At 71.3% G+C, this 53,369-nt stretch carries 59 protein-coding genes, 2 tRNA genes and 1 pseudogene (1 of these 62 only partly in view); 24 read left to right on the top strand and 38 right to left on the bottom strand.

Annotated elements, in window-relative coordinates:
* Together AB0A90_RS10370 and serS are read left to right on the top strand one after the other, a co-directional pair.
* Positions 1-373 carry the final stretch of a MerR family transcriptional regulator gene (locus AB0A90_RS10370; RefSeq protein ID WP_357244805.1) on the top strand. 710 nt of this gene lie to the left of the window's left edge, so the window shows 373 of its 1,083 coding nt (coding positions 711-1,083); the start codon falls outside the window, past its left edge; the stop codon is at positions 371-373.
* Between the two features lie 97 nt (positions 374-470).
* Positions 471-1,751 carry a serine--tRNA ligase gene (gene serS / locus AB0A90_RS10365; protein ID WP_357244803.1) on the top strand — a complete coding sequence of 427 codons (1,281 nt, stop codon included), beginning with the start codon at positions 471-473 and terminating at the stop codon, positions 1,749-1,751.
* A gap of 43 nt (positions 1,752-1,794) precedes the next feature.
* Here serS and AB0A90_RS10360 read toward each other — a convergent pair whose 3' ends face one another.
* Genes AB0A90_RS10360 through AB0A90_RS10345 form a run of 4 tightly spaced genes read right to left on the bottom strand, consistent with a single transcriptional unit; the run spans position 1,795 to position 6,489 of the window.
* Positions 1,795-2,718, bottom strand: a complete 924-nt coding sequence (locus tag AB0A90_RS10360; protein WP_357244801.1) for a cytochrome c biogenesis protein CcdA — start codon at positions 2,716-2,718, stop codon at positions 1,795-1,797.
* Positions 2,715-3,335 (bottom strand): redoxin domain-containing protein, encoded by a 621-nt coding sequence (locus tag AB0A90_RS10355; protein ID WP_357244799.1) that lies wholly within the window; start codon positions 3,333-3,335, stop codon positions 2,715-2,717. The genes AB0A90_RS10360 and AB0A90_RS10355 overlap by 4 nt, the downstream gene beginning before the upstream one ends.
* A gap of 41 nt (positions 3,336-3,376) precedes the next feature.
* Positions 3,377-4,840: an NADH-ubiquinone oxidoreductase-F iron-sulfur binding region domain-containing protein gene (locus tag AB0A90_RS10350; RefSeq protein ID WP_357244797.1), complete on the bottom strand. Its 1,464-nt coding sequence runs from the start codon at positions 4,838-4,840 to the stop codon at positions 3,377-3,379.
* A complete protein-coding gene (locus AB0A90_RS10345; RefSeq protein WP_357244795.1) occupies positions 4,840-6,489 on the bottom strand; it encodes a hypothetical protein in 1,650 nt (549 codons plus the stop codon). The genes AB0A90_RS10350 and AB0A90_RS10345 overlap by 1 nt, the downstream gene beginning before the upstream one ends.
* Before the next feature lie 198 nt (positions 6,490-6,687).
* Here AB0A90_RS10345 and AB0A90_RS10340 point away from each other — a divergent pair, with 198 nt between their 5' ends.
* Entirely contained in the window at positions 6,688-7,593 is a 906-nt protein-coding gene (locus AB0A90_RS10340) for a L,D-transpeptidase (protein WP_357244793.1), read from the top strand.
* Between the two features lie 10 nt (positions 7,594-7,603).
* Here the strand turns inward: AB0A90_RS10340 and AB0A90_RS10335 are convergent, their stop codons facing one another.
* The 4 genes from AB0A90_RS10335 to AB0A90_RS10320 all read right to left on the bottom strand — a co-directional run bounded on the left by AB0A90_RS10335 (position 7,604) and on the right by AB0A90_RS10320 (position 11,268).
* Positions 7,604-8,248 (bottom strand): response regulator transcription factor, encoded by a 645-nt coding sequence (locus AB0A90_RS10335; RefSeq protein ID WP_357244791.1) that lies wholly within the window; start codon positions 8,246-8,248, stop codon positions 7,604-7,606.
* Positions 8,245-9,375: a histidine kinase gene (locus tag AB0A90_RS10330; protein WP_357244789.1), complete on the bottom strand. Its 1,131-nt coding sequence runs from the start codon at positions 9,373-9,375 to the stop codon at positions 8,245-8,247. The genes AB0A90_RS10335 and AB0A90_RS10330 overlap by 4 nt, the downstream gene beginning before the upstream one ends.
* 191 nt (positions 9,376-9,566) lie before the next feature.
* Positions 9,567-10,367: an ABC transporter permease gene (locus AB0A90_RS10325; protein ID WP_357244787.1), complete on the bottom strand. Its 801-nt coding sequence runs from the start codon at positions 10,365-10,367 to the stop codon at positions 9,567-9,569.
* A gap of 1 nt (position 10,368) precedes the next feature.
* Positions 10,369-11,268, bottom strand: coding sequence for an ABC transporter ATP-binding protein (locus tag AB0A90_RS10320; protein ID WP_357244785.1), 900 nt, complete (start codon positions 11,266-11,268; stop codon positions 10,369-10,371).
* A 301-nt stretch (positions 11,269-11,569) separates the two neighbouring features.
* Between AB0A90_RS10320 and AB0A90_RS10315 the strand changes: the two genes are divergently transcribed.
* Entirely contained in the window at positions 11,570-12,424 is an 855-nt protein-coding gene (locus AB0A90_RS10315) for an alpha/beta hydrolase (RefSeq protein ID WP_357244784.1), read from the top strand.
* Between the two features lie 108 nt (positions 12,425-12,532).
* Complete coding sequence (locus tag AB0A90_RS10310; protein WP_357244781.1) at positions 12,533-13,672, top strand: site-2 protease family protein; 1,140 nt, start codon at positions 12,533-12,535, stop codon at positions 13,670-13,672.
* Between the two features lie 7 nt (positions 13,673-13,679).
* Here the strand turns inward: AB0A90_RS10310 and AB0A90_RS10305 are convergent, their stop codons facing one another.
* Complete coding sequence (locus AB0A90_RS10305; RefSeq protein WP_357244779.1) at positions 13,680-14,963, bottom strand: FAD-binding protein; 1,284 nt, start codon at positions 14,961-14,963, stop codon at positions 13,680-13,682.
* A complete protein-coding gene (locus AB0A90_RS10300) occupies positions 14,960-15,670 on the bottom strand; it encodes a hypothetical protein (RefSeq protein ID WP_357244777.1) in 711 nt (236 codons plus the stop codon). Before AB0A90_RS10300 ends, AB0A90_RS10305 begins: the two co-directional genes overlap by 4 nt.
* Positions 15,671-15,831: 161 nt before the next feature.
* On the opposite strand from AB0A90_RS10300, the gene AB0A90_RS10295 reads away from it, so the two are divergent.
* Positions 15,832-16,269, top strand: coding sequence for a hypothetical protein (locus AB0A90_RS10295; RefSeq protein WP_357244775.1), 438 nt, complete (start codon positions 15,832-15,834; stop codon positions 16,267-16,269).
* A gap of 34 nt (positions 16,270-16,303) precedes the next feature.
* On the opposite strand, the gene AB0A90_RS10290 is transcribed toward AB0A90_RS10295, so the two are convergent.
* The 4 genes from AB0A90_RS10290 to AB0A90_RS10275 all read right to left on the bottom strand — a co-directional run bounded on the left by AB0A90_RS10290 (position 16,304) and on the right by AB0A90_RS10275 (position 19,552).
* Entirely contained in the window at positions 16,304-17,233 is a 930-nt protein-coding gene (locus AB0A90_RS10290; protein WP_357244773.1) for an LLM class F420-dependent oxidoreductase, read from the bottom strand.
* A 68-nt stretch (positions 17,234-17,301) separates the two neighbouring features.
* On the bottom strand, positions 17,302-18,339 hold the full coding sequence (locus AB0A90_RS10285; protein ID WP_357244771.1) for a hypothetical protein: 1,038 nt from the start codon (positions 18,337-18,339) through the stop codon (positions 17,302-17,304).
* Positions 18,339-18,608, bottom strand: coding sequence for a hypothetical protein (locus AB0A90_RS10280; protein ID WP_357244769.1), 270 nt, complete (start codon positions 18,606-18,608; stop codon positions 18,339-18,341). Before AB0A90_RS10280 ends, AB0A90_RS10285 begins: the two co-directional genes overlap by 1 nt.
* A 389-nt stretch (positions 18,609-18,997) precedes the next feature.
* Positions 18,998-19,552, bottom strand: coding sequence for a Uma2 family endonuclease (locus tag AB0A90_RS10275; RefSeq protein WP_357244767.1), 555 nt, complete (start codon positions 19,550-19,552; stop codon positions 18,998-19,000).
* Between the two features lie 126 nt (positions 19,553-19,678).
* On the opposite strand from AB0A90_RS10275, the gene AB0A90_RS10270 reads away from it, so the two are divergent.
* From AB0A90_RS10270 to AB0A90_RS10260, 3 genes are all read left to right on the top strand, one after another.
* Positions 19,679-20,134 (top strand): GNAT family N-acetyltransferase, encoded by a 456-nt coding sequence (locus AB0A90_RS10270; RefSeq protein ID WP_357244766.1) that lies wholly within the window; start codon positions 19,679-19,681, stop codon positions 20,132-20,134.
* A gap of 9 nt (positions 20,135-20,143) precedes the next feature.
* The gene (locus tag AB0A90_RS10265; protein ID WP_357244764.1) at positions 20,144-20,623 is read left to right on the top strand and encodes a hypothetical protein; all 480 of its coding nucleotides are present in this window, start codon (positions 20,144-20,146) and stop codon (positions 20,621-20,623) included.
* 74 nt (positions 20,624-20,697) lie between these two features.
* Entirely contained in the window at positions 20,698-21,969 is a 1,272-nt protein-coding gene (locus AB0A90_RS10260; protein ID WP_357244762.1) for an MFS transporter, read from the top strand.
* Here the strand turns inward: AB0A90_RS10260 and AB0A90_RS10255 are convergent.
* Complete coding sequence (locus tag AB0A90_RS10255) at positions 21,929-23,125, bottom strand: epoxide hydrolase family protein (RefSeq protein ID WP_357244760.1); 1,197 nt, start codon at positions 23,123-23,125, stop codon at positions 21,929-21,931. The two genes, AB0A90_RS10260 and AB0A90_RS10255, sit on opposite strands and share 41 nt — an antisense overlap.
* A gap of 82 nt (positions 23,126-23,207) precedes the next feature.
* On the opposite strand from AB0A90_RS10255, the gene AB0A90_RS10250 reads away from it, so the two are divergent.
* The gene (locus AB0A90_RS10250) at positions 23,208-24,152 is read left to right on the top strand and encodes an RNA polymerase sigma-70 factor (protein WP_357244758.1); all 945 of its coding nucleotides are present in this window, start codon (positions 23,208-23,210) and stop codon (positions 24,150-24,152) included.
* A gap of 82 nt (positions 24,153-24,234) precedes the next feature.
* The gene (locus AB0A90_RS10245) at positions 24,235-25,437 is read left to right on the top strand and encodes an FAD-dependent oxidoreductase (RefSeq protein ID WP_357244756.1); all 1,203 of its coding nucleotides are present in this window, start codon (positions 24,235-24,237) and stop codon (positions 25,435-25,437) included.
* A 171-nt stretch (positions 25,438-25,608) separates the two neighbouring features.
* Here the strand turns inward: AB0A90_RS10245 and AB0A90_RS10240 are convergent, their stop codons facing one another.
* The gene (locus AB0A90_RS10240) at positions 25,609-25,749 is read right to left on the bottom strand and encodes a hypothetical protein (RefSeq protein ID WP_357244754.1); all 141 of its coding nucleotides are present in this window, start codon (positions 25,747-25,749) and stop codon (positions 25,609-25,611) included.
* A gap of 684 nt (positions 25,750-26,433) precedes the next feature.
* Here AB0A90_RS10240 and AB0A90_RS10235 point away from each other — a divergent pair.
* A pseudogene (locus tag AB0A90_RS10235) lies at positions 26,434-26,607 on the top strand (DivIVA domain-containing protein); the annotation flags it as partial.
* Between the two features lie 170 nt (positions 26,608-26,777).
* Here the strand turns inward: AB0A90_RS10235 and AB0A90_RS10230 are convergent.
* The 7 genes from AB0A90_RS10230 to AB0A90_RS10200 form a co-directional block, all read right to left on the bottom strand.
* Complete coding sequence (locus tag AB0A90_RS10230; protein ID WP_357244752.1) at positions 26,778-27,323, bottom strand: Imm21 family immunity protein; 546 nt, start codon at positions 27,321-27,323, stop codon at positions 26,778-26,780.
* Positions 27,324-27,327: 4 nt separating this feature from the next.
* Positions 27,328-27,681: a DJ-1/PfpI family protein gene (locus tag AB0A90_RS10225; RefSeq protein ID WP_357244750.1), complete on the bottom strand. Its 354-nt coding sequence runs from the start codon at positions 27,679-27,681 to the stop codon at positions 27,328-27,330.
* Positions 27,682-27,683: 2 nt separating this feature from the next.
* Positions 27,684-28,082, bottom strand: a complete 399-nt coding sequence (locus AB0A90_RS10220) for a hypothetical protein (RefSeq protein WP_357244748.1) — start codon at positions 28,080-28,082, stop codon at positions 27,684-27,686.
* An 85-nt stretch (positions 28,083-28,167) separates the two neighbouring features.
* Positions 28,168-28,659, bottom strand: a complete 492-nt coding sequence (locus tag AB0A90_RS10215) for a YcxB family protein (RefSeq protein ID WP_357244746.1) — start codon at positions 28,657-28,659, stop codon at positions 28,168-28,170.
* 173 nt (positions 28,660-28,832) lie between these two features.
* Positions 28,833-29,759 (bottom strand): AraC family transcriptional regulator, encoded by a 927-nt coding sequence (locus AB0A90_RS10210; RefSeq protein ID WP_357244744.1) that lies wholly within the window; start codon positions 29,757-29,759, stop codon positions 28,833-28,835.
* A gap of 563 nt (positions 29,760-30,322) precedes the next feature.
* Complete coding sequence (locus tag AB0A90_RS10205) at positions 30,323-30,733, bottom strand: lasso peptide biosynthesis protein (protein ID WP_357244742.1); 411 nt, start codon at positions 30,731-30,733, stop codon at positions 30,323-30,325.
* Positions 30,730-31,548 carry a hypothetical protein gene (locus AB0A90_RS10200; RefSeq protein WP_357244741.1) on the bottom strand — a complete coding sequence of 273 codons (819 nt, stop codon included), beginning with the start codon at positions 31,546-31,548 and terminating at the stop codon, positions 30,730-30,732. The genes AB0A90_RS10205 and AB0A90_RS10200 overlap by 4 nt, the downstream gene beginning before the upstream one ends.
* A gap of 430 nt (positions 31,549-31,978) precedes the next feature.
* Here AB0A90_RS10200 and AB0A90_RS10195 point away from each other — a divergent pair, with 430 nt between their 5' ends.
* On the top strand, positions 31,979-32,965 hold the full coding sequence (locus AB0A90_RS10195) for an AraC family transcriptional regulator (RefSeq protein WP_357244739.1): 987 nt from the start codon (positions 31,979-31,981) through the stop codon (positions 32,963-32,965).
* Positions 32,966-32,975: 10 nt separating this feature from the next.
* Here AB0A90_RS10195 and AB0A90_RS10190 read toward each other — a convergent pair whose 3' ends face one another.
* Positions 32,976-33,539 (bottom strand): hypothetical protein, encoded by a 564-nt coding sequence (locus tag AB0A90_RS10190; protein WP_357244738.1) that lies wholly within the window; start codon positions 33,537-33,539, stop codon positions 32,976-32,978.
* A gap of 219 nt (positions 33,540-33,758) precedes the next feature.
* On the opposite strand from AB0A90_RS10190, the gene AB0A90_RS10185 reads away from it, so the two are divergent.
* The gene (locus tag AB0A90_RS10185; RefSeq protein ID WP_357244736.1) at positions 33,759-34,463 is read left to right on the top strand and encodes a TMEM175 family protein; all 705 of its coding nucleotides are present in this window, start codon (positions 33,759-33,761) and stop codon (positions 34,461-34,463) included.
* Here the strand turns inward: AB0A90_RS10185 and AB0A90_RS10180 are convergent.
* The gene (locus AB0A90_RS10180; RefSeq protein ID WP_357245189.1) at positions 34,460-35,176 is read right to left on the bottom strand and encodes a uridylate kinase; all 717 of its coding nucleotides are present in this window, start codon (positions 35,174-35,176) and stop codon (positions 34,460-34,462) included. The two genes, AB0A90_RS10185 and AB0A90_RS10180, sit on opposite strands and share 4 nt — an antisense overlap.
* A 131-nt stretch (positions 35,177-35,307) precedes the next feature.
* On the bottom strand, positions 35,308-36,501 hold the full coding sequence (locus AB0A90_RS10175; RefSeq protein WP_357245187.1) for a DUF418 domain-containing protein: 1,194 nt from the start codon (positions 36,499-36,501) through the stop codon (positions 35,308-35,310).
* Positions 36,502-36,617: 116 nt separating this feature from the next.
* Here AB0A90_RS10175 and AB0A90_RS10170 point away from each other — a divergent pair, with 116 nt between their 5' ends.
* Positions 36,618-37,376, top strand: a complete 759-nt coding sequence (locus tag AB0A90_RS10170) for a TetR/AcrR family transcriptional regulator (protein WP_357244734.1) — start codon at positions 36,618-36,620, stop codon at positions 37,374-37,376.
* A gap of 83 nt (positions 37,377-37,459) precedes the next feature.
* Positions 37,460-37,915 carry a hypothetical protein gene (locus AB0A90_RS10165; RefSeq protein WP_357244732.1) on the top strand — a complete coding sequence of 152 codons (456 nt, stop codon included), beginning with the start codon at positions 37,460-37,462 and terminating at the stop codon, positions 37,913-37,915.
* A 22-nt stretch (positions 37,916-37,937) separates the two neighbouring features.
* Here AB0A90_RS10165 and AB0A90_RS10160 read toward each other — a convergent pair whose 3' ends face one another.
* Positions 37,938-38,741 carry a helix-turn-helix transcriptional regulator gene (locus tag AB0A90_RS10160; protein ID WP_357244730.1) on the bottom strand — a complete coding sequence of 268 codons (804 nt, stop codon included), beginning with the start codon at positions 38,739-38,741 and terminating at the stop codon, positions 37,938-37,940.
* A 115-nt stretch (positions 38,742-38,856) separates the two neighbouring features.
* Here AB0A90_RS10160 and AB0A90_RS10155 point away from each other — a divergent pair, with 115 nt between their 5' ends.
* Positions 38,857-39,915 (top strand): NAD(P)-dependent alcohol dehydrogenase, encoded by a 1,059-nt coding sequence (locus AB0A90_RS10155; protein ID WP_357244728.1) that lies wholly within the window; start codon positions 38,857-38,859, stop codon positions 39,913-39,915.
* Positions 39,916-39,951: 36 nt separating this feature from the next.
* On the opposite strand, the gene AB0A90_RS10150 is transcribed toward AB0A90_RS10155, so the two are convergent.
* The 3 genes from AB0A90_RS10150 to AB0A90_RS10140 form a co-directional block, all read right to left on the bottom strand.
* Positions 39,952-40,626 carry a hypothetical protein gene (locus AB0A90_RS10150; protein ID WP_357244726.1) on the bottom strand — a complete coding sequence of 225 codons (675 nt, stop codon included), beginning with the start codon at positions 40,624-40,626 and terminating at the stop codon, positions 39,952-39,954.
* A gap of 124 nt (positions 40,627-40,750) precedes the next feature.
* Positions 40,751-40,939 carry a DUF397 domain-containing protein gene (locus AB0A90_RS10145; RefSeq protein ID WP_357244724.1) on the bottom strand — a complete coding sequence of 63 codons (189 nt, stop codon included), beginning with the start codon at positions 40,937-40,939 and terminating at the stop codon, positions 40,751-40,753.
* Complete coding sequence (locus AB0A90_RS10140; protein WP_357244723.1) at positions 40,929-41,777, bottom strand: helix-turn-helix transcriptional regulator; 849 nt, start codon at positions 41,775-41,777, stop codon at positions 40,929-40,931. The genes AB0A90_RS10145 and AB0A90_RS10140 overlap by 11 nt, the downstream gene beginning before the upstream one ends.
* Before the next feature lie 197 nt (positions 41,778-41,974).
* Here AB0A90_RS10140 and AB0A90_RS10135 point away from each other — a divergent pair, with 197 nt between their 5' ends.
* The gene (locus AB0A90_RS10135) at positions 41,975-42,124 is read left to right on the top strand and encodes a hypothetical protein (protein WP_357244721.1); all 150 of its coding nucleotides are present in this window, start codon (positions 41,975-41,977) and stop codon (positions 42,122-42,124) included.
* Positions 42,121-43,305, top strand: coding sequence for a helix-turn-helix domain-containing protein (locus AB0A90_RS10130; protein ID WP_357244719.1), 1,185 nt, complete (start codon positions 42,121-42,123; stop codon positions 43,303-43,305). Before AB0A90_RS10135 ends, AB0A90_RS10130 begins: the two co-directional genes overlap by 4 nt.
* A gap of 27 nt (positions 43,306-43,332) precedes the next feature.
* Here AB0A90_RS10130 and AB0A90_RS10125 read toward each other — a convergent pair whose 3' ends face one another.
* Positions 43,333-43,575: a hypothetical protein gene (locus tag AB0A90_RS10125; RefSeq protein ID WP_357244717.1), complete on the bottom strand. Its 243-nt coding sequence runs from the start codon at positions 43,573-43,575 to the stop codon at positions 43,333-43,335.
* Between the two features lie 215 nt (positions 43,576-43,790).
* On the opposite strand from AB0A90_RS10125, the gene AB0A90_RS10120 reads away from it, so the two are divergent.
* From AB0A90_RS10120 to AB0A90_RS10110, 3 genes are all read left to right on the top strand, one after another.
* Entirely contained in the window at positions 43,791-44,033 is a 243-nt protein-coding gene (locus tag AB0A90_RS10120) for a hypothetical protein (protein ID WP_357244715.1), read from the top strand.
* A 737-nt stretch (positions 44,034-44,770) separates the two neighbouring features.
* A complete protein-coding gene (locus AB0A90_RS10115) occupies positions 44,771-45,331 on the top strand; it encodes an AAA family ATPase (RefSeq protein WP_357244714.1) in 561 nt (186 codons plus the stop codon).
* Between the two features lie 89 nt (positions 45,332-45,420).
* On the top strand, positions 45,421-45,855 hold the full coding sequence (locus AB0A90_RS10110) for a hypothetical protein (protein WP_357244712.1): 435 nt from the start codon (positions 45,421-45,423) through the stop codon (positions 45,853-45,855).
* Between the two features lie 192 nt (positions 45,856-46,047).
* On the opposite strand, the gene AB0A90_RS10105 is transcribed toward AB0A90_RS10110, so the two are convergent.
* The gene (locus AB0A90_RS10105) at positions 46,048-46,482 is read right to left on the bottom strand and encodes a VOC family protein (protein ID WP_357244710.1); all 435 of its coding nucleotides are present in this window, start codon (positions 46,480-46,482) and stop codon (positions 46,048-46,050) included.
* Positions 46,483-46,557: 75 nt separating this feature from the next.
* Here AB0A90_RS10105 and AB0A90_RS10100 point away from each other — a divergent pair, with 75 nt between their 5' ends.
* The gene (locus tag AB0A90_RS10100; protein WP_357244709.1) at positions 46,558-46,794 is read left to right on the top strand and encodes a hypothetical protein; all 237 of its coding nucleotides are present in this window, start codon (positions 46,558-46,560) and stop codon (positions 46,792-46,794) included.
* Between the two features lie 14 nt (positions 46,795-46,808).
* Here the strand turns inward: AB0A90_RS10100 and AB0A90_RS10095 are convergent.
* The 4 genes from AB0A90_RS10095 to AB0A90_RS10080 all read right to left on the bottom strand — a co-directional run bounded on the left by AB0A90_RS10095 (position 46,809) and on the right by AB0A90_RS10080 (position 50,720).
* Positions 46,809-46,885, bottom strand: a tRNA-Ile gene (locus AB0A90_RS10095).
* Between the two features lie 122 nt (positions 46,886-47,007).
* Entirely contained in the window at positions 47,008-48,246 is a 1,239-nt protein-coding gene (locus tag AB0A90_RS10090) for an NAD(P)/FAD-dependent oxidoreductase (protein ID WP_357244706.1), read from the bottom strand.
* Complete coding sequence (locus AB0A90_RS10085) at positions 48,236-50,353, bottom strand: MMPL family transporter (RefSeq protein WP_357244703.1); 2,118 nt, start codon at positions 50,351-50,353, stop codon at positions 48,236-48,238. Before AB0A90_RS10085 ends, AB0A90_RS10090 begins: the two co-directional genes overlap by 11 nt.
* Positions 50,354-50,647: 294 nt before the next feature.
* Positions 50,648-50,720 (bottom strand) — tRNA-Asn (locus AB0A90_RS10080).
* Between the two features lie 293 nt (positions 50,721-51,013).
* On the opposite strand from AB0A90_RS10080, the gene AB0A90_RS10075 reads away from it, so the two are divergent.
* The gene (locus AB0A90_RS10075) at positions 51,014-51,421 is read left to right on the top strand and encodes a hypothetical protein (RefSeq protein WP_357244700.1); all 408 of its coding nucleotides are present in this window, start codon (positions 51,014-51,016) and stop codon (positions 51,419-51,421) included.
* 64 nt (positions 51,422-51,485) lie between these two features.
* On the opposite strand, the gene AB0A90_RS10070 is transcribed toward AB0A90_RS10075, so the two are convergent.
* Positions 51,486-52,493, bottom strand: a complete 1,008-nt coding sequence (locus tag AB0A90_RS10070; protein WP_112623875.1) for a sugar phosphate isomerase/epimerase family protein — start codon at positions 52,491-52,493, stop codon at positions 51,486-51,488.
* A gap of 210 nt (positions 52,494-52,703) precedes the next feature.
* On the bottom strand, positions 52,704-53,207 hold the full coding sequence (locus AB0A90_RS10065; RefSeq protein WP_357244697.1) for an ATP-binding protein: 504 nt from the start codon (positions 53,205-53,207) through the stop codon (positions 52,704-52,706).
* Positions 53,208-53,369: the final 162 nt, after the last annotated feature.

The raw sequence follows: 53,369 nt of genomic DNA, 5'->3' as shown, positions 1-53,369 counted from the left end.
CTACCGCAGGCTGCTGCGCAAGGCCGTCGGCGAGCGGCCCACCGCGCGCCGGGTCCCGGTGGACGTGGCGGCGTTGCGCGCCGCGCTGGCCGACCCGGCGGCCCCGACGGTCGCCCGCGACCACGACGGCACGACCCGGGCGGTCACCGTGCTCGGCGTCGACGACCAGGGCGCGCTGCGGCTGCTGGCCGCCGCCGAACTGGGCACCGACGCGCTGCGGGTCGGGGTGGACGGCGGCTACCTGCTGGACGCGTTGACCGCGGCCGGCGCGGCGCAACTCGTGTTGGAGCTGGACGGACCGATCGCCCCGCTGGCCGTGCGCCGCACGGACGACGCGGACACCTATTCGGTGTTGATGCCGATCCGGCTCTGAGTCGGTGGCCCGCACTCCCCGTTCCGGGAGGAAAAGCCCGCGACGGTAGCATCTGGTGGTTCACCTGTGAACCCCGGACGGAGGCGTACGGAGCAGCATGCTCGACATGGAGTTGATCCGGAAGGATCGCGAGGCGGTGGCGACCGCGCTGGCGAAGCGTCTGGATCCCGCCGAGGTCACTCGGGCGCTGGACGAGATCCAGCGGCTCGACCAGGAACGCCGCGCCCTGATCACGGAGATCGATGCCGAGCGGCAACGCCGCAAGGCGGAGGCCCGGGCGTACGCGCAGGCGAAGCGGGCCGGCGAGGAGCCGCAGGCCGCCGCGCCGGAGGCCGAGCGTCGACAGCTCGCCGAGCTGGAGTCCCAGCTGGACGACGTGCAGTCGCGGCTGCGTACGGCGATGAGTGAGCTGCCCAATCTGCCGGCCGACGACGTGGTGGCCGGTGGCAAGGAAGCCAACCAGGTCGTGAAGACCTTCGGCGAGCCGCCGGTGATCGACAAGGTCCGCGACCACGTGGAGTTGAGCCGCGCGCTGGGCCTGGTCGACTACGAGCGTGGGGTCAAGCTCGGCGGCTCCGGCTTCTGGATCTACACGGGCATCGGCGCCCGGCTGGAGTGGGCGCTGCTCAACTACTTCATCGACCAGCACGTCCGGGCCGGCTACGAGTTCCTGCTCCCGCCGCACCTGCTACTCGACTCGGCCGGCTTCGCCGCCGGGCAGTTCCCGAAGTTCTACGACGACGTCTACCACCTCGACGCCGAGTCCGCCCCGCGCGGGCAGTTCCTGCTGCCCACCTCGGAGACGGCGATCCTCGGCGCGTACCAGGACGAGATCCTGGAGACCCCGAAGCTGCCGCTGAAGGCCTTCGCGTACACGCCGTGCTACCGGCGGGAGTCGGCCGGCTCGCACTCGGACGAGCGCGGCACGGTGCGCGGGCACCAGTTCAACAAGGTGGAGATCTTCCAGTTCACCCTGCCGGAGCAGGCCGACGCGGCCCTGGAGGAGATGCTCGCCCACGCGGAGAGCCTGGTCGAGGGCTTGGGCCTGCACTACCAGCGCACGCTGCTCTCGGCCGGTGACGCCAGCGCGTCGATGAAGAAGACCCTCGACATCGAGGTGTGGATGCCGAGCACCGGCAAGTACAAGGAGGTGTCGTCGGTCTCCTGGGCCGGTGACTACCAGGCTCGGCGGGCGGCCATCCGCTACCGCGAGCCGGGCGGCAAGCAGACGCGCTTCGTGCACACCCTCAACGGCTCGGCCCTGGCCACGAGCCGGCTCTTCCCGGCCATCCTGGAGCAGAACCAGCAGCCCGACGGCAGTGTCCTGATCCCCAAGGTCCTCCAAGACCGCCTGGGCACCGACCGCCTAACCCCCTAGCCCCACCCCAACCCACCCCACCCCGACCCGTCCCCGACCCCGCTCACGTCGCCGATCTTGCAGTTTCTGTCGCCGAAACGTGGTGTTCCGCGGTTTTTGTCGCGACAGAAACCGCAAGATCGCGGGGGTGGGGGCGGCGGGGGTGGGGGCGGCGGGCCAGGGTGGCCAGCAGCAGGAGTGTGGCCAGTGTGGCCAGCAGCGGCGCTGGGCCGACGGCGTCAAGGGCATCGGCCAGGGTGCGCTGGACCTCGGCGGCCACCCGGATCACCGGGTCCCGCAGGGCGTCGCGGCGGCCGGCGGACAGGCGTAGCTCGTACCAGCCGTACCAGGCGACGTAGCCGCCGGCGAGCAGCAGCACCAGGCCGCTGAGACGGGGCACCAGCGCGCCGGCGACGCGCAGCCGGGCCACCAGCCCGTCGCGTAGCAGCGCCACAGCGAGCGCGGCGACCGCGACCACCAGGCCCATCCCGAGGGCGTACGCGCCGAACAGCGCCAGCCCCTGACCGGTCGAGCCGGCCTGGAGGCTGGTCACCACGATGGCCAGGAACGGCGCGATGGCGCAGCCGAGCGACGCCAGCGCGTACGCCGCGCCGAACAGCGCCATCGACGGCCACGTGCGGGTGAGCCGGGGCGCTCGGGCCGACCAGCCGGGGGCGGGCAGCCGCCGGCCGGCGAGCAGCCAACAGCCGGCCGTCACCAGCAGCACGCCGAGCACCACGGTCAGCCACGGCAGCCGGGGCCGCAGCCAGCCGGCCAGCGGCGCGAGCGCCAGGCCGAACGCGCCGAACACCAGCACGTACCCCAGGGTCAGCCCGGCCGCCGCGGTGAGCGCGCGGCCGACCGCGCCGCGGGCGTCCGACGCCCCGGCGACCAACAGCGAGAGGTACGCGGGCAGCAACGCGAAGCCGCACGGGTTGACGGCGCCGAGCATGCCGGCGGTCAGCGCGAGCAGCAGGGCGGCGGTCACGCCCCGGCCAGGGCGGCGACCCGGGCGGCGAGCGCCTCACCGTCCAGGAAGCCCTGGTGGACGACCCGGCCGTTCCGGTCGATGATCACGAAGATGCTCTGCTCGGTCACCCTGAACCGCTTCCAGAGCGCGCCCTTGCGGTCCTCGATCTGCGGCGTCCCGGCGAGGTCGAACTCGGTGACGAACTCCTTCATCGCGCGTTGCTCGCCGAGGCCGGCGACGCCGATGATCGGCACGGTTTCCCGGTAGCGGGGCGCGATCTCGGCGACCGTCCAGGCCTGGCTGGCGCAGGTGGCGCACCACGGCGCCCAGAACCACAGCACCACGGGCTTGCCGGCGAGCTGCGCCGCGTCGAACGCCGCCCCGGTGAGGGTGGTGCCGGTGAAGCGCAGCGCGTCCGGGACCGCTGCCGGGGCCGTGCTCGGCGATCCGGTCGCGGTGGCGTTGGCGGCTGGCGGGGCACCTGTGGTGGCCGGCGCGGCGACCGCCGCGGGCGGGGCGGCCGTACCGGTGCAGGAGACCACGCCGAGCAGTGCGGTGGCCAGCGCCACGGCGGCGCCGGCCCGCCGGCCCACACCGATCCGGGACCGTCGCCCCCGAGCGTGCCAGCTGCGCATCCGTGTCTCCGTTCCACAGTTGTCCGGGAGGTGCCCTTTCCCTACTCGGCCTTGGCGAGGCGGAGAGCCAGCTCGGGGCACACCTTGACCGCCTTCAACGCACCCTCCCGCAGCCAGGTCGGCACGGGGGTGGGCGGGAAGGCGGGATATCCGTTCGCGTCGAGCCGGATGAAGTCCGGTACGACGTGCGCGCACAGGCCGTGCCCGTCGCAGCGCGACCAGTCCAGGGTGAGCTTCTGCGGGTTCGCGTCGGGTGCGCCGGGCAGCCCCATCACACCCTTGACGCGTCGACCACAGCCGTCACCGGTGCTGTGCAGCCGCAGGTCCTCGGCGAAGACCTCGATCGCGGAGAGCGCGAACCGGGCGGTGCCGTCCGGGTGACTGCACGCGCCCCGACCCTTCACCTCGCCGGCGGCGGCCCGCACCACCTCGGCCGGCTGACTGCCGGCCACAGCCAGGTCCACCGCGCGGGCCAGGTCCGGCAGGCCCATCTTGCACGGTCCGCACTGGCCGGCGGACTCCCCGGCGAGGTAGCGCACCACCTGGGCGGCCTCTCCGAGTGGGCAGGTGTCGACGCCGAGCGGGATGATGATGCCCGCGCCGAGCGTGCCGCCCACCGCCGCCAGCCCCTTGCGGGACACCTCGGCCGTTTCCGCCGCCTCCGGGGTGATCCATTTGCCGTGGTAGCCGCCCATCAGGATGCCCTGAATCTCCGGTACCTCGCACAGGTCGAGGACGTCGCGCAGCGGCATGCCGGCGGTGCACTCCACCACCGCCGGTCGGCCCGCCGCGCCGGTCACGGTGAGCAGCACGGTGCCCGGCTCGTCGTCGGTGCCGAGGGCCGCGTACTCGTACGGGCCGAGGCGGGCGCCGACGGCCAGCTGGGCGTACGTCTCGGCGTTGGACAGCAGGGTGGGCAGGCCACTGACCCCGGAGTCGCTGGAGCGCTTCTTGGTGCCGGGCGGGATGTGCGGCAGCCCGTTGATCCCGTTGACCAGCGCGCCGCCCTCGCCGGAGATGAACCGGTGCGGCACGGTGACGATCGTGGTCAGCACCGGCATCCGGCGCTCTTCGAGGGCCTCCATCAGCGAGTCCCGACCGACCCCGTCGTCGGCGACACCGATGACGATCTCGTCGGCGTCCAGCGCGTACGCGGCGAGCGCCGCGCCGTCCAGGATCAGGTGCGGGGCGCGGGTCAGCAGCACCTTGTCCTTCCAGCTGGCCGGCTCCCCCTCGCTGGCGTTGACGACCACGACGGCGGCGAGGTCCTGCCGTTCGCAGGACTCCAGGACGGCGCGCAGCTTGCGGGCGAACGGGAAACCCGCCCCGCCCTTGCCCTTGAGCTGCATGCCCTCGGCGAGCCGGAGCAGTTGCGCCGGTTCCATCGGGCCGATCGGGCCGTGCACCTCCTCGTGCGCGGCCAGGTCGAGCCGGCCGTACTCGGCGAAGCCGGCGGTGAGCCGGGGCTCGCCCACGCAGGCGACCGGTGGCACCGCGGTGCGCATCACTTCGCCTCACCCCGCAGCCCAGCCCAGTACGCCCCGTCCACCGCGTCCGCGCTGGCCTTGCGGCGCTTGGCGGACCGGCCCTCGCCGGCTGCCCGCCGAGCCCGCCGGGACGCCAGGTCGACAAGGGTCGGGGTGTCGTCGACGGGCGGCGCGACCTCGTCCGGCACGTACCGGGCCGGCGGACGCCAGTAGTCCGGCTCCTCCGGCACGTCGTCCTCGACGCTGTGCCGGCCGCTGCCGCTGCGCGGCGTCGCCGAGATGGGGCTGGCCGAGATCGGGCCGGCGGAGATCGGCTCGACGGAGACCGGGCCGGCGGAGATCGGCTCGGCGGCCTGCCACCGGCGCGGGCTGTCCCACGGCTCCTCCGGCTCGACCGTCGGCCGTGGCGGTGCCGAGTACCGGGTGCCGTCGTCCTCGTCGCGGGACCGGCGGTTGGACCGTTCGGCGGCCGGCTCCTCGACGCGTCGCCGTCCGGTCGGCACCGCCTCGTCCCGGGTACGCGAGCCGCGCCGCCGGGTCACCGGCTCGACCTCCTCGTCGTCGCGTCCACGGGTCACGGTCTCCTCGACGCTGCGCCGCGACCGGCGGGTCGCGGGCTCCACCTCGTCCCGCCGGCCGCGCGAGGGCCGTTCGGTGTCGCGGCCAGCCGCCGGCTCTTCCACCCGCCGGCGACGGCTGGGCCGGGTCGGCTCGACGAGGGAACCGGGTTCGGGCACCACCGGGACGGTGAACCGGTCCGGGTCGCGGCGCGCGGCCGGCGCGGCCCACGTCGCGGTGGTGGTGTCCGCCCAGCCGGGACGCGTGTCGGCGTCGGCGTTCTTGCGTCGGGTCAGCCCGGCCAGCAGCTTCCGGCCCGTGTTCGTCTCCTTGGCCCGCCCGGCCAGCACCGCGTTGCGCACCGCGGCCTGGTGCTGTTCGCGGCTGCGCCGGCCGATGGTGACCGAGAGCCGGACCAGCAGGGCCAGCACCACCAGCAGGATGCAGCCCAGGTAGCTGAACACCACCCAGGGCGCCGCGGCCCGACCGGCGTTGAGGCCGTGCAGCACGGCGAACGGCCAGGCCAGGTACGCGGTGGAGTGCAGCGTGCGCCACAGCCACTTGGGACCGACGCCAGCGAAGCGGGCCCGGATGATGCCGGTCCAGATCACGCTGACCATCAGCAGGGCGGCCACGGTGCCGAGCCCGACGTAGAGCCCCCGGCCGCCGACGAACGGCACCAGCGCGTCGGTCGCGGCGGCCCGCCCAGTGGCGATCTTGGTGAGGACGTGGAAACCGAGCCCGGCCACGCCCAGTACGCCGGTGGCCCGGTGCGCCGACTGCATCAGCACCCGGTGCGAGATGCGCAGCACCAGCCGGTCGGTGGCGAGCAGCCCGAGCATCACGGTGAGGCTCAACGTCACCAGGGAGATCACCCCGGCGAAGAACTCGGTGAAGAAGAAGCCGTACGCGTACGCCTTCTGTCCGGCGCCCGTCAGCATGACCGCCGCCCACAGTGCGGCGAGCACCGACGCGATCAGCATGGTGGCTGCCGACCGGGACGGTGTGCGTACCCCCCGACTGCTGGCGCTGGTCCGGACGGTGGCCGCCTTCTGGTTCTGCTGTGCCCGGGCCATGTGCTCCTCGATCGTCTCGCGGCGGCGTACCACCGGCCGACCCCTGCTCCCCCATCCAGTACGGACCGGCGGGGCGCGCGGATCATCCGTTAGGAAAAATTTCTGGGCCGGGATCGAACCGAGTGGCGTCGACGTGCGTTGCCGTCCACCTCGGAGCGGGGTCGAGACCTTCGGTCGGCGGGTATCACCGAACCGGGGGCCTCGAACCGTCCGCCACCTTAGAGTGGTTTAGTGCTGTTTGACGGAAAGTCCCCGTATCGCCGCCGTGGCCCCTGGGTGGCCGCCGCCATCGCCGTGCCGGCCCTGCTGGTGGCCGCGCTGCTGGTGGGTCAGGCCCTGACCCCCGGCACGACAGCACCCGACCGACGGATCGCGGCCGACCCGACGCCGAGCATCGTCGAGCAGAGCGCCGAGGAGTCGATTCCCCCGGCCGCGCCCGCCCCGGCGGGGCTGCCGGTGGTCGACTACGACCCGGCGCCCGGGGGCTTCCCCACGGATCCGGCCACCATGGACACCACGCCGCTGACCGAGGGTGCGCACCCGACCAGGCGGATCACCGCGTACGACGCGCCCGGCGGCCGTCCGCGAGCCTTCCTCGAACCAACGATCAGCGGCGTCGACCTCACCATGCCGATCGCCGACCGGCGCTCCGGCTGGATTGCCGTCCTGTTGCCCTCGGCCAATCGGCGGCTCGCCTGGCTGCCTCCCGGCGGGTTCGACACCGTGGCGTTGCGCGACCAGATCGTGGTGGAACGCAAGGTCCACCGGCTCACCTGGTACCGGGCCGGCACGGCGGTGCGCTCCTGGGAGATCAGCCTCGGCCAGTCGGGGCAGGACACTCCGCTCGGGCGGACCTTCGTCCTGGGCCGGACCCCGCCGCCCGAGGAGGTCTACGGCGGGGTGGACATCTACGCCCTCGGCTCGGTGCCCGACGACCCCGAGTCGGTGCCGGCCGGGCTGCGGGGTGCCCACATCGGGGTGCACACCTGGCACAACGACGACGAGTTGGGCGAGAACACCACGAACGGCTGTATCCGGTTGACCCGCAGTGGTCAGCGGGAGCTGCTCGCCGAGGTCCGCCCCGGCAGCAGCGTGGTGGTCGTCGACAAGCTGCCCACCCCGCCCCCGACCGCCTGACCGGCGGGCGTCACTCGCCGAGCAGCCAACCGTTCTGCTCGGCGACCCGGATCGCCTCGGCCCGGTTGCGGGCACCGGTCTTGCCGATCGCCGCCGAGAGGTGGTTGCGTACCGTCCCCTCGGACAGGTGCAGCGCCCCGGCCAGGTCGGCGACCGTGCCACCCCCGCGGGCGGTCCGCAGCACCTCGGTCTCCCGGTCGGTCAGCGGGCTCACCCCGGCGGCCAGGGTCTCGGCGGCCAGCGTGGGGTCGACCACCCGCAGGCCGGCGTGCACCCGACGGACCGCGTCGGCGAGTTGCCGGGCCGGGGTGTCCTTGACGACGAAGCCGCTCGCACCCGCCTCCATCGCCCGACGCAGGTAGCCGGGCCGACCGAAGGTGGTCACCACCAGCACCCGGCAGGTCGGCAGCGCGGTCCGTAACGCGGCGGCGGCGGCGATCCCGTCCAGGCCGGGCATCTCCACGTCCAGCAGGGCGACGTCGGGGTTGCTGCGGCGGGCTGTCGGCACCACCTCGTCGCCCCGGCCGACCTCGGCCACCACGCTCAGGTCCTCCTCCAGCGAGAGCAGCGCGGCCAGCGCGCCGCGGACCAGTGCCTGGTCGTCGGCGAGCAGCAGCCGGATCGGGTTGGACCGGCCCAGGCCGGAGGCACTCACCGGGCCTCCGCCGGGGCGTGCACCCGCAGCAGGAAGCCACTCCCGTCGGGCCGGCGGCCGACGCTCACCACGGCGTCCAACTCCCGCGCCCGCTCACGCAGGCCGACGAGCCCGTGCCCGTTGGCGTCGGGAGTGGACGGACCCCGACCGTCGTCGCTCACCTCGACCCCGTCCGGGTGTACCCGGACCGTGCAGCACCGCGCCCCGCTGTGCCGGACCACGTTCGTCACCCCTTCCCGTACCGCCCACCCGAACAACCGGTCCCACCCGTCCGGCAGCACCGGCACCTCGGCCGGCAGATCCGCCGCGATGCCCGCCGCGGCCAGCGCGGAGCGGGCGCCGGCCAGCTCCGCGGCGAGGGTGACCTCGCGGTACGCCCCGACGGTCTGCCGCACGTCGGACAGCGCCGCGCGGGCCAGCGCCTCCACCTCGGCGATCTCGGTGGCGGCGCGGTCGCGGTCCACCTGGATGAGCCGGCCCGCCAACTCCGCTTTGATCGCCACCACGGTCAACGAGTGCCCGAGGATGTCGTGCAGGTCGCGGGCGGCACGGGCCCGCTCCTCGGCGACCGCGAGCCGGCCGATCTCCTGTTGGGCGGCCCGGAGTTCGCTGTTGCGCTGGGCCAGCTGGGACACCCCGAACATCGCGAACGAGGCGAGCAGCACCGCGAAGACGATGCCGCTCTCGGCCTGCCAGCCCGGCACCAGCCAGGACGTCAGCACGGGGGTCACGGCGCAGAGCAGTACGACTGCCAACGCCTCCCGGGGCGGCAGCAGGAACACGCTCGCCGCCGCCACGTAGACGAGGGTCGCCAACCAGTCGCCACCGGTGCCCGGCATGCTGGCCAGGCCCACCGCGAGCAGCAGCACCAGCCCGGCCCGCGCCCGACCCGCCGGGATCGGTCGCAGGGTCTGGCGCTGCTTGCGGGCCCACTGGAACAGCAGCACGTAACCGATGCCGAAGGCGACCAGGGCCACCACCCCGACGACCCGCCGCCACAGCTCCGGCTGGTGCAACGCGGTGGCGAGCGGCACGTTGAGGAAGAACAGCCACACGGCCGCCAGCAGCCAGCCGGTGAACCGCCAGTGGCGGTTCACCGGCCAGGGCTGCCCGGTCGAGAGGTCCATCGGGTCCACGCTAGCGCCTGCTTCATCAGGGCGGTCGAGCCGAGGCGGAGTCCGGGCGGCGATCCGGCAAGGCACGGTTTCGTTCGGATACCGGTGTTGTATCTGGACGAAACCGCAACGCCGCCGGTCGTCGTCCGGGCCCGCCGTAGGCCGGCCAGTTCTGATGAAGCAGGCGCTGACCGTCGGGGTGGTCAGACCCGCGCGGTGTCCCGGCGGAACAGCCGGGCCGCACCGACACCGAAGACCAACGCCCAGCCGACGAGGTTGACCACCGCCGCCACGCTCACCCCGTCGCCGGTCAGGGGGGCACGGGCCAGCACACCCATGCCGTACACCGGGGTGAACTTCGCGACCTGCTGGAGCACCTCCGGCAGCACCTCGACCGGGACGAACAGCCCGCCGAACATGGCCAGCACGGCCAGGATCGGGCCGATGAACTGCATGACGTTCTCGGCCGGCACCAGGTAGCCGATGAACAGGCCGAACGCGGCGAAGACCAGCGAGCCGAGCCAGGCGGCGAGCCCGGACAACAGCCAGACGTACGCGGGGATGCGTACACCGGCCGCCGCGCCCACCAGGAACTCGACGGCCACGGCGAGCAGGCCGAGGGTCATCGCGGTGACCAGTTTCGTCGCCACGTACGCGGTCGGGCGCAACGGGGTGAGCCGCAGCTGACGGCTCCAGCCCAGTGCCCGCTCGGTGGCGACCGCGCCGCCCGCGCTGGTGGTCGCCACCATGGCCGCGTACACGGCCAGGCTGATCATGACGTACGCCGTGACCGGGCGGCCGTTGTCCAGCGACTGCCCGCCCTGCGGCAGGCCGAAGATGAGGAAGAAGACGCCCGGCATGATCAGCGTGAAGGCGAGGGTGCGGCGGTTACGCAGCACCCGGCGCAGCTCGATGCGAAGGACGCCCGGGGCGAAACCGCCCAGGGCGGGCAGCCGACGGTCCGGCTCGACGGCACGGGTGGGGGTGGGGGTGACGGTCGTCATCTCAGGCTCCGGGGTGCGCGGTGGTCAGGGCGAGGAAGGCGTCCTCGAGGTTGCGGGAGGTGATCTCCACGTCCCGGGCGTCGGTCCGGGTGAGCAGGTGCCGGGCGATCGCGTCCGAGTCGCCGGTGCGCACCAGCACGCTGTCGCCGCGTACCTCCACGGCGTCCACGCCGGGCAGCGCGGCCAGCGCGGCCTGGTCGGCACCGGGCAGGGTGGCCCGGACCGTGCGGCCGGCGGCCAGGTTCTTGATCTCCGCGGTGGTGCCGTCGGCCACGATGCGCCCCTGTCGGACCAGCACGATCCGGTCGGCGTACGCGTCGGCCTCGTCCAGGTAGTGGGTGGCGAAGATGACGGTCCGGCCGGCCCGCGCGTCGCGGCGCAGGGCCTGCCAGAAGTCCCGCCGGCCCTCGACGTCCATGCCGGTGGTCGGCTCGTCGAGCACCATCAGATCCGGGTCGGGCAACAGCGCCAGCGCGAAACGCAACCGCTGCTGCTGGCCGCCGGAGCACCGCCCGACGACCCGCCCGGCGATGTCGGCGATACCGGCCCGCTCCAACACCTCGGCGCTCGGGCGGGTGTGCCGGTAGAAGTGCGCGCTCATCTCGACCGTCTCGCCGACGGTGAGGTCCTTGAGCAGCCCGCCGGTCTGGAGCACGGCGGCGACCCGACCCCGGGCCACCGCGTCGTCCGGGGTGCCGCCGAGGATCCGGACGCTGCCCTCGTCCGGGCGGGCCAGACCGAGCAGCATGTCGATGGTGGTGGTCTTGCCCGCCCCGTTGGGGCCGAGGAACGCCACCACCTCGCCGGGCTGCACCCGCAGGCTCAGCCCGTCGACCGCGGTGACCGCGCCGAAGGTCTTGGTGAGGCCGTTCAACTCGACGGCCGGATGCGTACTGGTCATGGCACTCATGCTCCGGCGGCGCGGACCTCGAGGCCCGGAGCGGTCGTCACGTTCCGACCGTGACATTTGTCAGGGCCGGGGCGGCACACAGAGTGACCTCCGCGCGAGCGGGCACCACGGCGGGCGTGATGCCTCTGAGTCATCAATATGCCCCTGTGTCATCACGCCCTCTGCCATGTCCGCCCCGCACAGGGCACGGCGAGGCCCGCGCAGGGCACGACGAGGCGAGCGCCGGCGGAGGAATTCCCGGCGCGGCAGCGGGTAACCGCCGGGCCGGACGCCGCGACACCGGGAGGATGCGATGGGCTCCATGCCGCAGGGCCAGGTCGACACGATCGTGCTGATCCACGGACTCTGGATGACCCCCCGTAGCTGGCAGGGGTGGGTCGAGCGGTACACCAGGCGCGGCATGCACGTCATCGCCCCGGCCTGGCCGGGGATGGACCGATCCGTGGAGCAGTTGCGCGACGACCCCAGCCCGATCGCCGAGCAGAGCATGGCCACGATCGTCGCGCACTACGACAAGATCATCCGAGCGCTGCCCCGACCGCCGATCATCATGGGCCACTCGTTCGGCGGACTGTTCGCCCAGGTCCTCGCCGACCGGGGGCTCGGCTCAGCGGTGGTGGGGGTGCACCCGGCGGCGGTGAAGGGGGTGCTCAAGGTGCCGCTGAGCCAACTGCGCTCCGGCTTCCCGATCCTGCGCAGCCCCGCCAACCGGAGCAAGGCCGTCCCGTTCACCCCGGACGACTTCGCCTACACCTTCGGCAACGTGATGAGCCGCGAGGACTCCGACCGGGCGTATCAGCGCTATGCCGTCCCCGGTGCCGGCCGGGTGTTCTTCGAGGGCGCCTTCGCCAACGTCGACCCGCGCTCGCCGGCCCGGGTCGACACCACACGCGACAACCGCCCACCCCTGCTGCTGCTGGCCGGCGGGGCCGACCACGTGGTGCCGGCGTCAGTGGTCCGGGCCAACGCGGCGCTCTACCAGAAGTCCCGGGCGCTCACCGCCTACCAGGAGTTTCCCGGCCGATCACACTTCACCGTCGGGCAGGACGGCTGGGAGGAGGTCGCCGACTACGCGTTGGACTGGGCGCTGCGAGCGGCGGCCCTGCCGCGGGAGGCGACAATCGCCAGCGAGAGTCCCCGCCGCTGACCCGCCCATCAGGCGCAGTCCCGGGGCAAGACGCTGGGGTGGGCGGCGTCGCGTGTCCGGCTCAGTCGGGTCTGGCATGAGCGGGCCCGACTGGGGTATCTCGGTGGGATGAGGGCCAGTTTCCGACTTGGTCGGATCGCGGGAGTGCCGGTCGGAGTCAACTGGAGCGTTCTGGTCATCTTCGCGTTGATCGCGTGGGGTCTGGCCGCCAATCAGTTCCCCCGCTCGTACCCCGATCGCTCGTCCGTGGCGTACACCCTCGCCGGGCTGGCCGCGGCGGTGGTCTTCTTCGTCGGCCTGCTCGCCCACGAGGTGTCGCACGCGGTGGTGGCCAAGCGCAACGGGCTGGAGGTCGACGGCATCACGCTGTGGCTGTTCGGCGGCGTGGCCGAGCTGCGGGGCGAGCCGCGCGACCCGGGCGCGGAGCTGCGCATCGCGGGGGTCGGCCCCCTGGTCAGCCTGCTGCTCGGGGCATTCTTCGGCGCGATCGCCGCGCTGCTCGCGCTGTCCGGGCAGGACGGACTGCTCTTCGGGGCGGTGGCGTGGCTGGCCGGCATCAACGTGCTGCTGGCCATCTTCAACGTGCTGCCGGCCGCGCCCCTGGACGGCGGCCGGTTGCTGCGCGCCGCGGTGTGGAAGGCCACCGGTGACCGGACCAGAGCGTCGGTGGTCGCCGCGCGGGCGGGCTGGGTGCTGGGCGTCCTGTTGATCGGCCTGGGGCTGTGGCAGTTCCTGTCCGGAGTCGGCTTCGGCGGGCTCTGGCTGGCCCTGATCGGCTGGTTCCTGATCGGTGCCGCCGGGACCGAGGAACGGCAGGCCCGCACCGGCAGCGCCCTACGCGGGGTCCGGGTGGGTGACGTCATGACGCCGCACCCGCAGACCGCCTCGGCGGAGATGACGGTCGCCGACTTCGTCGACCACTACCTGTTCGCGTACCGGCATTCGGCGCTGCCCCTCACCGAGGAGGGCCGGCCGATCGGCCTGGTCACCGTCGACCGGGTACGCGGCGTGCCGGCCGAGCGGCGGGCGTCGACCACGCTTGCCGAGGTGGCCTGCCGGGCCGACCAGTTGGTCCTCGCGCAGCCCGGCGAGCAGCTCAACGACCTGCTCCCCCGGCTCAGCGAGTGCGCCGACGGCCGCGCCCTGGTGGTGAGCGAAGACGGCCGCCTAACCGGAATCGTCTCCCCCAGCGACATCAGCCGAGCCGTCCAACGCAGCACCCTGCGCACCCCGGCTACCCCGCGGTGATCATGGGTCAGCGGGGGAAGTGGTGGTCTAGGAGGGCCGTGCGGAACTTGCCGGTTGGGTCCAGGTGGGGCAGCAGGGCCGCGAAGTCGGCATGGCGGGGGTAGCGGGCCGCCAGCTCCGTCGGGTCGGTGACGAAGACCTTGCCCCAGTGTGGGCGCGGCGCGAACGGTGCCAGGCGCTCCTCCACGGCGGCCACCACCGGCAGTACGGCCGCGGTGTCGTCGATCCAGGTGAAGTGCACGACGAAGCTGTCCCGCTGGTGGTTCGGGCTGAGCCACAGCTCGTCGGCCGCCACGGTCCGCAGTTCGCAGACCAGCAGCACCGGTGCGATCAGGTGCGCGACCTCGTCCAGCGCGGCGAGCGCGTCGGCCGCCGCCGTACGCGGCACGTGGTACTCGGACTGCAACTCGTCGCCGCTGCTCGGGGTGAAGCCGAGCTTGAAGTGCGGCAGCCGCTCGTGCCACGGACCCGGTTCGCCGAGCTGCGGGGTGCAGTTCTCCGGTGGCATGCCGAGCACCGGGTGCCGTGGCTCGGTGGCGGCTGTGGTGCCGAGCCAGTCCGCCGGCGGCGGCGACTGGTCGGCCGCCTGCTTGCGCCACACCTCACGCAGCCGAGGCGTACGCCAGTCGGTGAAGACACTCACGCTGTACGCCGAGCCGAGCGCCTCGTCCAACGCCTCCCGGTCGAGGTCGAGTGACACGTACTGGCGCAGCTCGAAGGCCGGCACCACGTCCAGGGTGACCCTGGTGACCAGGCCGAGCGCGCCGAGACCGACCACCATGCCGGCGAACGTGTCCGGGTCGGTCTCGCGGCCGACCCGCAGCAGGTCACCGTCGGCGGTGACCAACTCCAGACCGGCGACCGCGGTGGCCAGGTTGCCGTGCGCCTGACCGGAACCGTGGGTGGCGGTGGCCACCGCGCCGGCCACCGAGATGTGTGGCAACGAGGCGAGGTTGGCCAGCGCGTACCCCTGGGTGTGCAGGTGTCGGGCGAGGTCGCCGTAGCGCATCGCGCCGCTCACGGTGACCTGCCCGCGCTCGCGGTCCAGCTCGACGACCGGGGGCAGGCCGGCGAGGGTGACCAGGTCGCCGTCGGTGTCGCCGAGGCGGTTGAAGGAGTGCCCGCTGCCCACCGCCCGGATCCGGGTGCTGCCGGCGACCAGGCGGCGCAGGTCGTCGGTGGAGGTCGGCCGGTGGAACGCCCGCGCGGCGTACCGCACGTTGCCGGCCCAGTTGCGGCGCGGAACGTCGGCCGCGGTGGCCGGAGTGGCGTGCGGTCCGTGCGCGATCATGTTGCGGTCTCCCGATCGGTGGACGGGTGGTCGGCCAGCGCGGCGACGAGGGCGTCCAGAACCGTATCCGTCTGGAACGTGTGGTAGCCACGCTGGGCGATCGGCAGACCGGCCGCGCCGGCGCGTTCGATCTCACCCCGGGCGGCCTGCCGGGTCGGCGCGTCCCCGGACAGCAGGGCGTCCTGGCCGCGTCGGATCAACCGGTCGACCCGGTCCATCTGGTAGCCGCGTAGGCCCACCGGGAGGTCCGGGTCGGCGAAGGCCGCTCGGCGCAGCGCCAGCAGGTCGACGAAACGGTCACCGGCATATTGGGTGAGCGCGGCGGACACCTGGTCGGGCTGCTCGCGGACCTGGTCGAGGACGAGCACCTCGATGGCGGGGCGGCCGTCGAGGGGGTGGCGGGCGGTCACCGGCTCCAGCGGCACGCCCGAAACGGGCACCAGCAGCAGTCGCGGCGGTTTCCGGTAGCCGTCGCGGCGGGGCGGCTCGTCGAGCACCAACGTGTCGACCTCGGCCCACGGGATGTCCCGGCGCAGGCCGGGTCGTCGGATGCTGAGCCCGTCGGGGCCGATCCCGAATCGGAACGGCCGCAGCGCGCTGGCCAGCGCCACGACGCCGAGCGCGACGGCGCCGCCCGCGATGATCGTCCGTAGCAGGGCGCCGTCGCTGGGATAGACCAGGAGCAGCACCCCTCCGAGTACGCACACCAGAGCGAGCGCACGGGCCCCCCGATTCCGGCGCAGTTCCACGCTCGGACCCCCGTTCATGACCGTGGCGTCGGTTCCAGCATCTTCCGCCAAACCACCCACCGGGGACACCGGTCGATCGGGCACGGTTGTTCTCGTCATCGCCGGGGAACCCTACGCCCATGAGCAGCTACCGTGATCCGGCCCCACGGGGCGATGTGTATCCCTCCGAGGAGGAGCTGGACCCGACCGGCAGCGGCGTCGAGCAGGCCAGCGCCCCGTCGGCCAGCGGGTTGCCCAGCCATCCGGCGCCCACGCCCGGTCCCCGGCCCACCCCGGCGCCCGCGCCGGCCCCGACGCCGGTGCCGGCACCCGGTCCGGCGCCGCGTGCGCCCGGTGCCGGGCCACAGTCGATCGTGACCCGGCACCTGGACGGCTCGGTGGAGGTGGTCACCGACCTGGACGGCGACGGCGTCGCCGATGTCGTCCAGATCGATGTGGACGGCGACGGGATTCCCGACATCACCTATGTGGACAGTGATCGGGACGGACGGCTGGACACCGTGCTGAGGGACGCGGACGTGTCCGGGACGGGCGTGGGCGCCCATCGCCGCGCCTGAACCGCGAGCGGCATCCCCACGGCGACCCGTTGGCTCAGAGCTTCGCCATCACCTCGTTGGCGACGAGTTCGAGGTGCGCCAGGTCGCCGAGGTCCAGCACCTGGAGGTAGAGCCGCTCGCTGCCGATCTCCGCGTACCGGCCGATGGTGTCCAGCACCTCGCTGGGCGTCCCGGCCAGGCCGTTGGCCCGCAGCTCGTCCGGTTCGCGGCCGATCGCGGCGGCCCGACGCGCCACCTCGGCGTCGTCGCGCCCGCAGCAGAGCACCAGCGCGTTGGACCAGACCAGCTCGGCCGGGTCCCGGCCGATCTCCGCGCACGCCGCGCGGACCCGGTCGAACTGTGCCGCCGTGTCCGGCACCGAGGCGAACGGCAGGTTGAACTCGTCGGCGTAGCGGGCGGCCAGCGCGGGGGTGCGCTTCGGTCCCATCCCGCCGAGCAGGATCGGCGGGCGCGGCTGCTGCACGGGCTTCGGCAGCGCGGGTGAGTCCCGGACCGGGTAGTACCTGCCGGCGTACTCGTACCGCTCCCCCGGCGGTGTGGACCACAGCCCGGTGATCACCGCGAGCTGCTCCTCCAGCCGGTCGAACCGCTCGGCCAGTGGCGGGAACGGAATGCCGTACGCGGTGTGCTCCTCGGCGTACCAGCCGGTGCCGATGCCCAACTCCACGCGACCGCCGCTCATCTGGTCGACCTGCGCCACGGTGATCGCCAGCGGGCCGGGCAACCGGAAGGTGGCCGCGGTCATCAACGTGCCGAGCCGGATCCGACTGGTGTCCCGGGCCAGGCCGGCCAGCGTGGTCCACGCGTCGGTGGGGCCGGGGGCCCCGGTGCCGTCACCCATCCTGAGGTAGTGGTCGGACCGGAAGAACGCGCCGTAGCCGGCGTCCTCGGCGCAGCGGGCGACAGCGAGCAGTTGGTCGTAGCTGGCGCCCTGCTGGGGTTCGGTGAAGATCCGCAGTTCCATGATCCGAGCATAGGTCCCCCGCTCGGACCCGGTCGGTGGTCGCACCGACCGGGTCCTCAGCCGCGGACTCAGACGTACGGCGGGGTGGAGTAGGCCGCCCGCAGCGCGGCCAACCCGGTCGCCTTCGGCGTCAGCGTGCCCCACCCGGAGTTGAAGTAGTTGGTCCGCGCGATCAACGGCCCACGCTCGGCGTTGAGCTGGGCGACGGCCGCTGGCACGGTGGCGATCCAGGCGGCCTGGTTGGGGATCTCGGCCACCCGCACCCCCCACTCGGCGATGAGCACCGGACGGGACAGCGCCAACGGGCCGAGGTCGGCCACCGCCCAGTCCTTGGTACGGCGGAACCGGGCCAGCGCGGTGTGGCTGGCGTTGGTGCCGTAGACGTTCCACTGGAGGAAGTCCAGCCGGGCCATCAACGATTCGGGGTGGACGCGCTGGAAGCAGGCTCGGTCGAAGCCGGCGATCCCGATCGAGAAGGTCGTACCGCCGGGCAGCGTGCGTGCCTTGAACCAGGTGAGGATGTAGTTGATCGCCTGCACCGCCCGGGCGTCGGACTGCGCCCAGGTGTACCCGACACCGCCCTCGGTGGTGCCGAACTCGTGGTCGGTGTCCAACTCGGACGCGAGTTGGATGTTCACGCCGAAGCCGAGCGTCCGATACTGCGCCAGCGCGCGGGCGAACAACCCGTCACACTGACCGCTGACCACCTGGCCGTACCCGTACGCCTTCGGCCAGTTGGTGCCGGGACGCTGCTGGATGGTCATCGACGGCGCGGGCACGGTGTAGGTGGTGCCGTCCACGGTGAAGGTCTGCGGGCCGTCCGGGGCGCCGTAGTGCTTCAGCTCCAGGACCATGTTCATCTGGATCCCCTCCCGGCCCAGCGTGATCAGCCAGGGCCGGTTGTAGCCGGGGAAGATGTAGCCGTCGGCGAAGCTGCGGTACTGGGTCAGTGAGCGGAAGTTGCCGCCGGCCATGTCGGCGGTCGGGTCGGCACCCCCGGAGAGGTAGTAGCCGCCGAGTACCGGCTGGCCACCCACGGTGTAGTCGGCGCTGGCCGTCGCGGTGTTGCCGGCGGCGTCGCGCACCTGCACGGTGACGCGGGGCATCACGCCACCGCCCGGTAGACGGCGACCGCGCCGTTGTCGGAGACCCGGGTCCAGGTCCGCCCGGAGTTGTCGGTGACGGTCAGGGTGAGCGGGTCGATGACCGCGGTGACCTTGACGGGCGCGCTGCTGTTGCCCTGCGCGTCGGTCACCACGATGGTGACGGTCAGCGGCTTGGTGTCGGCGTCGGAGTAGGTGGCGGTCAGCAGCATCTGGCCGCCGGGCGGGAAGGCCGACGCGTTCAGGCTTGCGGTTACGGTGGGAGCGGCCATGGGGGTGCCTCTCTGAGCTAGATCGCCGGGTCCGGGCGCGCTGGGCGACGCCGGACCGACGGGACGCACACAGGTGCGGAAAGGGAAGGCGGAGCACCGGCCCAGGCGACGCGGCCATGCGGCGGCGTCGGCGGTGATGACGTCCTTGTCCCGGTGAGGACGAACCCGCTGAGGGCGCCCCCAGCGGAGTCGGCACCTGCCCCAACAGTGCTCCGCCGGAGGCCCTACCGTCTTGTCCGTTGCACGACAGGGACCCCCACTGAGCTGCGGAAACGTGAATCGCGGCTGCTGTTTCGGCCGCGACACCCCGAACGGCTCACACCCGCGCGCCGACGTCGCGCCCTGTCCAGCGAGGAACGGCGTCCAGCAGTCGGCGAAGTCAGTGAATGTCAGTCGAGATGGTCGGCGGGGACCGTCTGGAGCAACCACGCCAGCGGCATCCGTGCCCGCTCCTCGTAGGTGCCGTCCCCACCCAACACATGCAGGGTGACGGTCTGCGCGCCATCCCGGTCCACCACCCAGTACCGCGGGATCCCCACCGACGCGTACTCGCGGACCTTCGTCACCGAGTCCATCGCCTCCGACCCCGGCGAAACGATCTCCACCACGAGTACGACATCGTCGACCGCGGCCCAGACGCTGCGGGTCGGCGGCGTCCGCCACACGCTGAGGTCGGGGATGCGACCGCCGTGGCCGTCCGGGCCGGAGATGCGCAGACCGGCCGCCTGGAGCACCTGCTCGGCGGGCCAACCAGCCATGATCAGCCAGGCGAAGAGGCGACTGGCGATCATGGCGTGATCCGAGTCGGGGGGCGGCATGACCGACAGGACCCCCTCGGGGCTGGTCTCGTAACGGTGGCCGTTCGGATCGGCGGCGTTCATCGCCGCCAGGTCGTCGAGCGTCACGATGGCGGGCATGTGCATGCCGACGGCCTCAGCGCTCATGGGCCTCATCCTAATTGACCAGCGGCACCGTGCCCTGGTCGGTTCAGCGACGTCGGCGTGCCGGGTCGAGCAGGGTCGGCGGGTGTCGGACCTCTCGTCTGCTGGGGCGGCGATAGCGTGGTGATCATGGTGGAGTGGGAGCTGCGACCGGCCTCGCTGGCGGACGTCGACGCCGTGGCCGAGTTGCGCGCCGTGGTGCTGCGGGCGGATCTGGAACGGCTCGGGCGGTACGACGAACAGCGCGTACGGCAGCGCCTGCGGGACGGCTTCGTTCCGGCGTACACCCGGGTTGTCGAGGTGGGTGGGGCGTTCGCCGGCTGCGTGGCGCTGCGCCCGGCGGACGACGCCCACTGGTTGGAGCACTTCTACCTCTCCCCGCACGTGCAGGGCAGCGGCCTCGGCACGGCCGTGTTGCGCGACCTGCTGGACCGGTGCGACCGCGACGGCACCCTGGTCCGGCTGAACGTGTTGCGGGGCAGTCCGGCCCGGCGGCTCTACGAGCGGCACGGATTCACGCTGACGGCCGAGGACCCGGTGGACGTGTTCATGGTGCGCGCGCCGCTACCGCAATTGTCAATGTAACGTTGACCGATGACGTCGGAGCTGGCGCAGTTGGCGGACGTCCAGGTCGCCCGCGCCCACCTGGACGAGCGGGAGCTGGACCTGATCGACCGGGCGCGGCACGACGGCGCGACGTGGGCGCAGGTGGCGCAGGCGTTGGGCCTCGGCAGCCGGCAGGCCGCAGAGCAGCGCCGGCAGCGCCTGGTGGTGGCGCGGAGGTCACGGCAGCGGCACCGCGACCTCGGCTACCCGGCACAGATCGCGGCACTGCGCGCCGCCGTGACCGAGCTTGAGCGATGGATCGTGGCGGACCGGCGGTGGAACGCCCGATTTCGTCGAGCGGCGCTCGTGCGCAGCACGGTGGACGCCGCCCTGGACGCCGCCCCGGGGTCGCTGTACGCGCTGGCCCTGCCCCTCGTCGCCGACCTCGCCGAGGCGGGTGACCGGCTGCCGGCACCCGCCCGAGCCGCGGCGGCGGCGCTCGACGCGGCGATGTCAATGCCACATTGACGTAAGCCGCCAACATTGCGCCGACAAGCCTCAAGGCCAAAGGATGAGTCATCCCGACTCAACCTGGAGGGCTCATGCGGCGCAACGCCGGACTGTTCGTGACGATCTCACTGCTGTCCGGCTTCGGCAGCAGCGCCATGTCCCTGGTGGCCGGCATCTGGACCCTGGACCTGACCGGCTCCACCGGCCTCGCGGCCCTCACCGGGCTGTGCGTGTACGCCCCGGTGCTCGCCGGCCCGTGGCTGGGCGGCCTGCTCGACCGGGCACCCCGACGCCCGCTGGTCATCGCGGTGAACCTCGGGTTGGCTACCGCCCTGCTGGCCCTCTTCGCGGTACGCGGGCCGGGGCAGACATGGCTGATCTTCGCCGTCTCCTCCGTCTACGGCGTCAGCTACGTGCTCATCGACGCGGGCGAGACGGCGCTGCTGCCGTCCGCGCTGTCACCCACGGAACTCGGCGACGTCAACGGGTGGCGCTCCAGCGCGGGAGAGGGCATGAAACTCGTCGCTCCCCTGGCCGGGGCGGGCCTCTACGCCTGGCACGGTGGCCACGCGGTCGTCGTCCTCAGCGCGTGCGCGCCGGTCCTGGTCGCCATCCTGTACGCGGCGGTGCGCCTCAACCGGACGCCACCGGTCCAACCGACGCGGCGGCGCCCGGGCCTGCGTACCGGATTGTCGGCCCTGTTCGGACAGCGGGCGACGGCCGTGCCCATCGTGCTCGCCGCCGTGTCGATCGCCATGTCCGGCTTCACGACCGCGGCGATCTACACGATCGTGACCAGCGACCTCCGTCTCCCGACGACGTTCCTGGGGGTGCTGACAAGCGCACAGGGCGGCGGTTCCGTCATCGGCGGCCTGATCGTCGGCAGGCTCCTGGCCGGCCGGGGTCCGGGTGTGGTCGGCGTCGCCGGGACCGTGCTGTTCGCCGTCGGTTGCCTGGCGCGTGGCCTGCCGTGGTGGCCGGTCACGGTCGCCGGCGCGGTGATCGCCGGCGTCGGCCTGCCCTGGACCCTGGTCGCCGCGGTGACGGCCGTGCAGACACACACGCCGTCGGAGCTGCTGGGCCGGGTGTCCGCGACGGCGAACACCGCGATGTTCGGCCCACTCGTGCTGGCCATCCCCCTCGGCTCGGCGGCCGTCCACCTCGGCGGTCGCCCACCGCTCGTCGCCGCTGTGGTGATCTGCCTGACGGCGGTGGCGGTCACGCTCGCCCGTCCGGCGACGACGACTCGGCGGACACTCGAGCCTGATCGCTCCGGCTGGGCTCCGCCGTCCAGCGGTCAGCGGAAGCGTGTGGTGTGGCGGCCTACCGCAGCAGCCGGAAGAAGGCGCGCAGGTCGGCGATAAGCAGCTCGGGCACCTCCAGCGCCGGGAAGTGCCCGCCGCGGTCGTGCTCCTTCCAGTACCGGATGTCCGGGTAACGGCGGGCCGCCCAGCGTCGGGACGGCCGGGGCACCTCGGCAGGGAAGACCGACGCGCCGACGGGTACGCGCACCGGGGCGGTGTCCGCGCCGCTGATCCAGCCGGACACCCGGTCGATGCTCTCCGCGTACAGGCGGGCGGACGACGCGGCGGTGCCGGTCAACCAGTACAAGGTGACCTGGTCGAGAATCTGATCGCGGCTGAGGCCACCGGAGTCAGCCCAGGTGAGCAGCTTCTCCCCCATCCACGCACACAGGCCGACCGGGGAGTCGACCAGGGCGTAACCGACGGTCTGCGGGGCGGTGCGGTGCACGTCGGAGTACGCCGAGCTGGACTCCCCGCGCTGTCGCAGCTGTGCCAACGCTTCGCGTTCGGCATCGGTATGCTCTGCGTCCGCGACCCGATCCGGGCCGGCGAGCGGCGGTACGAGGTGGACGCCGGCCACGTGCTCGCCGTCGAGTGCCCCGAGGACGCTGGAGACGCTTGTGCCCCAGTCACTGCCGGCGGCGCCATAACGGGCGTAGCCGAACGCCGCCATGATCTCCGCCCAGCTCGCGGCTATCCGTTCGATGCCCCAGCCGGGTCCGGTGGGCCGGGCGCTGAAACCGTAGCCGGGTAGCGACGGGATCACCACGTCGAAGGCGTCCCCGGCGGTGCCGCCGTGCCTCGGGGGATCGGTCAACGGTGTGACCAGGTCTACCAGTTCCAGCACCGATCCGGGCCAGCCGTGGGTCAGGACCAGCGGCATCGCCCCCGGGTGCGGTGACCGGGCATGAAGCACGTGGATCTTCAGGCCGTCCACGCTGACGAGGTACTGCGGGAAGGCGTTGAGCCGCGCCTCGGCGGCCCGCCAGTCGTACCCCTCGGCCCAGTACGCGCAGAGGGACCGCATCTCGTGCAGGGGTACGCCGTGGGCCCAGCCGGGAGCGGTCGCCGTCTCCGGCCAACGGGTACGCGCCAGCCGAGCACGCAGGTCGACCAGCTCGGTTTCTGGCACGTCCACCCGGAACGGCTGGATGTCGACGGATCGCCCGCCAGCGAATGCCGGCGGCCAGCCGGACGGGGCCGTAGACGACGACATCGACAGAGTTTCCACGGGCAGGGCCGGCTGGCATGCCCACAGCTCGGCCGACGGGGTCGCGGGCGTGGTTAACTATCGAGCCATGCCGCTCAGTCCGGACGACGTCGAGCTCTTCGAACGCGCCAGGGCTCGCCTGGGGGCGATCGCCTATCGGCTGCTGGGCTCGGCAAGTGACGCCGAGGACGCGGTGCAGGACACGTTCCTGCGCTGGCAGGCCGCCGACCGGCAGCGCGTCGAGACGCCCGAGGCCTGGCTGACGAAGGCCCTCACCAACGTGTGCCTCAACCAGCTCACCTCGGCGCGGGCCCGACGCGAGACGTACGTGGGCACCTGGCTGCCCGAACCGGTCCTGGCCGGGGACCGGATGCTCGGCCCACTCGACACCGCCGAGCAGCGCGAGTCGGTCTCCATGGCGGTGCTCACCCTGCTGGAGCGGCTGTCGGCCAAGGAGCGCGCGGTGTACGTACTCCGCGAGGCCTTCGGCTACACACACGCGGAGATCGCCGACATGCTCGGCGTCAGCGAGTCGAACTGCCAGCAGATCTACCGGCGGGCCAAGCAGCACGTCACCGGCGACCGCGCCCGCGCCGAGGTCGACGGCGCCACCGCGCGCCGGATCGTCGAGGAGTTCCTCGCGGCGGCCGCCAACGGCGAGACCCAGCGGTTGGTCACACTCCTCACCGACGACGCGACGAGCATCGGCGACGGCGGCGGCAAGATCCCGGCCCGGACCACACCCGTCGTCGGCGCGCTGGCGGTGGCCAGGTTCCTGCGCGGCCTGTTCGCGCCCAGCACCGCCAAACGGGACATCGTGGGCGGCAGTCCCGCCCTCTACACCGAGGTCGTCAACGGCGCCCCGGCGCTGGTGGTGGTGCTCGACGAGCAGGTCGTCGGGGTCATGACGCTGAAGGTGACTCCCGACGGCGTCGCGGCCCTGCACGTCCAGGTCAACCCCGACAAGCTCGTACGCGCCACCCGCCACTGGTCCACCTCCGCGCACGGGGAGCCCCTGCTGCACGTCTGGTGACCCAGCTCTCAGCCGACTCCTGTCAGGAATCGGGACGCTGTCCGGTTCTGGAAGCGACCCTCACCGAGACAGGAGTGACACCATGAAGCACCGGATCGTCGTCCTCGGGGCTGGATACGCCGGAGCCATCGCGGCCGGGCGTCTCGCCCGGCGGCTGCACCGCGACGACACGCAGATCACCATCGTCAACGCCGACGACGACTTCGTCGAGCGGGTCCGTATGCACCAACTCGCCACCGGCCAGCACCTCAGGCGCCGACCGCTGACCGACGTCTACGCGGGCACCGGCGTCGAGGTCCGGGTGGCCCGGGTCACCGCCGTCGACGTCGACCGCAGGACCGTCGCGCTCGTCGCCGAGCACGGCACCGACGAGATCGCGTACGACACGCTCGTCTACGCCCTCGGCAGCACCAGCGCGGACCACGGCGTCCCCGGCGTCGCCGAGCACGCGTACGACCTCGCCGGCAGGCCGTCGGCAGCGCGGTTGCGTGACCGCCTGGCCCAGCTCCCGGCCGGCGCGACAGTGCTCGTCGTCGGCGGCGGCCTCACCGGCCTGGAAGCGGTCACCGAGATCGCGGAGGCCCGCCCGGACCTCGACGTCGCGCTCGCCGCCCGGGACGCGCTCGGTGACTGGCTCACCGCGAAGGCACGGCAGCACCTGCGCGGGGTCTGCGACCGGCTCGGCATCACCGTCCACGAGCACACCGACATCGCCCGGGTCGACGCCACCGGCGCGGTCACCGGCGACGGCCAGGTGATCCCGGCCCAGGTGACCGTGTGGACGGCCGGCTTCGCCGTCCACCCCATCGCCGCCGCCACGACCCTGACGGTCGCGGACACCGGGCAGATCGTCGTCGACGCCACGATGCGGTCGGTCTCCCACCCCGACGTGTACGCCGTCGGCGACGCCGCAGTCGCCGAGGGACCGGGCGGGAAACCGCTGCGGATGTCCTGCGCCTCGGGAACCCCGATGGCCTGGCAGGCCGCCGACGCCATCGCCACCCGCCTGACCGGTCGGACGAAGATCCCGAAGGCCCCGCTGCGCTACTTCAACCAGTGCATCAGCCTCGGCCGCCGCGACGGCATCATCCAGTACGTGACCGCTGACGACCGGGCCAGGCCCGCCCTGCTCAAGGGCACGCTGGCGGCCCGCTACAAGGAGTTCGTCTGCGCGGGCGCGGCCTGGAGCGTCTCCCGCCCGATCCTGTACCCGGTGCGCCGCCACCGCATCGTCGCGACCCCCACGGAGAGCCTCGCGACGACGAGCATGAGCCCGACGCGCTGATCAGCCGGCGGGCGCCGTCGGGCGTCGACCCAACGGGAAATCTCCCGACCGACGGCGTGTACCGCACGGCCCCCGGTGACCAACTCGGGTCGGTCACCGGGGGTCTCAATCGCCTGTTCGGGATCGGCTTGCTGTACCCCCGTGATGGTTGGGGGCGGTGTCACGACGCTGCTAGCCGTGGCCCCAACCGAGGGTCTGCAGGACGGACTCCGAGACGACCGGCTTCTCGCCGGCTTGAGCTGGCGCGGCCACCCCGCTGACTGCCAGCGCGGCTCCGATCGCCACTGCGTAGAAGACACGACGGATTCGCATGAACTCTCCCTTTGAGCGGTGTGTGCCGCCGGTGCGATTGGCGACAGCGTGGACTGATCGTCGGACCTGCTTGAGGTGCCCACCGGTGGGCGGAACTCGTCACCCAATCTCGATCGGCCGGCGTCCTGGCTGATCGAAACGCAGCGTATTGGCCCTACCGGGCTGGCCGCTACGCCGATGGCTGTCCCGGACACACGCGTGCCTGTCCGGGCAGCTCACGGCCCTGTCCGAGGTTGTCCGGAACACCCGACCCGCGCTCCCGGGACGGTTTCCATCGCCACCGCGACAGTGGATGCCATCGACCGACGTCGCGACAGTTCCACCTCCCGTCCTCAATCCAGGTCTGCCACGCATCGGCCTGCTTGACTCCTTCGTCATGCTGGAAGCGGAGCCCACACCCGTGCCATCCGAGGAGGACTCGTGCGTAAGCCAGCCAAGACCGCCGCCGTCCTCTTCGGGCTGGGTGTCGGTGCCGCGGTCGGCCCATCCCTCGGGCCGGCCGCCACGTGGTCCGGCATCACGGTCGCCGCGCTCGGCGTCGTGCTGTCCCTCGTGGGCACCACGGAATCCGATCTCGTCGAGGACGGCCTGGTCAATCGCGACGGGGCCGCGGCGGGGACAGCCGACGGGACGAGCACCGGAACTCCGGTCGTCACCGACCAGCTACTGCTGGACCTCCAGCGGCGGCCCACCCTCAGCGGCCTGGGCAACCGGGTCGAGCAGATCCTCAGACTCGCCGAGCGGCAGGCCCACGACCACCGGACGGAGGCGCGGCGCGAAGCAGAGGGCATCGTGACCGACGCCCGACGGGAGGCGGAGGCGATCCTCAACCGGGCGCACGACCAGGCGGCCGCGATTGCCGGCACGCATTGGGAGCCACCTCCGACACCACCCGAGCAAGCGTCGGCGGCGGACGAAGGTCCGCGCCGACACGCCTGACGGAGGCCGGGGGTACGTCCGCCGGAGGCCGCCCGCCCACCGGCACGCCCGCGAGGGCGAGAGCGCGCCCCCATGCGGGGCCACGGCGTTCACGCCGACGGCGGCGGCTCGACCAACTGCACGAGCACCAGCGCAGTCCCCCGCTCGGGATCGACATGGGCGGTACGGATCAGGTAGGTGCCGGCAGCCACGTCGACCGTGAGGTGTGGTTCGTGCGCCAGCTCGTCACCGGCGTACGCGGCGTCGAACAACCGCGCCGGCCCGCTGGTCGTCCACGTACCGGCGTCCTCCCAGCGAGCGACCTCGACCGCACGGGGAACGAGGCGGATGACGTCCACCTCCGAGGGGGCGTAGATCCACCGTACGAAGATCCGCCGGTCGGGGAGGTAGGTGGTGGTGGCCGGTTCGTCGCCCAGTACCAGTGCCTCGGCGTCGCCGACGGCCACGGTCCCGGCGTAGCCGTCGATCCGGCAGGCCCGATCGTAATCATCCCAGGTATTCGGGTCGCCGGAACCGGAGATCGCGCCCTGCCAGTCGGTGAGCGCCGACGACGGCACGACGACGAGTGGCCCGCCGCCGGACTCGATCCAGGGCAATCGGCTCTCGGGTCGGCCCGTACGCGCGAGGTCGCTCATGGTTCTACCTTCCCTGCGCGAGCCAGGTGGGCGCCGGTCGCGCGTACTCGATGGTGGCCGCGACGCGGTCGGCGGTGGCCGCGTCGCGCTCTCGTTCCGTGATCCACAGGGCCAGGTCCAGCCCGGCCGCGAGCGCGCCCGCGGTGATCCGGTCCCCGTCGTCGACGACCCGCTCGTCGACGACGTCGACGCCGTAGGAGCGCAACTCCTCGTACGCGTTGCGGTTGGTGGTTGCCTGCCGCTGGCCCAGCAGGCCGGCGGCCGCCAGCAACAGTCCGCCGGTGCAGACCGACGCCATCCAGCGGGTCGAGGGGGCCAGCGCGGCCAGCCGAGCGGGGAGTACGCCGTGCTGCGCCATGGCTAGGCCGGGAAGACAGCACCGTTGGCGCCCAGGTACGGAGCCGGGTCCAGGCGGCCACCCAGCGCGGCAGCCACCGCCTGAGCGGCGGCCAGCTTGATGTCGCCGTCGCCGGTGTCGACCGGTAGATCGTGGATCATCGTCAGCGTCACCCGCATGGCACGGTCGCGACCAGGTACGTGCGCGAGCGCGTACTCGGCGCCCTCGACCGCCTCGGCGATCAGCTCAACGTTTGTCGGTCGGTCGACCACGGCATGCGGTCCGTACCGGTCCCGCAACCAGTCGAACGCGTGGGGAGAGACGACCACCTGATCCTGCTCGGCCGGCTCCGCCACCGCGGCGACCTCGGCCATGTGCGCCCGCCCGGCGACTATCTGACGGAGCAGGAAGACCCCATCCACAGCAGCAGTCTACGGAGAGCGGGTCCGGCGCGGACGCTCCGGCCCAGAAGCACCTTCGCTGCGGGCCGAAGGTCGTACCGGGTGGTCACTGGAGCAGATCACGTGTGGCCAGGTAGGCCCGCAGCGTCTCGTCGTCCTCGGCGGACATCAGGCGACGGGGGATGACTGTCGCCGGCATCCGCCCGACGAACACGATCCAGAACTCGGGAGTTTCCTTCACCTGGGTTACCCCGTCCCAGGCGATGCCGCTGGACTGCGAGCCGCTGCGCATCATGATGTTGTTGTCGGTGATGTCGTAGGCACCCTCGACCGCGTAACCGCTGGAGCGTCGCCGGGCACGCCACCGCACCCACGGCGAGTACAGCATCGACAGCAGGCCGGCCACGACCAGGGTCACGCACAGCGGCGAGATCTGGTCGGCCCGGTCGGAGCCGCGCGAGACGGCGAGGCCGATCGCCCCGACCGCCACCAGCACTGCGCCGATGATGCCGTACCTGCGCAGGCGTACACGGCTGAGCGCGTCGGCCACCCGGCCCGGGTAGGCGGGATCGGCGGGGACGTCGAAACGGATGTGCACGCCAGCACGATAGTGCCCGGATCATGCGCGAGCAGCTCGACGGGGCGGTTGGTTGGCGAGGGAAGAGCGACAACCTCCCCGACGGGTACGACTGGCCGGCGTACGTCGCCAAGCTGACGAAGCTCGCCGACCGGTTCGGATAGCCAACCCCGTCCACCGCCGGCCGGGGTTCGTCACTGACCGGGCTCCACCGGCACCGATGCGCTCGTTGCGCGGAGAGTGTCGTAGGGATGGCAGCCGTACGCCTCGCGGTACGCCTGGGCGAAGCGCCCGGGATGGGTCCAGCCCCAACGCCGGGCCGTCTCCGCCACGGTCTGCCCCGGCTTGGCGTGTTGCAGGTCCCAGTGCGCCTGGCGTAATCGGACGGCGCGCAGGAAGGCCATCGGGGTCTGCCCGTGGTAACGCTGGAACGCCACCTGTAACGCGCGTTGGCTGACCTCGCAGGCTTCGGCGATCCGGCCCACGGTCAACGGTGACGCGGCGTGGGCCTCGATGAACTCGGCGGCCCGCCGCACGATCGCGCGGCCGACGCCCGCCTGCCCGGGCAGGTAGTTGATGGTCATCGTGGTGTTCGGGAACACCGCGACGGCGGTGGTCGTCAGCAGGTCCACCAGGCCAGCGCGGGCCAGTGGGCTGGCGGTCACCGCGTTGACGGCGAGTTGTCGCCGGGCGAACGCCGTCACCGACTGCCAGAGCAGGGCCATCGCCGGGGACAGGGGTGCCATCGTGGTGAACCGGAAGTTCGCAATGGGCAGGCCGGTGCGGACGGAGGCGGCCGCCGCGACCCGTTGCATCGGCAGCCGGACGAAGACGGCCGCCAGATCGTCGATGAGGTGGACCCCAGCCACCGCCGGGTAGCGACCTGTCATGTTGGGGCCGAGGCGCAACTCGTCGTCCTCGGTACGGACGGCGTACCGGCCGTGCGCCACTGTCACCGCCGTGAAGTCGCGATAGGGCAACGACTCGGCGCGATTGCGCATGGTGTATCGAGATTCACCGATTTCCAGGTCCTCGACACGCAACGTCGCCTGCCGGTAGCGGAATCGCGCGGGGGGTCCGGAGATCCGCACTCGATGTTCCCCGTACTGGAGTGCGATCACGTGGTGTGCTTCTTCTGGGTCGTCAGTCTCGACGACGTCTCGGCTGACTGGCTCCTGCCCGTCAACATTCCCCGTCCACGCCATGGGCCGTCACCTCCGTCGGCCGTCAATCCGGCCCGATCTGTTTGAACGTGCCACGCGGTGGTTCGCAACGGCCTGTCGGAGACTTCCAGACGGCTGCCGCGGCATCCTCCGCGGCTGCGACACGCCGAGCCGACAAGTCGATCCAATTCCGGTACAAGACTGGCCATTTCACGAACTACAGGTCGCGTGGTGGTTCGCTGCTACGCAACAATCGAGTTCGATCCCGCGTCTCCGGGCTGCGCCGAGGCAGTCTCCGGAGTGAGCAGCATGACTGTGTCAATGTGGTTACGCGTTTTTCCGGGCAAGATTGTCGGGTTGCCGACAACTCAGTCGGCAACGTCGATCCCCGTTTCTCAGCTTTACCCCCTGCTGTCCGAGCCACTCACCCTGGGTCGGCCCGATCGCCGGCCGATCGGGGTCCGCGACGATGCGACCCCGGTCGGCCGGTCCCCCTGACGATCCTGCTGGCTGCGCAACGGTCAGCGCAGCCAGGCCGACGGCGCCGGATGCCGCAGAATCTCGGCCAACCCGTGCCGGTGCGGGTCGGGGTCACCGTCGAGCCAGGCGTGGGCGTGGAAACCGGCAGTTGGCGCGCTGACCCCGATCACCACGGTCCGCGGCACCCCCCGCTCGGCGAACCAGCGCTGCCGCACCAGCGCGCTCTCCAGACAGTTGCCCCCGCTGCGGCCCAGCGCCCGCCGGACCAACGTGTCGCTACCGCCGGATGGGGGCGCGGTGAGGCGTACCGCGCTCAGCCCGCCTCGGGCGAGCTGGCGCCGTACTCGCCGACAGGCCACCATCGTCCACGCCGCCAGGGCCACACCACGTGGCCCGTGGCCACGGATCAGCCGGGCCAGCGCATTCAGGGTGCGGCGGGGGCTGGTCGTCACGGCAGCGACCCGCTGAGCGCGGCACCAAGGAGTCGATAGGTGGCATCGAGGGCCGCCCAGTCGCGGGGACGGGTCAGGTCGAAACCCGGCCGGGCGGCGAGCGCGAGCAGCGCGCTCGGGTCGGAGGGCAGCTCGGGCAGGGATCGACGGGCGACGAGGCGGGCCAGCACCTCGGCCGGACCGACCGGGGTCACCGCGAGCCGGTCGCCCCAGTGCAGGAAGATCCAACCGCCGATCGGCAGGCGGGGCGTGACGGCGGGCAGGATGAGCCGAAGCCGGCTGTCGTCGCGGACAACCCGGGTGGGCAACCCGAGACCGGGGATCGGCTCTCGCAGGTCCACGCAGCGTGGACCGGCGAGCACGTCGCCGGCCGCACAGACCACGATGTCGTCGGCCAGCACCGGCACGTCCCGGGCGGCGAGCGCCGCGAGCAGTGTGCTCTTGCCGGCGGTACGACCACCGAGCACCACCCAGGCACGTCCGGAGTGGACGAACGCCCCGGCGTGGAAGGTCTCCCGCTCGGCCCATCGGTTGACCACCACGGCCACCGGAGCGAGGTACGGGTGGGCGAGCAGGTCCGCGGCGAGCGGCGGCCCGTAGAAGGTGGCGCTGCCGCTGGCCCGGTTCACGTCGAGGGTACGGCCGTCGGCGAGTATCCGGACCATCCGGTCGGCGTTCAACGGCGCGGGCGGCGGTGGGACGGCGTGCCGCTGCCGTACGGTCACCGGTCGGCTTCCCACGGGTGGGCAGGTGTCGGCGTCCAGTTCGACGACCTCGTCGAGTCCCTCGATGTGCAGCCCGTAGGCGGTTCTCATGGGTGCGTCTCCTGGTGTCGCTCGGGCGCGTGGCCGACACCGGGTGCGACTACCCGCCCGGCGCCTGGTCCGGCTCGGAGCGTGTTCGGCGCGGCGTTTCGGCCGTCCGGGACGATCGGCGCCGTCCGCCTGGCGGGTGCCTGTGGTACGGACTGGTCCATAGCGGAAATCCACTCTCTCGGAACTACCACGTCCCGCCCGCAGCGGCCTCTTTTGGTGCCTCTGGTCGGCGTTATCTGGCCTGTCTCGTGCGGATAATGGACAGCAAGGTTTCCGTCGTCGCTGTGGCGGGTAGGTTTCTACCCATGTCGGCGGGCGCTTGCCGTCGTTGAGGACAGTGGACCGTCCTCACATTCCAAGCACTCCGACCAATCCGCGCGTCGCCAAGCAGACGTGTCAGACGGCCCCAGCTTGGCAACGAGGAGCCGGCATGCAGCATGGCGATGATTCGGTGGGTACGCCCATCCGGCGCAGGTACGAGGCCCGTGAGGTCTCGGGGGCGCACGACGTGATCAGCCAGGAGTGCGCGGGGATCGAACTTCGGTCACACAACGTCACCGGGCAGTTCACCTATCAGCAGGAATCGGTGGAGGCGGGGCCGGTCCTGGTGAGTCGGGTGCGGTGCGGCGCGGACATCGAGGGTCATTTCTTCGAGCCACTGACCGACCTGATCTTCCTCTCGGTGCTGCAGGGGCAGGTCGACACACGGGATGGGCGGGACGAGACGCGGACCGGTCGCGGCGAGGTGCTCCTGAACCCGACCGGCCGCCCGTTCACCAACATCTGCCGGGATTTCGACATCTACAGCGTCAACCTGGACCTGCGCACCGTGACCGAGGCCGCCACCGAGCGGACGGGCATCGATCCGGTCGACTTTCGGTTCGAGGCGATCACGCCAGTCTCCAGGGAGATGGGTCAGTTCTGGCACAGCACCACGCTTCACCTCTATGACCTTCTCAACGGGCCGTCGGAGCCGCTCCGCAGTCCGCTCGTGGTCGGTGCCGCGATCGACCAGGTCGCCTCGGCCGCGCTCGCCGTCTTCGCGAACTCCGCGATGACGATGTCGCACCGGGTCGAGGCCGTCCCGTTGCCCGCCGGCCCGGTCCGCCGTGCCGTGTCGTTCATCGAGACGCACTCCGACGAAGCGATCACCGCTGCCCAGATCGCCGAGGCGGCCCGCGTCACGCCCCGCGCCCTCCGGGCGGCGTTCCGCCGCCAGTTGGGGACCACTCCGATGGCGTACCTGCGGCGCACCCGGCTGGACCGGGCCCACCAGGACCTGCTCGGGGCCGATCCGACCCAGGGGACCACCGTGGCCGAGATCGCGCACCGCTGGGGCTACCCACACACGGGCCGGTTCGCCGCCGACTATCGAGCGGCGCACGGCCAGTCGCCCAGCGACTCCCTGCACAGCTGACTCGGCGACGCTACTCGACGTTCGTCTTGATGAGCACACCCTGGTCGGCGCAGGCCGTCTGGAGCCCCGTCCACGCGGTGCCCGCCGCGGTGAGCAACCCGAACGCATCCGACTCCTGCCCCTTCGGCAGCTGCGAGATCCGCCAGGCGATGTCGATGAGCGTGGTGCCGTGCTTGCGAATGTCCTCGTACCGGGAGTCCTCGAACACCTCCCGCGTTTGCCGATACTCGGCTTCGGTGAGCTTGAGGTCGCCGGAGCCCTTGACGCTGCCGTCCGGGCTCTTGCCCTCGGCCAGCCGCTTGCAGGCGGCGAGCCCGGAGTCCTCCTTGATGAACCCCTCGTACACGGTGACGCCGGCGGCCACGAGCATCAGGAGGGCGACGAAGGCGACGCCCGCGAGCAGCAGCGGCTTGCGCCCTGATGCGCCGGCCGGCGGCGATGGCAGGTGGCCGGGCTGACCCGACCCGGGGTCCTGCTGCCCGATCGGGTGGGGCTGGTACTGCTGTGGCGGGTGAACCGGGCCGCCCGGCTGGTACGGCGACTGCGGCTGCTGGGCTTGGTAAGGCTCGGTCACGGTGTGCTCCCCCACGTGTTTTCTGACGCCGGAATCCAGACAACCATGCGTCCGGCAGACATGGTGCCCCGCGGTGCGGACGCCGGTGCCATGGGCACTCGCCTCCCGGCCGGGCCGCAGCGCGACTCGGGGGCCGGACCCCGACGGCAGGCGGTTTCCCGGCGGTTTGGGTCCCGCGGCGGTGGGAAACCGGCGGCACCGGAAAGTTGGGGGAGGCTCATGCGCTGGTTTCGCGCGGCTCGCCGCGCCTCCAGGAAGGACCCGACCAGGTCCAGCAACCCGATCGGCGCCGAGCGAGACCCGAAGCGGGTCATCTCGTTCAGCGACGCGGTCATTGCCATCGCCGTTACCCTGCTCGTCCTGGAGATCCGCCCGCCGGAGGACTTTGCGCACCTCCTTCGCGGCCTCATCGAGCTGTGGCCCTCCTACGTGGCCTATGCGATCACGTTCCTGCTGATCGGGCAGATGTGGGTGAATCACCACGTCATGTTCGATCACATCCGCTCCGCCGATCGCATGCTGCTCCTGCTCAACACCCTGCTGCTGATGGTGATCGCGTTCCTGCCGTTCGCCTCGTCCCTCCTGGCCCACGCGTTCGAGTCCGGCGAGGGCAAGACAACGGCACTCATCTTCTACGGGGCCACCTACGAGGTGGCCGCCCTCCTCTTCAACGTGATCTGGGAGTACGCCAGGTCTGGCCGGCGCCTGCTCACCTCCACCACCGACAACGACACCGCCTGGGCGATCAGCAGACGGTTCCGTCCCGCGCCCGTCTGGATCGCCGCCGGAACCGCGCTGGGCGCTCTCCATCCGGTCGTGGGCCTCGTCGTGGTCACCGCGTTCATCCCCTTCTACTGGCTGCCCATCAGGGGTGAGGTCGCCAGCATCAGGCGCACCCGCGAACAGAGTCCCGGCGACCCCTAGGGCGGGGGTGGATCCAGCGGGCCGATCGGCGGGCTCGTGAGACGTCTGGCGATCTCCCAGGCCGGCAGTTCGGGCTCGTCGTTGTGTACGACGATGTCCGCGTGCTCGGCCGGGCGAGCCGCGGCGAAGTAGAGCTGCTGGGAGGGGATGTAACGCTCGCGCCAGCGTCGTTCGACGGCCGCCCGAGGTGACACCAGGCGCTCGCGTCTCACGGCACGATCCACGGTCCTCTCCAGTGCCGTCGACACGAAGATGCGCAGCTCCCACCGATCGATCAGTTCCGGGCGCAGGAGGAAGACGCCGTCGAAGACGAGCACGGCGGCCGCCGGGGCAGTCCTGACCGGCGGAGACAGCACAGCATCCGCGGCATGGTCGTAGATCGCGTGTTGAAAGCGTCGATCTCCGCGCGGGCCGAGCGGATCCAGCAGGACCCGGTTCAGGGCGTCGTAGTCGTGGGTGTCGTAGTAGCAACCTTCGGCCGAGTACTCGCCGCGCGGATAGCGCTGTGCCCGGGGGTGGACGAAATCGTCGATCGTGGCGCGGATGACGTCGCGGCCCCGTTCGCGCAGGGCGACCGCCAACTCGTCGGCGAGGGTGGTCTTGCCGGCAGCGGGTGGTCCGTCGACGGCGACCCGGGTCGGGTGGGCGACCACGACCGACCCGACCGCCTCAGCGAGGCGCTCGATCAACTCACCGCGCGTGCCGTGCACCAGGTGAACCTCCTGCTGGGTCAGGTTGGCGTACTCCCCCGGTGTTTTTCGCGGTCGGGCTGTCCTGCGTGATCGACCGCGCCGACGTCCGCACATTGTCGTACGCCGGCGGCGGCCCGGCCACGGTGCGGACATCACGTCCGGGGCCGGTAGGTCAGGCGGCGCAGGACGACCTCGGCGGGACCGGGTCGCGCGCGCCTGTCGAGCTGACGGGCCATCAGCACGGTGGCGAGCCAGACGGCGACCGCGATGATCAGGCCGGTCACCGTGGGGCTGCCGAAACGGTCGCCGAGGGCGAGCGTGAAGGGTGCCAGAAGGACGAGCCAGGCCACGGACTGGAAGAGATACCCCGACAGGGACCGCTGCCCCAGGGCGGAGAGTGCGCCGACGACACGGCCAGACCGCGTGGCTCGCATGGCGATCAGGCCGAAGACGGCCACGTAGCCGGGTCCGGCGAACATGCCGCTGGCACCGTGGAGCAGCAACGCCAGACTGGCGGCCGACTCGTCGACGTGCAGCCATCCGGCACTGACCAGGGCGGCCGGGAGTCCTCCGGCGATGGCGAGGCCGAGACCGAGGATGGCGGTCCAGGTGAGCAGGGTCCGGTGGCGGGCCGGTTCCTCGAGGACGCGACGGCGAGCGGCCCACATGCCCAGCCAGGCGATCATGATGAAGGGCAGGACGGTAAGGGTGTGCACCGGCCATTCGCCGAGGCGGTCCAGCACGGCTGCGGCGTACCCGGGCGCGGCGAGGGAGTCGACGTGGGTCGACGGCAGCGGCGCCGACGAGCCCGAGGCGCCGAGGATGGCGCTGACCACGATGGCGCCGATGACCAGCACCTCGACTGTCGCCAGCGCCCAGAGCACCAGCGCGATCCGGTGGAACGTGTCGCTGCGGCGCAGGAGGAGCAGGGTCATCGCGATCCCGACGATCCCGTACGCGCCGAGGAAGTCGCCGTAGTACAGCAGTGCGGCGTGCGCGAAACCGAACACGACGAGCCAGAGATTACGGCGTAACAGCACGGAGCGGACCTGCTTCGGCGTGGCACCGGAGGCCTCCTGGCGGCGGGCGAGCTGGACGAGTCCGTAGCCGAACATCACGGCGAAGACCGGATATCCGCGGGCATGGACAAGTTCGAAGAGCAGGAGGTTGAGGCCACGGTCGACGCCCTCGGGGGTGGCGTCGAGACCGGGCTCGCCGGCGAAGACGACTCCGACGACGTTGGCCAGGGCGATGATCAGCAGCATCGCTCCTCGGGCCAGGTCCGGGGCGAGGGCGCGTTCGGTGCGCAGCACCGGTCCTCTCGATGTCCGCACCGCGGTGTGCATGCTCACGTTCGTCTCCCCCGCTCGCCTGATTTAGTTTCAGGCAGAAAGTATCACACGTACACTAATTGCGTCTGGCATGATGGTGCGGTGACCGTCCGGGGCGAACGTGAGAGCCCATGACCAGCGAGGACTTCGTTCCAGCGCCACTGCGCCGGCTGTGGGGGATGCCAGAGTCGTCGCGGCTCGGGCGGCCCGCGGCCCTCGACGTCACCATGGTCGTCGCCGCGGCGGTGACGATCGCCGACCGCGACGGGCTGGGCGGCGTGACGCTCCCCAAGGTCGCCGAGAGCCTCGGCTTCACGAGCATGTCGCTCTACCGTCACGTCGGATCCAAGGACGAACTGCTCACCCTCATGGCCAACGCCGCACTCGGTCCACCACCACGACTCGACACCAGCGACTGGCGGGAAGGGCTGCGCCGCTGGGCCTTCGCGCAGCGCTCGGTGTACCAGCGTCGGCCGTGGCTGACGCGTGTGCCCGCCTCCGGGCCGCCCGCCGGGCCGAACCAGATCGCCTGGATGGAGGCCGCACTGGCGATCATGTCCCACACCCACCTGGACTGGGCACACAAGATCGGCGCGCTGTCCCTGATCAGCGGCTATGTGGCCCAGTCCGTACGCCAGTACAGCGAACTCGCCGAGGGTAGGGCCGAAGGCCAGGGGCAGGCCGACGCCGAACGCGAATACGGCCGGGCGCTGACCCGGCTCGTCGATCCCGCCCGCTTCCCCGAGACGGCCCGCCTGTTCTCCTCGCCCCTGTTCGAGGCGCCACCGTCCGACACTCCCGACGCGACGATCGCCGACGCGGACTTCTCCCTCGGGCTGGAGTTGATCCTCGACGGCATCGCCGTCCGCATCGAAGGCTCCGACTCCTGAACCGAACCGATGTGGGTCGTCCCTGGGGTCCGAAGCGTGTCACCCCCTCCCGGTAGCCTGCCCGGCATACGACAGGGGGTCTGATGTCCGCGATCACGTCACTGACCGTGGTCCCCAGGGACAGCGTCACCGAGCTGGCCCGCCTGGCCGCCACATCGTCATCGTCGCTCCACTCGCACCTCACGGAGCACGGGAGCCCGGCGCGCCAGGAGTACGACTGGTCCGGGTACTGCATGCTGTACGTCCTGACCTATCTGGAGGAGCGCGGCGTCGACCTACAGCAGTCGGAGTTCGATGCGGAGTCGAATGCCATCAACAGCGTGCTCGGCTTCACCGTGTTGATCACGCCAGGCCACCGGCAATTCCTGGATCAGCTCGACCCCGCCAGGCACCGCGCGGAGGAGTTGACCGCCCATTTCGATGAGATGGGAATGGAGTTCGAGGAGAGCGGCACCGCCGGTCTCGACGGGCTGACGCTGCTGCGCGACAGCATTTCCGACCTCCGCGACGACCAGGTCCTGCTGCTGCACCTCGGCTGAGGCCCCGGCTGGCGGATGGTGTCTACCACCTGACGAGTTCGGCCAGTGCGGCGCTCGTGGCCTCGTCGGCCGGGAGGAATGCCTCCAGCCGCAGTTCGGCGATGGTGACGTCGGTGGCGGTGCCGAAGTGGGTGAGTGTGGTGATGAGCCGCAGTTCCCGGTTCTCCGGGCCGCTCGTGCGCAGGTGCAGCGGCACCGCGAACCCGAGGTGATGTGGCGAGAGTTGTCGTGGCCGCGGAGGCACCAGGTCGACGAGTTCCTCGGCGAGGCGCTGGAGCCGGTTGCTCGGGTTGCGGACGCTCTCGGCGCGGACGCTGTCGATGACGTGCCAGGCCCATTCGTCGAGGTTGACGATGCGGGGTGCGAGACCGCGGGGGTGCAGCAGGACCCGGGGGACGCTCACCGGTGGGGTGAGGAGCTGTGGGTCAACTCCCCGGGTGATCAGGTGGAAGCCGGCGTTGGCGGAGACGAGGTCGCCGTGCCGGTCGACGATCACGGCCGGGTACGGCAGGTGGCCGTGCAGCACGCGTTCGAGGGCGGTTCGGATCGGCGCCAGGTGGGGGTCGTCCAGGTCGTGCTGTGGGTACGCGGGCGCGAATCCGGCGGTGAGGAGCAGTTCGTTGCGCTCGCGGATCGGCATCTCCAGCGATTCGGCCAGCCGTATGATCATCGCCCGGCCGGGGATCGAGCGTCCGCTCTCGATGAAGCTGACGTGCCGTTGTGTGGTGCCGGCCCGCACCGCCAGTTCGAGTTGGCTGACGCGTCGTCGGGTGCGCCAGGTACGCAACGCCGCCGCGAGTCCGCCGCTCGCGGATTCGGTCATCATTCGTCAGGTGTACCGGGTGCCGCGCCGGATGGCGATTCCCTCCGGGGAATTGTCGCGGCGCATGCGGCGCAGAAGAGTCGTGGTCGCACTGATCGTCCACGACCGAGGGATCAGCATGGCTGACATCGACCTGACGAACCGCACCGACCGGATACTGCCGCCGTCCGTGCGCAGCTACCGCGTGAACAGCGGCGATGGGATTACTGGCCTGAAGCTCCGTACCCACACATCGATCCCGCCGGGTGTCGGCGAGGTCGCGGTCGCGGTCCACGCCGTCTCGCTCAGCTTCCGCGACCTGCTGGTGCTGCGGGGGCAGTACGTGCTGCCGGTCAAACCGGACGTCGTCCCCGTCTCCGAGGGTGCCGGGCAGGTGATTGCCGTGGGGCCAGGTGTCCAGCTGGTGCGACCGGGTGACCGGGTCACCGCCGCGCTGTTCCCGCACTGGCTGGACGGTCCCCTGGAACCGTCGTACCTGCCACAACTGGGAGGCTCCCTCGATGGCATGCTCACCGAGATCGCCCTCCTGCCCGAGCAGGCCCTCGTCCCGGTCCCCGAGCACCTCTCCTACGCCGAGGCCGCGACGCTGCCGTGCGCTGCCGTCACCGCCTGGAACGCGCTGACCGGGGACGGCCCCGGGATCCAGCCCGGGCACACGGTGCTGGCCACCGGATCGGGCGGCGTATCACTGTTCGCCGTTCAGCTGGCCAAGCTTCTCGGTGCGAAAGTGATCGCCACGACCGGCCAGGTCGAAAAGGAGCAGCGCCTTCGTGACCTGGGCGCGGACGAGGTCGTCAACTATCGCGCCGTTCCCGACTGGCATGCCGCGGTCCGCGACATCACCGGCGGGCGAGGGGTCGACCGGGTCGTCGACACCGCCGGCATGCTGGAGCAGTCGCTGAAGTCGCTTGCCGTGAACGGACACGTGGCGTTCGTCGGGTCCCTCTCGGGTGAGTGTCCACCGGTCGACCCCCGCCTGCTGTTCGGTGTCGCCGCGACGGTCCGGGCGTTGGCAGTCGGAAGTCACGCCCAGTTCGTCAAGCTGAACGAGGTCATCACCGCGCACCAGCTTCGGCCCGTCACCGGCCGTGCGTTCCCGTTCGAACAAGCCGGCGCGGCGTTCCGGCACTATGAGTCGGCCAGCCCGTTCGGAAAGGTCATCATCGAGGTCCGATGACGGGTGTGCGTGGCGGCCGAATCCGCCACGCACGGGTCACTGGCGTGGCTGGCCCAGCCGAAACCGGGCTGCGAGGTCATCGACAAGGTCGCCACTGTCACGCGAACCGTCGACGGACACCACCGGCAGGTGCAACTCGACGGCCTGGCGGCGGACTTCGGCGTCCCACAGTTCGTCGCGACCCAGTCGCAGCGCGAGCGCCTCGCTGTGGTCGCTGTCTCCCCAGTTCGCGTGGGCTCTCCTGGCGTCGGCGAACCGGGACCGCAGTGCCCGATCCCGAAAGCGCGGCGTGGGCAGCAGGAAGGCCGCCTGCTCCGGCCAGGTCAGCAGCGGAGCGACCTCGCCGGGCAGCGTACGGAAGTCGTCGACCACGACCGGACGCTCAGCGGGCATCGCGAGCAGGTCGTCGACCACGAACCCGAACGTCTCCCCGTGCAGGCTCGGCATCGACTCGAAGATCTCCTGGGCGCTACGGCTGTTCCAATTCCGCGCGGGCGAGGCGTGCAGCAACGCCCAGAGGTACGGCTGCTCGTGCGCGGTGCACCGGCTGACGTAGCTGCGCTCCGCGCGGTCGCCGTCGTAGATCAGCACGTCGTAGCGCGCGGCCAGGGCATGGGCGAGAGTGCTCTTGCCTGACCCGGTGCCCCCGCCGAGCCACCGCACATGGGACAGACGGCGAGCGAGATCTACAGCTTGGTTGTCAGCGCCCATGCCACGAAAGACTGCCGACATCGCGGACGAAGAAACAGTCTTGTTCTTCCTGTGGCGGCAGGTGAGGATCAAGGAGAGGGAACCGTGACCCGCAGGCCCTGAACCACGCCACCGTCCCGGTGGGTCAGGGGCGGCAGACGTTCCCCTTGATCGTGCCGACGAACGCGTCCCAGGCGGCGGGCGCGAAGCTCAGCATCCCGGCATCGGGCGACTTGGAGTCGCGGACATCGACCTGGACACGCCGGTCGCGCACCTCCACGCACTGGCCGTTGCTGCCGGAACGGCTCGACGTGCGCCAGGCATCACGTTCCATGCTTGCTCAGCTCCTTGACGAATGTGATCGACTCGGCGGGCGACATCGCCAGCGTCTTCAGATTGTCGTACGCCGCCGACAGCCGCGCCAGGTCGCGACTCGACTCAAGGAACAGCTCGCCGGCCAGGGTCTCGATGTAGCCCAGTGGCGGCTCGTCCCGCTCGAAGCTGAGCAGGGCGAAGCCGCTGCTGTCCGCCAGGTGGGCGCCGGCCTCGAAGCGCAGCACCTGGATCGTCACGTTCGGCAGCCGACTGAGCGTGACCAGGTGATCGAGTTGCTCACGCAACACATCCGGGCCGCCGACCTCGGTGCGAACCGACGCCTCGGAGAGGATGGCGTGCATCCGCAGCGGAGTCGGTTGCCGACGCAGCACCTCCTGCCGGGTCATCCGGGCGGAAACCCGCTGGTCGATGGTCTCCGGGTCGGTCTCCCGGCCGATGACGTTGACCTCGCGGGCGTAGCTCTCGGTCTGGAGTAGACCGGGCACGAGCATCGGCTCGAAGTTCTTCAGTTCAACGGCCTCGATCTCGTACGCGATGTAGGTGGCGTACTTGCCACCGAGACGCTGCCACCAGCCGTCCTCACGCAGACCGCGCGCCTGGTCGAGCAGCGAGGTCCCCGGCTCCTCGTCGATCTTGACGCCGTACGCGACGAGCAACTCCATCACGTCACCGACCCGAGGTCTGATCTCACCCGACTCGATCCGACTGATCCGCGACGGTGAGCAGTCCACGATCGCCGCCGCGGCCTCGCCGGTCAGCTCCTTCGCTTCGCGGAGCTTGCGTAGCTCCCGGCCCAGCCGCCGAGAGCGCGGTGTCGCTGGCGTAAATCGAGGCATGTCGTGATTCTGCGCCCTGACTCGCATGTCGCCATGCCCTGACGCATGTGCTCGGCGTGTCGATCATGCCCCTTGCCTTGCCTTGCATCACATGATGCGCAACTCTGATGACTGTCGGCGACGGAAACTCACCACAGCGTGAGCTGCGGACGTCGCGACCTGCCGGCCTCCGGCCTCATCAGAAAGCGAGCGTGCGCATGGCCTCTGCAGTCGTGTCGATCGTGTTCGGCGGCCTGGTGCCGGGCTTCCTGCTCGGGCTCCTCGCCTTCCGGGTCAAGTCGCGATGGTGCCCGCGCTGCGGGGAATCCACCGAGGCCATCGAGCCGTCGCCGGGGCGGGAGCGATGACCGAGCCCTACCGCCGCAACGGCAACGAGCCGCCGATCGGGCGGCGGATGGCGGAGCTGCGAGCACGTCGGGGCATGAGCCAACAGGTCTTCGCCGATCGGATCCGCAGGTCGAAGAGCTGGGTGGACAAGGTCGAGCGAGGAGTGCGTACCCTCGATCGGCTCTCGGTGATCGAGACGGTCGCCGCCGCCCTCGGCGTCGCCCCGGACGTCCTGCTCGCGGGCAAGGCCCCACGCCAGCCGGTCGCCGACACCGGAGGCGACGTGGAACGCCTCCGCGCGGCGCTGGCCCGCTACGACCTACCCGCCGCCGGCCGGCCGGCGCCGTCGTTGGCCCAACTCGACGCCCAAGCGGGGTACGCGTGGACGGCGTACCGCAACGGTCACCTTCCCCAGGTGCTACGCCTGCTGCCCGACCTGCTCGACGACAGCCGCACACACCCGGGAGACACGGCCGACTTGCTGGTACGGGTATACCGGCTCGCCGCCCAGGTGCTGGTCAAGCTCGGCGAGGCGGATCTCGCCTGGCTGGCCGCCGATCGGGCGATGGCCGCCGCCTCCGGCGACCCTTTGCGTGCCGGCCTCGCGGCGATCTCTCTCGCGCAGGCGCTGCGAGCCCTGGGGCGCGGCCGGTTGGCGATGACGGCCGCCGTCGCCGCCGTACACCAACTGGACCTGGCACCGGCCCACGCCCGCCGGGCCGGCGTAACCGGGACCCTGTTGATCGAAGCGGCGCTCGCCGCCGCCGTCGGCGGGGACACCAGTGCGGCAGGCGAACTCACCCAGCGAGCGGCTCACCTCGCCGACGGCCAGCGTCAGCACGACTGCGACGGCGTGGAATTCGGCCCCACACCTGTCGACCTCGCCCGCGCCCTGATCGCGATGTGGTCCGGCGACCACCAATCGGCCGTGACCACCCACCGACGGGTCATCGGCGGCAACGCCTGGCACCTGCTCCCCGCCGAACACCGGGCCGCTCACCTGATCGACATCACGCACGCCTACCTGGACCTCGGCGACCCGCGCTCCGCCGGCCGGGCGCTGGTCGCCGCCGACCGGATCGCCACCTGGGAGACACGAATTCGCCCCGTAGCCCGGGCAGCGCTGACCGCCGTGTTCCGCGCCGGACCCGGTGCGGCCGACGTGGCTCGGCTGGCCGCGACCATCGGATTGACGCGGTAGTGAAGAACCGCGGCTGCTGGCCCTGCCCTATCCCGAGCCGCGCTGCCGTCGCCAGAGCAACACGGCCGACACCAGGTAACCCACACCGACGACCGCCCACAGTGCAGCAAATGCCCAACGCCACGGCGTGGGGTCTCCGCTGGCCACGACCATCCACCCAGTGGCCAGGAAGAGCCAGACGCCTCCCCTGACGAAAGCCTGCTTCGGCGTCTTTGCTGTCTGCCACCACGGATTCTTGGCTGGCTTCATCTGGAAGATCTTCGCATTCATCACGGGACCCCGCGCCCTGACCAACCTCGGGACTGCGCGCTCGTGTTGATGACAGTGCATCCGATCACGGAAATCTGGCGGGACGGTGCTCAACCCCGACGACACCCAGCGCGAACCATGGCCAGCGTCGGGATCGACGTGGTCGCGTACTCATTCGATCTCCTCTTCGGTCCTCGGGTTGCATCCGCTCGTGGCTTGGGCTCGCGGCGGCCACCGTGATAGCGGCGATCGCCGTGGCGGGCTTCTGGTGGTTGGCCGTGCCGCGCTATGACATCTGCGCGACCGTCCTGCCCGCGCGTGCCGGCTGCCGGATCGCCGATCGGGTGTCCGCCGCGACGCTCTGGACGACTGTCGTCGCGGTGCTGTATGCGGCGACAGTCGTCGTCGCCCTCGCCCGTCCGCGTGGTCGCTGGTGGCCGTTGGCGGCGGGGATCGCGGTGCTGATCGTCGCGGCGTAGTGGGGCTACCGGGCGGTGCTGTACCAAACCTGACCGGCGGGCGGGGTGCCGATCCCCCGTCACTCATCGATACCTTGCGGGTTGGACGCGGACTGCGCTGCTGTCGAGACGGATTGGCCTTGCCTCAACCTGGTTGCCCACCAGGTTCCCGGGTAGAGGTAGCTCTGTGGACCCCCGAACCTTCTTTCAGATGCTGTTGGGCATCGGCGGTCTGGTCCTTGCCGGCTACGGTGTTCGTCTCCTGCTGACTGGCCGCATGTCGCCTTTTGCCCGGAGACGGTGGAGGCGGTCGGTCGATGCGGGACTGTGGTTCCTCTACGCCGGACTCTTCTTCCTGTTACTCGCAGTGGGATACCTCGGCCGGCTCGTCGGCGCGTTCGGACCCGCAACAACGTGGATGCTTGCGGGCTTGGCGCTCGTGCTCCTCGCGCTCGGCCTCATCAGGCACCGGCCACGTGACAGCGGACGCGGCGGATCTTGGGACACGACATAGCCACTTATTTCTACGGCGCTGCCGGTTGGGAGATGTGGGGCGGGCGGGACTCGAACCCGCGACCGAGGGATTATCTCGTCGTCATCGGCCGCCGGCGGTACCCACGAGAGTCCGCGGGCAAGCAGCTCTGCTGCGCGGCGGCGATCGCTCTGCCCTCGATAGCCAGCGACCCCGACGGCGATCGTCCCGCCTCAGGATCCCGTCCATCACGTCGCCCGGTTGCTCACCCGCGTTAATGTGCCCCGTGATCGTATGGCTCAACGGCACCCACGGCGTGGGCAAGACGACGACCAGTGCGCTCGTGCAGCAACTGATCCCGGATTCACGGGTATTCGACGCCGAGAAGGTCGGCGAGACACTCATGGACATCAGGCCGGGGCTGCCCGAGACGGACAACTTCCAGCACTGGCCGCCGTGGCGGCAGCTCGTCGTCGAGACCGCCCGCCGCGTGCTCGACTACACCGGCGGCACGCTGGTGATGCCGATGACCGTCCTGGTGGAGCAGTACTGGCGCGAAATCAGCGGGGGCCTCGCCCAGCACGCCGTACCGGTAAGGCACTTCGTCCTCCACGCTGACCAGGACACCCTCCGCAGGCGTATCGAGGGGGAACACCCCGTCCCCTCCCCGTTCCGCCTCACCTACCTTGAGCCCTACGCCGAGGCGGCCCGCACGTGGCTGCATGCCGAGGCCGAGGTCGTCGACACCACGCACCTCACGCCCGCCCAAGCAGCCCAGCAGATCGTCCTCCGAGCTACCGGGGGTAGCTCAGGCACTGTCCTGGCGAGACCTGAAGACTGCTACTGACGGTCGTCGCTGCGGCTGCGCGACCTGGCCCAGTTCGCTGCCGCCACGGCTGATTGGCAACCCGAGCGGCCTCATGATCCAATGGCGCGGTGGAGCTGACCAAGCAGTTCAGTGAGCAGCAATACGCTCGGGCGTTGGAGTCATGGGCCTGGCTGGATCTCGCCGGCAAGGCTCCGCGGTTCACCTCACTGTTCGGCGACGTGTTCCTTGAGTCTGCCGACGGGTCGTGGTGGTTCCTCAACACCTTCGAAGGGCAGCTCGTACGGGGGTGGGACTCAGGCGCCGACCTGACCGCCGAATTGGACACCGAGGGTGGCCAGGACAGGTACCTCCTGGGCCCCCTCGCCATGGCCGCATACCACCGGCGCGGGCTTCACCTGGACGCCAGCCAGATCTACGCCTACGCGCCACCGCCGATCGTCACGGGCAGTTTCGACGTCGATCGAATTGAGGCGTTCGACTTCGTCGCGGTGGTCAATACCGTCGGCCAGCTCCACGAGCAGCTACGGAACAATCCCAGCTAGGACGTCCGGCGAGCCCGTCGGGTGCGGCAGAGCCGCACCTGCTGCTCGACTCGAACCCGCGACCGACCTGGGCACCCGGCGGTCTACCAGCGGAAACACCTGTCAACATCTCACACCACTCCCCCGCCGTCCGCCGACCTCTTGCGGACCAGATGCGGACTGCTCACACTGCGAAGCCGGCATGTGCGGCACTCAGTCGAGGCAGAACTCGTTGCCTTCGATGTCCTGCAGCGTGTAGCAGGACTCGTTCTCCTCATCGGCATGCTGCAGCAGCACAGGTGTCGCGCCGAGCGCGATCAGCCGTGCGCCTTCGGCCTCAAGTACGGCCAGACGCTCGGCGCCCACGAGCCCGGCGCCGGCCCGCACATCGAGATGTACGCGATTTTTTACGACTTTGCCTTCTGGGACGCGCTGAAAGAACAGTCGCGGGCCGACGCCGGTGGGGTCGATGCACGCCGACCATGCGTCCCGCTGCTCGGACGGCAGGGCGAGGTTGTAGTCCTCCCAGCTGGCAAACCCCTTCGGTGGTGGCGGCAAGACGTACCCCAACACCTCGCACCAGAATCGAGCGACGCGCCCAGGCTCCTTGCAGTCGAAAGTGACCTGGAACTTCTTGATCGACTTCATGGCTTCACCCTAACCAGGTCGTTGGCAACCATCGAGCCTCCACTGTCCGGTCAGCTAGGCAGCAGGGTACGCACCATGCGCACGAGCCTCCCGACGCTGCTGCCATTCCGTCTGCCGCCGACCCACACACCGTGGAGCTGGCCCTGGATTGCTCGGCTGGACGTGTACGCGGACCTCTTCGAGGACGACCTGGACCAGGTGGCCGACCGCCTCGACCGGGCGGCGGGTCGTGCTGCTGCGGACTCAGTGCGGACCGAGGGTGTCGGGCCAGACCTCGAAGCGGTTCGCCCGGGTCGTCAGCAGCATGGCTGACCAGGGAGAACGGCTGGTGGGGCGGGCGGGACTCGAACCCGCGACCGAGGGATTATGAGTCCCCTGCTCTAACCGGCTGAGCTACCGCCCCGAAACACCGCGCCGGATCTTATCCCGCTCGGCGATCAGCAGCCAGCACCGTGCCGGCCGGTGCCCACGCCTGCGCCAGCACGATGGGCTACAGGAATATAACAGCGTGCTCGGGTACGCCGGTCAGCCGGCGCGCAGCTCCTCAAGCACGGCGCCGGCCGCGCGCCAGCCGCTGGCGAGAGCGCCCTGGATCGATGGGCTGTCCCGGTGGTCACCGGCCACGAAGAGGCCCTCCCCCAACGACACGGGCTTGCGCAGCCGTCCCTGCGGTGGCGGTGCGGCAGGCAGCGCCTGCGGCACGGCCACGGTGGTGAGGTGGGTCCAGTCGGCGGTGGATCGGCCGTACAGCCGGGTCAACTCGGCCCGGATGGCCGGCTCGGGTGGGGCGGTCGGGCCGACCACCGAGGTGGCCACGAGGTGCCGTCCGGCGGGCGCGTACGTCGGCGCGGCGTTGCTGAGCACCACCGTGTTCGCCACGATCTCCCGTCGGTCGCCGTCGACGAGCAGGATCGGTTCGGTGAGCGGCGGTTCCGGTGCGCTGTGGTAGTAGGTGGTGTAGCTGTGCATGCGTACCGTCGCCAGGGCCGGCAGCAGCGCGGGCGCGGCGGGCGGGTCGACGGCGACCACGACGGCCCGGCAGGTGATGTCGCCGGCCTGGGTGCGGACCCGGCCGGGCGCGACCTGCGCGACCGGGGTGTCCAGGTCGAGCAGGTCGGCAGGGAGCGGGTCGGCGATGGCCCTGGGCAGCGCGGCCATGCCCTCGGCGGGCAGGCCGATGCGGCCGCGGGCGAAGGAGCGCAACACCATCGCGAGGACGTGGCTGGAGGTGGCCAGCTCCCGGTCGATGAACACACCGGACAGGAACGGCCGCAACAGTTCCTCGATGATCGCGTCGGAGAGGCCCGCCCGGCGCAGCGCCGTCTCGGCGCTGGTCTCCGGGGCGCTGAGCAGCCGGGACACCGGCAGGGTGGCGCAGCCGGTCGCGAGCGCGGCGAAGCGCAGCCGGTCGAGCAGGGTGCCGATTCCGGCGAGCGCGGTGCCGGGGGCGCCGGTCGGCTCCCGCACCGGGTTGACCAGCCGCAGCAGGTCGTCGCCCTTGCGCACCAGCACGCCGGAGGTGAAGTACCCGAGGTGCAGCCGGTCGGTGTCGAGCAGCGTGCCGAGCTGCGGGTAGGCGGTGTTGAGCACCTGGAAGCCCCGGTCGATGAGGTAGCCGTCGACGACGTCGGTGGCGACCCGGCCGCCGAGTCGGCCGCTGGCCTCCAGCAGCCGCCAGGGCACGCCGGCGCGGTGCAGCCGGCGGGCGGCGGCGAGGCCGGCGAGGCCACCGCCGACGATGACCACGTCCGTCTCAGCCAGCATCGCGCGCCTCCCGCTCACCGTTCGTCCGGGACAACCGGCCCGGCCACCAGATCTTCGGCCCGATGTCGTACGCGAGCGCGGGCACCAGCAGCGACCGGACGATGATCGTGTCGATCAGTACCCCGATCGCGACCGCCGTACCCAACTCGACGAGGATCACCAGCGGCAGGACGGCGAGGGCGGAGAAGGTCGCGGCGAGCACGATGCCGGCAGAGGTGATCACGCCGCCGGTGACGGCGAGACCGGCCAGCACCCCGGCGCGGGTGCCGCGCTTGAGCGACTCCTCCCGGACCCGGCTCATCAGGAAGATGTTGTAGTCGATGCCGAGGGCGACCAGGAAGACGAACGCGAACAGCGGGAACGACGAGTCCACCCCGGGGAAGTCGAACACGTGCCGGAACAGCAGCGCGCAGAGGCCGAGGGTGGCCGCGAAACTGAGCAGCACGGTGCCGATCAGCAGCAGCGGGGCGAGCAGCGCTCGCAGCAGCAGGGCCAGGATGACCGCGATGACCACCAGCACCACCGGGATGATGACGTTCTGGTCGCGCTTCGCGGCGTCGGAGGTGTCCACGTTGATCGCCGTGAAGCCGCCGACCACCGCGTCCGCGCCGGGCACCTGGTGTACGGCCACCCGCAGCTCCCGGATGGTCCGCTCGGCCCCGTCGCTGTCGGGTGGGTCGGCCAGGGTGGCCTCCAGTTGCACCCGTCCGTCGACGACCTTGGGGGCGGCGTTCGGGTTGGGTGGGCCGGTCTGTGGGCCGGCGGTGCGGGGGCGGACGTCGGCGACGCCGGGTACGCCCTGCGCCACCCGGGCGACCTGCCGGGCGGTCCGCTCGGTGGTGAAGATGGTGGCGGGGCTGCCCGTGCCGGCCGGGAAGTGCCGGGAGATCACCTCCTGGCCGTCCACCGAGTCGGTGCGCTGGGTGAACAGGTCGGACTGCCCGAGCGTGGTCGCACCGAGCTGGGTGAGCCCCAACGTGAGGACGGCGAGCACGACTGCGGTGCTCAGCCAGATCGGTCGGGCATGGCGGGCCACGAAGCCGGCGACGCGGCTCCAGATGCCGTGCTCGGCGCGCGGGTCGGCCTGGTCCTCCCGGGGGCGTCGCGGCCAGAACGACCACCGGCCGCCGAGCACCAGCAGCGCGGGCAGGAAGGTGAGCATCACCAACAGGGTGGCGGCGATGCCGATGGCGGCGACCGGGCCGAGCGCCCGGTTGGAGTTGAGGCTCGACAGCAGCAGGCAGAGCAGGCTGACGATGACGGTGCCGCCGGAGGCGATGATGGCGGGCGCGGCGCCCTTCCACGCGGTCCGCATGGCGTCCCACGGTCGGGCGTGGCGGTGCAACTCCTCCCGGTAGCGGGCGATCAGCAGCAGCGCGTAGTCGGTGCCGGCACCGAAGACCAGCACGGTGAGGATGCCCTGCGCCTGCCCGTTGAGCTTCACCACGTCGGCGTCGGCGAGCAGGTAGACGAAGACCGAGGCCAGGGCGTACGACATGCCGGCGGCGAGCAGCGGAAAGACCCAGAGCACCGGGCTGCGGTAGACCACCAACAGGATGATCAGCACCACCACCAGGGTGACCAGCAGCAGTGGCCCGTCGATGGCGGAGAAGACCTTGATCAGGTCGGCGAGGAGGCCGGCGGGCCCGGAGACGTCCACGGTGAGCCCGTCCCGGTCCCCGCCGGTGATGTCGCGGAGCTGGTCGACGACCGAGCCGATCTCCTCCCCCTCGGCGTCGTCCACCGGTACGACGACCTGGAGGGCCTGGCCGTCCTGGCTCGGGATGGGTGGGGGCAATGGGGTGAGCACGCCGGGCACCTGGGCGAACCGGGCGGCGTCGGCGCTGACCCGCTGCCGGTCGGCGTCGGTGATCCCGGTCGGCCGTTCGTAGACGACAAGCGCCGGAATGGTCTGCCTGTCGACGAAGTCGCCGGTGAGGTCCTGGGCGCGGGTCGCCTCGGCGTCGGCGGGCAGGAAGGCGGCGTTGTCGTTGGTGGCGACCTCGCTGAGCCGCCCGGCGTACGGCCCGGCCACGCCGCCGATCACCAGCCAGGCCAGCACGACCGCCACCGCGATCAGCGTGGCCCTGCCGCCACGTCCGGACATCCGCACTCACCCCAGGGGTCGACGCATCAATCGACGCAGCGAAAGCCTCAGTCGACATCGACCATCCTGCCGGCCACGGAGGCCCCTAGCGGGCCAAACCCCTCATTCCGCCCCGCACCCCGCACCAAGATCGGCGCAACTTCGGGGATGTTGCTGCCTCAGGCACGCGGGAGGCAGCAACATCCCCGAAGTTGCTGTCTCGAACGCCGACCCCTGCGCACAGGCGGAGAGGGCGAAGGGTGGTACGAAGAGAACGCCCGCCGGCATCAGGCCGACGAGCGTTGGGTGGAGAAGCTCCCCCGATTGGACTCGAACCAATAACCTGCCGGTTAACAGCCGGCTGCTCTGCCAATTGAGCTACAGGGGATCGTGCACCGCGCGCCCCGGATCACCCCGGTGCCGTGCGACGGGAAAAGAATACAGGACATCCCCCGGTTGCGGTCCAGTGGGTTCCGCCGCACCCGCCGATGATCAAGGTGCACAGGTCACGGCCCGCGACGCATTGACAATCGGGGTAAATCGCCATCCCGGCACAAGCATGCTTGAGCGGAGAGCAGGATGGGTAGTTAGCTGCGGACAGAGGACGCAGGCGCGAACAGGTCGCCTTCCGACGGGGCAACTCGCCGGGGCGACGGCGCGTCAGGTACGGAAGGAGCCGCCATGCGCGGAAAGATCATGTTTCTTGGCGGGCTGGCTGCGGGATTCGTCCTGGGCGCCCGTGCCGGCCGGGAAAAGTACGAGGAGCTCGTTGTTCGGGGCCGCAAGGTGCTCGACCACCCGACCGTCCAGGAGGCGGCCGGGGTCGCGCAGGCCCAGGCCAACAAGCTCTACAGCGAGGGCAAGGACAAGCTCGGCCAGACCAAACTGGGCGAGAAGCTGGGCACCGGTAACGGCAGCACCGGTACGCAGGAGCTGACCGCCGCCGACGACGCGTTCGCCGGCACGCCCGCCACCGTGGGCGCCAAGGCGGGCACCAGCACGGTCGGCACGACCTCCGGGTCGCCGTCGTCCACCAACAACCCCCGCACCAAGCCGTCCGGCTCGGGCACGAACGCCAGCACGCTCTGACCAATCGCACGTCGACGGGCCGGTCGCCGCAGGGCGACCGGCCCGTGGTCTGTCCGACGTGCGGTCAGTCCTTGCTGCTGAACGCCGCGTCGAAGGCCGCGCTCGGTGCGTCGAAGGCCAGCCGGCGGACGAACTGCAACGCCTCCGGGGCGCCGACCAGCCGGTCCATACCGGCGTCTTCCCACTCGACCGAGATCGGGCCGGTGTAGCCGATCGCGTTCAACGCGCGGAAGCAGTCCTCCCAGGGCACGTCGCCGTGGCCGGTGGAGACGAAGTCCCACCCGCGGCGCAGGTCGGCCCAGGGCAGGTGCGAGGCGAGCCGGCCACGCCGGCCGTCGCCGGTGCGCACCTTCGCGTCCTTGCAGTCCACGTGGTAGATCCGGTCGGCGAAGTCGAAGATGAAGTTCACCGGGTCCAGCTCCTGCCAGACGAAGTGCGACGGATCCCAGTTCAGCCCGAACGCGGGCCGGTTGCCGATCGCCTCGAGCGTCCGCTTGGTCGTCCAGTAGTCGTACGCGATCTCGCTGGGGTGGACCTCGTGCGCGAACCGCACCCCGACCTCGTCGAACACGTCGAGGATCGGGTTCCACCGGTCGGCGAAGTCCTGGTAGCCGCGCTCGATCATCGCCGGCGGCACCGGCGGGAACATCGCCAGGGTGTGCCAGATCGACGAGCCGGTGAAGCCGACGACGGTCTTCACTCCGAGCTTCGCCGCCGCCCGCGCGGTGTCCTTGATCTCCTCGGCGGCCCGCTGACGAACCCCTTCGGGCTCCCCGTCGCCCCAGATCCGGCCCGGCAGGATGTCCTGGTGCCGCTCGTCGATCGGGTGGTCGCAGACCGCCTGACCAACGAGGTGGTTGGAGATCGTGAAGACCTCAAGGTTGTGCTTCGCGAGGGTCTCCCGCTTGCGCTCGACGTACGAGTCGTCGGCGAGCGCCTTGTCGACCTCGAAGTGGTCGCCCCAGCAGGCGATCTCCAGACCGTCGTAGCCCCACTCGGAGGCGAGCCGGCAGACCTCCTCGAAAGGCAGGTCGGCCCACTGGCCGGTGAAGAGCGTGATGGGTCGCGCCATTGTTCATCTCCCCTGTTGTCATGGGGGATTCCAGGTGCGGACCGGGGCGAGGGTGACCGGACGTACGCGGCACCGAGCGGTCACCGGTGGGTGCGGACGCACCTGGGCCCGGCGGGTTGCGCCTCCCACCGGGTCACCGGCCACCAGCACGGTCGCCGCCCCCACCCTATTTCCGTGGCACCCGATTGCGAAAGCCCTGCGGGGCGATCATCATTCGGCCAGTTCCTCGGGCGCCGGCAGGGCGGCCCGTACGGTGAAGCCGCCACCGGCGCGCGGGCCAGCGGACAACGTGCCTCCGAGGCGTTCCGCGCGCCTGCGTACCCCGAGCAGACCCCGCCCGGCGTCCTGGCTGCCACCGCCGGACGGCAGGGGGCGGGCGCCCTCGTCGCGGACCTCGATGGTGATGCCCGCGGCGTCGTAGCGCAGGCGGACCGCGACCGGCGCGCCGGGAGCGTGCCGGCCCGCGTTCGTCAACGATTCCTCGATGATCCGGTAGGCCACCGCGTCGACCGGTCCCGGCAGCGGCCGGGGTTGACCGGCCAGGCTCCACCGCACCGGCTGACCGGCGGCGAAGCCCTCCACCAGCGCGTCGAGGCGGTTCAGACTGCCCGTCGGATCGAACGGGTCGTCCAGCTCCTCCGGGCGCCGAAGCGCACCGCGCAGCCGATGCCCCTGCTCCAGCACCATCCCGCGCCACTGCGCGAACCGCCCCATGCAGGTCAAGGTACGGCAGTCGCCCGCGCCCCGGTCTCCCGCGTCACCGGAACGCGCACACCCCACCCGACCCCACCCGACGCCGCGCCGATCTTGCACTTTGTGTCGCCGAAAAGTCGGCATTGTGGGCATGAGTCCCGGCAGAAAGTGCAAGATCGGCGC

Origin of the sequence: Micromonospora sp. NPDC049204, from assembly GCF_040647935.1 — a bacterium.
Classification (GTDB): domain Bacteria; phylum Actinomycetota; class Actinomycetes; order Mycobacteriales; family Micromonosporaceae; genus Micromonospora.
The sequence above is the reverse complement of the archived record's forward strand: the minus strand, read 5'-3'. Positions and strand labels throughout refer to the sequence as shown.

Excerpts from the sequence above, each read along its gene's own strand:
- serS (WP_357244803.1), top strand. The coding sequence starts at position 471 with ATGCTCGACATGGAGTTGATCCGGAAGGATCGCGAGGCGGTGGCGACC.
- AB0A90_RS10355 (WP_357244799.1), bottom strand. The coding sequence starts at position 3,335 with ATGCGCAGCTGGCACGCTCGGGGGCGACGGTCCCGGATCGGTGTGGGC.
- AB0A90_RS10350 (WP_357244797.1), bottom strand. The coding sequence starts at position 4,840 with ATGCGCACCGCGGTGCCACCGGTCGCCTGCGTGGGCGAGCCCCGGCTC.
- AB0A90_RS10330 (WP_357244789.1), bottom strand. The coding sequence starts at position 9,375 with ATGGACCTCTCGACCGGGCAGCCCTGGCCGGTGAACCGCCACTGGCGG.
- AB0A90_RS10325 (WP_357244787.1), bottom strand. The coding sequence starts at position 10,367 with ATGACGACCGTCACCCCCACCCCCACCCGTGCCGTCGAGCCGGACCGT.
- AB0A90_RS10320 (WP_357244785.1), bottom strand. The coding sequence starts at position 11,268 with ATGACCAGTACGCATCCGGCCGTCGAGTTGAACGGCCTCACCAAGACC.
- AB0A90_RS10315 (WP_357244784.1), top strand. The coding sequence starts at position 11,570 with ATGGGCTCCATGCCGCAGGGCCAGGTCGACACGATCGTGCTGATCCAC.
- AB0A90_RS10310 (WP_357244781.1), top strand. The coding sequence starts at position 12,533 with ATGAGGGCCAGTTTCCGACTTGGTCGGATCGCGGGAGTGCCGGTCGGA.
- AB0A90_RS10305 (WP_357244779.1), bottom strand. The coding sequence starts at position 14,963 with ATGATCGCGCACGGACCGCACGCCACTCCGGCCACCGCGGCCGACGTT.
- AB0A90_RS10295 (WP_357244775.1), top strand. The coding sequence starts at position 15,832 with ATGAGCAGCTACCGTGATCCGGCCCCACGGGGCGATGTGTATCCCTCC.
- AB0A90_RS10290 (WP_357244773.1), bottom strand. The coding sequence starts at position 17,233 with ATGGAACTGCGGATCTTCACCGAACCCCAGCAGGGCGCCAGCTACGAC.
- AB0A90_RS10285 (WP_357244771.1), bottom strand. The coding sequence starts at position 18,339 with ATGCCCCGCGTCACCGTGCAGGTGCGCGACGCCGCCGGCAACACCGCG.
- AB0A90_RS10280 (WP_357244769.1), bottom strand. The coding sequence starts at position 18,608 with ATGGCCGCTCCCACCGTAACCGCAAGCCTGAACGCGTCGGCCTTCCCG.
- AB0A90_RS10275 (WP_357244767.1), bottom strand. The coding sequence starts at position 19,552 with ATGAGCGCTGAGGCCGTCGGCATGCACATGCCCGCCATCGTGACGCTC.
- AB0A90_RS10270 (WP_357244766.1), top strand. The coding sequence starts at position 19,679 with ATGGTGGAGTGGGAGCTGCGACCGGCCTCGCTGGCGGACGTCGACGCC.
- AB0A90_RS10265 (WP_357244764.1), top strand. The coding sequence starts at position 20,144 with ATGACGTCGGAGCTGGCGCAGTTGGCGGACGTCCAGGTCGCCCGCGCC.
- AB0A90_RS10260 (WP_357244762.1), top strand. The coding sequence starts at position 20,698 with ATGCGGCGCAACGCCGGACTGTTCGTGACGATCTCACTGCTGTCCGGC.
- AB0A90_RS10255 (WP_357244760.1), bottom strand. The coding sequence starts at position 23,125 with ATGTCGTCGTCTACGGCCCCGTCCGGCTGGCCGCCGGCATTCGCTGGC.
- AB0A90_RS10250 (WP_357244758.1), top strand. The coding sequence starts at position 23,208 with ATGCCGCTCAGTCCGGACGACGTCGAGCTCTTCGAACGCGCCAGGGCT.
- AB0A90_RS10245 (WP_357244756.1), top strand. The coding sequence starts at position 24,235 with ATGAAGCACCGGATCGTCGTCCTCGGGGCTGGATACGCCGGAGCCATC.
- AB0A90_RS10240 (WP_357244754.1), bottom strand. The coding sequence starts at position 25,749 with ATGCGAATCCGTCGTGTCTTCTACGCAGTGGCGATCGGAGCCGCGCTG.
- AB0A90_RS10230 (WP_357244752.1), bottom strand. The coding sequence starts at position 27,323 with ATGAGCGACCTCGCGCGTACGGGCCGACCCGAGAGCCGATTGCCCTGG.
- AB0A90_RS10225 (WP_357244750.1), bottom strand. The coding sequence starts at position 27,681 with ATGGCGCAGCACGGCGTACTCCCCGCTCGGCTGGCCGCGCTGGCCCCC.
- AB0A90_RS10200 (WP_357244741.1), bottom strand. The coding sequence starts at position 31,548 with ATGAGAACCGCCTACGGGCTGCACATCGAGGGACTCGACGAGGTCGTC.
- AB0A90_RS10195 (WP_357244739.1), top strand. The coding sequence starts at position 31,979 with ATGCAGCATGGCGATGATTCGGTGGGTACGCCCATCCGGCGCAGGTAC.
- AB0A90_RS10185 (WP_357244736.1), top strand. The coding sequence starts at position 33,759 with ATGCGCTGGTTTCGCGCGGCTCGCCGCGCCTCCAGGAAGGACCCGACC.
- AB0A90_RS10175 (WP_357245187.1), bottom strand. The coding sequence starts at position 36,501 with ATGCACACCGCGGTGCGGACATCGAGAGGACCGGTGCTGCGCACCGAA.
- AB0A90_RS10170 (WP_357244734.1), top strand. The coding sequence starts at position 36,618 with ATGACCAGCGAGGACTTCGTTCCAGCGCCACTGCGCCGGCTGTGGGGG.
- AB0A90_RS10165 (WP_357244732.1), top strand. The coding sequence starts at position 37,460 with ATGTCCGCGATCACGTCACTGACCGTGGTCCCCAGGGACAGCGTCACC.
- AB0A90_RS10160 (WP_357244730.1), bottom strand. The coding sequence starts at position 38,741 with ATGATGACCGAATCCGCGAGCGGCGGACTCGCGGCGGCGTTGCGTACC.
- AB0A90_RS10155 (WP_357244728.1), top strand. The coding sequence starts at position 38,857 with ATGGCTGACATCGACCTGACGAACCGCACCGACCGGATACTGCCGCCG.
- AB0A90_RS10150 (WP_357244726.1), bottom strand. The coding sequence starts at position 40,626 with ATGGGCGCTGACAACCAAGCTGTAGATCTCGCTCGCCGTCTGTCCCAT.
- AB0A90_RS10145 (WP_357244724.1), bottom strand. The coding sequence starts at position 40,939 with ATGGAACGTGATGCCTGGCGCACGTCGAGCCGTTCCGGCAGCAACGGC.
- AB0A90_RS10140 (WP_357244723.1), bottom strand. The coding sequence starts at position 41,777 with ATGCCTCGATTTACGCCAGCGACACCGCGCTCTCGGCGGCTGGGCCGG.
- AB0A90_RS10135 (WP_357244721.1), top strand. The coding sequence starts at position 41,975 with ATGGCCTCTGCAGTCGTGTCGATCGTGTTCGGCGGCCTGGTGCCGGGC.
- AB0A90_RS10130 (WP_357244719.1), top strand. The coding sequence starts at position 42,121 with ATGACCGAGCCCTACCGCCGCAACGGCAACGAGCCGCCGATCGGGCGG.
- AB0A90_RS10125 (WP_357244717.1), bottom strand. The coding sequence starts at position 43,575 with ATGAATGCGAAGATCTTCCAGATGAAGCCAGCCAAGAATCCGTGGTGG.
- AB0A90_RS10105 (WP_357244710.1), bottom strand. The coding sequence starts at position 46,482 with ATGAAGTCGATCAAGAAGTTCCAGGTCACTTTCGACTGCAAGGAGCCT.
- AB0A90_RS10100 (WP_357244709.1), top strand. The coding sequence starts at position 46,558 with ATGCGCACGAGCCTCCCGACGCTGCTGCCATTCCGTCTGCCGCCGACC.
- AB0A90_RS10090 (WP_357244706.1), bottom strand. The coding sequence starts at position 48,246 with ATGCTGGCTGAGACGGACGTGGTCATCGTCGGCGGTGGCCTCGCCGGC.
- AB0A90_RS10085 (WP_357244703.1), bottom strand. The coding sequence starts at position 50,353 with ATGTCCGGACGTGGCGGCAGGGCCACGCTGATCGCGGTGGCGGTCGTG.
- AB0A90_RS10075 (WP_357244700.1), top strand. The coding sequence starts at position 51,014 with ATGCGCGGAAAGATCATGTTTCTTGGCGGGCTGGCTGCGGGATTCGTC.
- AB0A90_RS10070 (WP_112623875.1), bottom strand. The coding sequence starts at position 52,493 with ATGGCGCGACCCATCACGCTCTTCACCGGCCAGTGGGCCGACCTGCCT.
- AB0A90_RS10065 (WP_357244697.1), bottom strand. The coding sequence starts at position 53,207 with ATGGGGCGGTTCGCGCAGTGGCGCGGGATGGTGCTGGAGCAGGGGCAT.